We start from the raw sequence: 57,671 nt of genomic DNA, 5'->3' as shown, positions 1-57,671 counted from the left end.
TGTCTGATGAAAATGGTGAGTTCATTGCGAAGGCACCATCGGACCTATACGATGGTGATATTATTGTCGAAGCTAATTTGCCTGGGAATCCAGCTTCACAAGAGCGTGTCGTGTTGACGATTGATTTGCCAGCGCCAGTGATTACGGCGGTTATTTCAACACAAGGTGATAAGCGTTTGCTGGAAGGGCGCGTTAACCAATTGGACGTTGATGTGACGGTTAAGTTGGCTGGATCAGATGAAGATATTTTTCTGCTTGTGGACAAGGGCCTTGAATTTGAACTTGAATTGCCAGCAGACACAGTACCATCCCAGGTTGAAGTACGAGCAAAGAGTCGCCGTTCTGGTAAGGATGGTGTAGCAACAGTTAGTGTTGGTGTGACCACTAAGACTTTGACGATGCCAGCATTGACTGATGAGATGATTGCGGAATACGTTGCGCAAGAAAAGGCAGCTAAGGAAGCTAATGAAGCTGCGAATGCTGCAATTGAAGCGGATAAGCAACCTAAGCCATTTGAGCCTGCAGCTGAAACAACGCCGGTCGACATCCCTGAAGAACCAGTTTCCGAAGAGGAGTCACGTGTTGTTCGCCAACATGAAAAGTCATCAGGACTGTTTGGGTTCTTCTCAAAGTTGTTTGGTGGTAAGTAACTATACGAAAAAAGACCGGTATCATAGCGATACCTGAACTGAACCCCATGAGTTGGAGCAAATCTAACTCATGGGGTTTTTGTATGTTTTCAAAAGAAATTCAAATAGAAGCAGTTTCTCTGTACCTCAAAGGTGTACCGACTGTTGAAATACGCAAGAAATTCGGAATTAAGGGATCATCAACGCTTGGAATCTGGGTGGACTCCATAAAACGTGACGGAGTATATGGAATTAAAGATTCCCATAGAAAGCAGACAAGTTATCCGTATTCCTTTAAAATCAAGGTAATTAATTGGCGACTTACACATCACGCGTCTTATCCTGTAGCAGCGAGAAAGTTCAGGGTGACTAGCCCTTCGTTGATTTGGCAGTGGGAACGTGCGTTGGAGTCTGGTCGGCTAAAACCTGATAAACGAAGGCGGAAACGAACTATGAATAAGCAAGAACACGACAAGATCAAGAAGCTCGAAGAAGAGAATGAACTACTTCGAATTAAGGTAGCCTACTTGGAAAAACTCGAGGCCTTAGCTCAGGAAAAGAAGAAATTACAAACCAAGACAAAGCGGTAGTAATCACTGTGCTAAGGCAAGAGTTGAAGTGCAAGTTGAAGCTGCTTCTTCAAGTAGCCGAGATGTCTAGCAGTAGTTATCATGACGCGTGCAAGCGTGCGTACAAGGAGTATCCACGTGAGTTAATTGATGAGATTATATCAATTCGTGATGACAACCCGGACTACGGTTACCGTCGTGTCACACAAGAGCTTCGTAATCGTGGCTTCAACACCAACCATAAGGTTGTGCTGAAAATTATGAAGATGAACGGGCTTCTCTGTACTGCTTTCAACCGTCTGACACGGAAGTACAATTCTTACGCCGGCACTGTCGGACATATCTCACCGAATCGTGTAAACCGTCGGTTCACAACGGATCGACCATATCAGAAGGTTCTCACCGACGTCACTGAAGTCCGTTGGGGATCAGGCACGATGGCTGAACGTGCTTATTTCACCGCCTATATTGATGTTTATAGTGGTGAGATTCTCACTTGGAATATCGATATTCATCCAACTGTCGAGTTCGTCACAAAGCCATTAGATGAGCTTCTACAAAATAGGCCAGAATTGAATTATCGAATGACAATTCACTCTGACCAAGGTTTCCAATATCAAAATTATGAGTATGTATCACGGCTAAAGACTAACCGTGTGTTCCAAAGCATGAGTCGCAAAGCGACATGCCTAGATAACGCAATGGCTGAGAGTATCTTCCACATCTTGAAGGTAGGAACGGTACATAACAACCACTATCAAAGTTATGACGAATTAAAGTCCGCCATAACTAACTATGTCTATTACTACAACAATAAGCGGATAAAAACAAAACTGGCCGGAAGAACTCCGGTTCAATACCGAAATCTTTCCGACCAGTTAGCCGCTTAAACTTCACTCCAATTTTTGGGGTTCAGTTCAACCGGTCTTTTTTTAACGCTGACGGTTTATACCCCCTCAGGGATTCGAACCCTGGACCCGCGGATTAAAAGTCCGTTGCTCTAACCAGCTGAGCTAAGGAGGCGTCAACTACTATATTATGCACTAGGGAGGGCAGAATAGGCAAGCTGTTTTGTGATAGAATGTTTAAAGTATTAAATAAGAGAGAGGACTAGGTTATGTCTAAGCATAAACGCGCAATAATTTCAGGCATTGTTCTGTTGGTTGGTATTTTGGTTATCTTTGGTTTGGTAGCAGGTGGTGGAAATGAAGACTCATCATCAAAGGGGCAATCCGCATCAAAGAAGCAAACGACCGAAAAGAAGGCAACATCCTCTTCAAAAGTTGCAGCGAAGAGCTCAAGTGCAAAGGCATTTGATGTAAAGGCAATTTTGAAGGAGAACAAGTTAGCGCCGACGGTTTTGTCATCAGAGATGTCAAACGGTACAGTGAAGGTTGTCTTGCAAGACGATACGAAGCAGGACTTTGATACATATACAAACGCATATGCGTCTGCTACGGTCACGGTGGTACAAGCTGCTGCTAAGGCAGGCAACATCCAAAACGTTTGCATCGCACGTCAGGTTAAGCTACAAGATGGAACGGAATATGCAGTTGCTAGTTTCTGGACTGGTGATCAGCTAAAAAACGCGGCGTCACTGGGGGATGCTAAGCAGGCCAACATGAAGGATACCTTGTTAGCATCAAGCCGCTACTATATCGGCGGTTCTGTTTGGGCGACGTTCTCACAACAACAAAAGAACGATTACACGAATCACCAACAAGGTGGCCAACAACAAGATGAAAACCAAGACTTTACCAACTGGGTAACGGCTGGAACGGTTAAGAAGTAAACGAAAACGGGCAAGCACTGCAAAGGTGCTTGCCCGTTATTTGTTTTAGAACAACATGCTAAAAATTGAAATGTACATCAAGGCTGCACCGCCCAAAACGAACAAGTGCCAGTAAACGTGGCTCATTGGTAGTTTGGGGATGAGGTAAACGCCTGCTCCTAGCGTGTAATACCACCAGCTAACAACAAGTTGAACGCAAATGGCGTCAATGAGGCGTGCAATGCTGGAAAAGCCAAGATGATTAGCCAACCCATGATGACGTATATCAAAACTGACAGCCATGGCCAACGTCCAACAAAGAACAAATCATAAATGATACCTGCGATGGTCAAGACTAGGATCGTAATCCAAATTGGCCAACCAACTTTGCCTGGTAGGAATAGCCATGTGTAGGGTGTATAGCTACCAAGGATGACAAGATAGATGCCTGAGTGATCAAGGAATTGGAAAATCTTACCCGCTTTGGTGAAAACTAATGCGTGGAAGAGCGTTGATGCGAGCAAGAAGGTGATGATTGAGATGGCATAAATCCATAATGCTGCCATTGTGAACCAGTTGAAGTTCGCGTGCATACTTTCCCAAAGTAGTAGTGTTGCGCCAACGACAGCGGCTAGAACGCCTAAACCGTGGGTGACAGCGTTTAATGTTTCGTATGTAATTAGGTATTTACGGTTTTCTTTTGTTAGGATTGGCATGACTAAATCCCCCTGATTTCTAATTGATAAGTATAGTATAACCTTAACATCTAGTGTTGTAAACTAGATGAGCTGGATATGACTGTTTAGGTAGTGCCAGGACTGGATTTCTTGTATACTGGATAGCGTTGAAAAGGGGAGTGGAAGCAATGATGACAGTTTTGAAAGGTATGATGATTGGGTTCGCGTTTATCGCCCCAATCGGTATGCAAAATTTATATGTGTTTAATAATGCCATGAATAATCGCCTCCGTCGGGCTTTCCTAAACGTGTTGTTTGTTTGGTTAGCCGACGCTGCCTTTTCGATGGCAGCATTCTTTGGTATGGGCGCATTAATCAGTTCCCATGAAATGTTGAAGCTGATTGTCATGCTACTCGGTGGCTTGTTGGTTATTTGGATTGGCTATGGCATTCTGCGTGGTGCCAACTCAGTGCAATTAAATACACAGCAAAATGCCATGACAATGAAGAAGGCCATGATAACAGCAGTGATTGTGTCATGGGCCAATCCACAAGCGTTGATTGATGGCTCGTTGATGCTTGGTGCATTGCGCGGAACGCTGGCCGACAATCAAGTTTGGCCATTCATCATCGGCGTTATTACCGCTAGTTTTATTTGGTTCAATGGTATTACAATCACCATGAATTTGCTGAAAGAACGTTTGCCAAAGCGTGCGCTGGTCTGGGTGAATATTGTTTCTGCCTTCATTGTGATTGGGTACGGTTTGTACCTATTATATGAAGCGGTTGGAATGTTATTCTTCCACTAAATCTGATATACTGGATTCAGTGATAAAGAGACGCTTCGGCGTCTCTTTATCTGTTTAATGGGGATATGGATACGGTGTTAATAGTCAACGAGGAGGCGACGAAAATGACCGAAACAAAGACAGAGCGTTACGTGACGTACGCGGAGTTTGATGATTTTAAGAAGCACGATTTCCAAGAGGTACGGGACGATATCAAGGATATCCGATCAGACTTGTCGGAAATGAAGGGCGATATCAAGGTGCTGAATACCAGCATGAAGCAAATGATTGATTCGATGAAGTTCTATAAGACGGTGCTTGTCTTAGCAGTTCTTGTACCAGTGGCTAATCGCCTACTATCTTTCTTCTTTGAACACTAGTCTTTCACCTTGATTTTCAAAGCAAATAACCGTACAATTACGTTTATAGCAATGCACTAAAAAGTAAGTCAATGAAGATTGTGCAGCGAGTGCGCGGTTGGTGAAAAGCGCATCAAAATTCTTGACTGAAGGTAGTTAGTGGGCATTGCCGGTGAAATCATAGTAGTCGGTAACGTGAGAAACGCGTTAAGTTCTAACGAGATAGCGGGAGAAGTCCCGTTAAATCAGGTGGTACCGCGATTAAGTCGCCCTGATCATACAGTTATTGTATGGTCAGGGCGTTTTTTATTGCTCATCACATCGTTACACAAATAGAGATTATGTTATAAGGAGAATTTCACATGCGCGAAATTGATATGCCTGGAAAGTATGACGCGTCAGCTGTTGAAGCTGGCCGTTACGACAAGTGGGTTCAAGAAAACCGCTTTAAGCCATCAGGAAACGATAAGGCTCGTCCTTACTCAATCGTTATCCCACCACCAAACGTTACGGGTAAGTTGCACTTGGGGCACGCTTGGGACACAACTTTGCAAGATATGATTATCCGTCAAAAGCGTATGCAAGGATTCGACACGTTGTGGTTGCCAGGAATGGACCACGCTGGAATCGCTACGCAAGCTAAGGTTGAACAACGTTTGGCTGAGCAAGGCATTTCACGTTACGACTTGGGTCGCGAAAAGTTCGTTGACCAAGTTTGGGACTGGAAGAACGAATACGCTGCTACCATCAAATCACAATGGGGTAAGATGGGACTTTCTTTGGATCACTCACGTGAGCGTTTCACGTTGGACGAAGGATTGTCAGAAGCCGTTCGTAAGGTCTTTGTGACGTTGTACGAAAAGGGCTTGATCTACCGTGGTGAGTACATCATCAACTGGGATCCTAAGGCTCGTACAGCTTTGTCAGATATCGAAGTTATCCACCAAGACGACGAAGGTGCTTTCTACCACGTTAAGTACCCATTCGTTGAAGAAGGTGTCACTTACGATGGTAAGGACTACATTGAAATTGCAACGACGCGTCCTGAAACGATGTTCGGTGACGTTGCTGTTGCCGTTCACCCATCAGACGAACGTTACAAGGACTTGGTTGGTAAGATGGTACGCGTGCCACTTGTTGGTCGCGAGATTCCTATCATCGCCGACGAATACGTTGACCCAGAGTTTGGTTCAGGGATGGTTAAGATTACGCCAGCCCACGACCCTAACGACTTTGGTGTTGGTAACCGTCACAACTTGGAGCGTATCAACACGATGAACGAAGATGCGTCAATGAACGAACGTGCCGGCAAGTATGTTGGTATGGATCGCTTTGATGCACGTAAGGCAATTGTTGATGACTTGCAAGCTGAAGGTTGGATGCTTGAGATTGAGCCAATTGTTCACTCAGTTGGTCACTCAGAGCGTACTGGTGTGCCAGTTGAGTCACGTTTGTCAACGCAATGGTTCGTTAAGATGAAGCCATTGGCTGAGCAAGCTTTGGACATGCAACAGTCAGACGACCGTGTTGACTTCTACCCACCACGTTTCGAAGATACCTTCACGCGTTGGATGGATAACATTCACGACTGGGTTATCTCACGTCAACTATGGTGGGGACACCAAATCCCAGCTTGGTACCACAAGCAAACGGGTGAGATGTACGTTGGTATGGAAGCGCCTGAAGATATCGAAAACTGGGAGCAAGACTCTGACGTTTTGGATACGTGGTTCTCATCAGCTTTGTGGCCATTCTCAACGATGGGCTGGCCTGATGAAGATGCTGAAGACTTCAAGCGTTACTTCCCAACGAATACATTGGTTACGGGATACGACATCATCTTCTTCTGGGTTGCTCGTATGATGTTCCAATCAAAGGAATTCACGGGTCGTCGTCCATTTAAGAACGTTTTGATTCACGGTTTGATTCGTGACGAACAAGGACGCAAGATGTCAAAGTCATTGGGTAACGGAATTGACCCAATGGACGTCATCGAGAAGTACGGTGCTGACGCATTGCGCTGGTTCTTGGCAACCGGTTCAACACCAGGTTTGGACGTTCGTTTCTCATACACGAAGATGGACTCAGCTTGGAACTTCATTAACAAGATCTGGAACGCCTCACGTTACGTTATCATGAACTTGGATGACGAAACGAAGGCTGAATTGCCTCCTGACTTGTCAGTTTTGACGTTGGCCGACAAGTGGATTTTGTCACGTTTGAACGAGACGATTGCTTCAGTAACGAAGAACTTTGATAAGTTTGAGTTCGGTGAGGCTGGTCGTTCGTTGTACAACTTCATCTGGAACGACTTCGCTGACTGGTACATCGAAATGACCAAGGAAACGTTGAACGGAAACGATGAAGCTGCTAAGAAGAACGTGCAAGCTGTTTTGGCTTACGTTTTGGATAACACGCTGCGTTTGCTACACCCAATCATGCCATTCGTAACGGAAGCTATCTGGCAAGAGATGCCACATGACGGTGAGTCAATCGTGGTTGCTGCTTACCCAGAAGTGAAGGCTGAGTTGGATAACCCAACGGCGGAAGCTGATTTCCAAAGCTTGACTGACTTAATCAAGGCTGTTCGTACAATCCGTACGGAAGCAAATGCCCCAATGTCAACTGAAATCGACGTTTTGATTAAGACGTCAGATGAAAACTTGGCTCGCATCTTTGATGAAAACTCAGACTACATCAACCGCTTCGTAAAGCCTAAGTCACTTGAAATTTCTGCTGATGTGGCTGCGCCAAAGTTGGCCATGACACAAATCATTTCTGGTGCTGAAGTTTACGTGCCTTTGGAAGAGTTGATTGACTTGGACGAAGAAATTGCACGTTTGCAAGGTGACTTGAAGAAGTTTGCTGGTGAAGTTAAGCGCGCTGAAGGTAAGTTGGGTAACGAGAAGTTCGTGAACAACGCCCCTGAAGCCGTGGTTGCTGAAGAACGCGAGAAGTTGGCTGACTGGCAAGCAAAGTTGGCAGCAACTGACGCTCGTTTGGCTGAACTACAGGCCGCAAAGTAATAGTTGCTTTGAAATAAGTTTGTTACGTCGAAAGGCTTGCAGGATGCGAGTTTTTGGAGTAATATCTTATATATTGTTAATAACGAATTTAAGCTGTTCGTCGTTACAATGCTAGTTAAATTACACCTGTAGAGGCGCTGTCTATTTCGATAGATGGCGCCTTTACTTTTTGCCTAAAAAACACACCAGAAAAATGTGGTGTACCCCGAAAGTTAAAGTAACTTTCGGGGTTTTCTTTATGGGTGAATTGTCAATTCAACCGGAACACTTGAGATAAATAATATTCTTTAGCCGATCTCCAGCCGAAAAGCTTTCGAGGTCGGCTATTAATTTGCTCAACCATTTGTTCAATGTATTCGTCTGAATAATCTTCGATTGCAGTCCCTTTAGGGACGTACTCACGGATTAGCCCATTTGTATTTTCGTTGGTCCCACGTTGCCATGGAGCGTGGGGATCAGGAAAGTAAAACTGGACATCGAATTTCTTTGTTATCTCATCTTGCGCACTGAATTCATTTCCGCGGTCTGGAGTTAAAGTCTGTATCTGACTAGTTGGAAGGGAATCTAGCATTGAACCTATGATTCTCATAACATCGACGGTTTTCTTTGATGCCGCTCGTTTTGAAAGTAATATTCTGGTCTTCCTATCAACCATTGTGACCAATACTTGACCGCCTTTACGGCCAATAACAGTGTCCAGTTCCCAATCTCCAATTCGAGAGCGACAACCTGCTTCTGCAGGTCGCTCGTCAATCGTATTTGGAATTCTAATCTTACCTCGACGCTCGACATGACCTTTAGTATGTCGAGTTTTTCCTCTATGCCGAAGCGCACGAGCAATGCCCCGAGCTTTGTGACTTTTCACCGGCTGGCCCAAGTTATCTCTATAAATCGCTCGGTAGATTGTATTTGCGCTAATAATCGTATGACCTTTTGATATCTTTAGTCGACCAGCTATCTGTTCAGGCGACCAATGTTTTTGATTAATTCCATATATAACTAGTTCTCGCAGTTCAGTGTTATCTAACTTTCGGTGTTTATGCGACTTCGTTCGAGCAAGCATGTGCTTTTGATCGGCATCCTCAGCTTCATAAGTTGAGCCAACACAGCGGGCAATCTCACGAGAGATTGTCGAAGCGCTTCTACCAATTTCTTTTGCAATGCTACGCATTGACAACCCTTCTCTGAGTAAAACTTCTATACGTCCGCGATCAAATGCGGTAAGCTGATGATAATGACTCATAATGTTTCCTCGCGTTCTGTATGTTCTAGACAAACTACATTTTACGCTGGTTCATTATGAGTCAGTTTTTATTTAGCTTAGTGTTGCACTTGAATTGTAAATTCAAGTGACTAGAATCTCAAAACAAACAAAATTTAAAGCTATCCAGGAATATTTTCTAGGAGTCGACAGCAAAAGGTCGATAGCGAGACGTTATGGTCTGGACTCAACGGCATTTTTAGTCCTCATTGCAGCCTACGAAACACATGGGCCAGATGTGTTGTTCAATCCGCCAAAAGTTACTACGGAATTTAGAATTGCATTGGCTTCTTGGGCAATCAAAAATAACGTGCTCTTATGATGAGATTCCGGACTAGTTTTTCTAGTTTGGTAAAATATCATCATAGGAGTATTTTTATTTATGGTTACACGTTATGAAGAGGACTTTAAAAAGTCCATCGTGGAGATGGTTAAAGCGGGCCGTCGGCCCGATGAATTATCCAAGGAATACGGTCCTTCAGCCGATTTAATTCGGAATTGGGTCAAAAAATATGCGCCTGTAGAAGTGAATGGCGAATCAATATCAGCTGATGAATTGAAGAAGTTGCGTAAGGAAAACGCAATTTTGAAAGAAGAGCTCGAAATTTTAAAACGTGCGGCGGTGTTGCTGGCAAAACATTAGTTTTGCGCGGTAGAAGTGTTGTTTTACCAATTATCCACAAAAATTTGGTACAGGGGCACCGCATCACACGCGTTCTGAGTGCTTTGAAAATTCCAATGTCCACTTACTCTGACTGGATCCATTGGGAGCCGAGCGCACAAGAAATACAACACAACAAATTGAGAATTGCCGTCGAATCAATTTACACAGCCAATAAAGGCATTTATGGTTATCGACGAATTGCTAAAACCATGCGCGACTTATTCAAACTAGCAATCAGCGACCGCTTTGTATGGCAATTGATGAGTGAAGCTGGCTTGAAATCGCGTATGCAAAAGCGATATAACAAGCCTACAACAGTCAATGACAAAGATCAGATGCCAAATCTCATTATCAATCTGGATGACCTAAGTGGCGTAATTACAACTGACATTACGTATATCCAGTTGACCGATAAGACATGGGTTTACATGGCTAGTGCATATGATCCGGAAGACCGTAAGGTGCTGTCGTATCGAATTGCAGATACGATGACAGCTCAACTAGCAACCTCAGTAATCGTTAAGGCGCTAAGACGAGGTGAAAAACCACTGTATGTGCATAGCGATATGGGAAGCCAGTATACCAGCGAATTGTTTGAAAATACACTGGAGTCCATAGGTATTAGGCACTCTTACTCCCGTAAAGGGCACCCTTACGATAATGCCCGCATCGAAAGTTTTCACTCGTTACTCAAGAGGGAGCTGATCTACCAACAGGATTTCGAGAGTATCGCTGATGTGCAAGCCGCTGTTGGATGGTACGTCAACTGGTATAACAACAATCGTATATCACTCCGTGATGCCGCCTAGACCAATTTCTAGATGATATAAACGCGATTATACAAATTTGCCTATACACCGGCGTTTACAAGCACTGACTTTGTGAAGTCCAAAAATCACTCTGACCAGTGCTTATTTGCTATACCCTCAGACTTGTGAAATTCAACAAAATCCAAACTAGACCACCGTAACTCCATAGCCTCCGGCAGGCACAGGGGCAAAACCCCTGGACCCCATTAAAAAATGACCCAAAATCTGTACGAAATCAGGTCATTTTGAAAAATTTTCGTGGTACGAGCCCTAGCGGGCTCTAAAAAGAGGTCCGGAGTCTTGACATCAGAGCCACGCTTCATATACTGAAATAGCGGCTAAGTTCGGTTATACCGGCACTGCACAAATGCGTGCATGGAAAGAAATTTATTCCAAACTAGGCCCAAATGGGTTATTGTCTATTCAAAAAGGACGAAAACCTGAGATGCCAAACAAGAAGCCTAAGTCAGTCAAAAAATTAACAGAGCAAGAAAATCGACTTTCTCAACTCGAAGATGAAGTTCTTCGACTAAAGATTGAAAATGAAGCGTTAAAATTATTAGCCTCGATTTAGCAACGAACCGACAACTCGCAGAAGTAGTTTGCCGACTCGAGGCACAATTTAAACTAGTAGATATACTAAAGGTTCTTCCAATCGCAGAAAGTACAGTGCATTACTGGAAACGAAAGTTTCAAAAGGACGATTCCGATGAGCCACTTAGAGTGGCCATCAGGACAATTTGGGAAGCTGATAATCACTATGGTGTGCGTCGAGTGTATTTAGAGTTGCGGAAGCAGCCTGAGTTCGCAGAGGTAAATCACAAGAAAGTTCAACGGCTGATGCATGAGATGGGATTAAAAGGCGTTGGATATAACAAACAATCGCGCAAGTATGATTCATCTAAGGGGCCTGAAGGAAAGCGCGTGAAGAATAAGATTCACCGTCGTTTCAAGACCGATCGACCATTACAAAAACTATCTAGCGATGTTACGGAATTCAAAATTCCGGCCACCGGAGAAAAAGTTTATTTAGAGCCAATTCTTGATATGTACAATAACGAAATTCTTACACATTCAATTAGCACCCGTCCAAATCTTGAATTTACCTTACAACCACTTAATCAGCTCGTAGAGCAACTGCCAGAACTTACTTATCGAACAACCATTCACACCGATCAAGGCTGGCAATATCGTCACAGAGTATGGCGTAAGAAACTAAAGCAAAACCGCATCATCCAAAGCATGTCGCGTCGTGCGACCGCTCTAGACAATGCGGTTATGGAAAGTTTCTTTAATAAGTTGAAAGTCGAAATCGGCCCATTGAACAATTATTCTTCAGCAAAAGAGTTGATTGATGCAATTAACAATTGGATACTGTATTACAACAACACACGAATTCAAGCAAAATTAAACGGCCACTCACCGGTAGAATACCGACAAATGGCCGCTTAATCAGCTAAAATATTTTACTCTAACTTTTGGGGTACACCGCAAAATGCCGGTGTGATACGATATTGCTAATGAAAAACGGAAGAAGGCGACATCATGATTGAACTGAACACAGCAGCGGACGCAATTGCGTATATTCATGGTCGACACAAGTGGAAGAAGACTCCTAGTTTTGATCGCATCAATGCCTTACTAGACCGTCTGGGACACCCAGAACGTGCGTCTCAGTATGTGCATGTTACGGGGACGAATGGTAAAGGTTCGACTAGCAAGATGATTGCACAATTATTGCGTGCGGCTGGCTTGACGGTGGGGATGTTTACGTCGCCATTTATTCTGCAATTTAATGAACGCGTACAAGGTAATAACGGTAATATTCCGGATGATATTTTGTTGGATATTATGCGTCGCATTGCACCGATTACCGAGGCATTGGATAAAGAGTTACCACAAGGTGGGCCAACGGAGTTCGAAACGTTAACAGCCATGATGTTTGTATATTTTGCTGAGCATCCGGTTGATGTCGTCGTATTGGAAGTTGGTATTGGCGGCACTTGGGATACGACAGAAGTGATTTCGGATAAGTTGGTGTCAGTAATCACGACGGTTGGTTTGGATCACATGCAGGTGTTGGGGAATACGCTGGCTGAAATTGCGACGCAAAAGGCAGGCATTATTGCGCGTCAACGTCCAGTTGTGACGGGGCGTTTGCCTGAAGAAGCCCAACAAGTGGTGACGACAGTGGCTGATGCTTTGGGTGCACCACTGTACCGTTTGGGTGACGAGTTTGAAGCCAAAATGCTATCAAGCCAAACAAATTGGGGCGAGACCTTCAACTTTACTGGTGTTCATGAGTTTAAGCAGGTGTTTGTGGATTTGATGGGGCATTATCAAATTGATAATGCCGGGGTTGCACTTGAAGCTGCAAGCCTAGTAACCAATGAATTGGGTGTGCCGCTAACAGCTGAAATGGTAACGAAGGCTTTGGAAACGGTCACGTGGCCAGTGCGGTTTGAACGTGTTGCTGAGCAACCGTTGACCGTTTTGGATGGTGCTCATAATCAACATGGCATCGATGCGTTGGCTGCGACGTTACGGACACGCTTTGCGGATAAGCAGATTCATGTCATTTTCGGCGCGCTGGCTGATAAGAATTACCCGGCGATGTTGCACACGTTGGCAGATTTGCCTAATGTTGATTTACATGTGACGCACTTCCAAAATCCTGGCGCCCGAGTAGCCCTTGATCCAACGGAAGCTGCGCGTCAAGTGACGGGTCACAATGTCACGGTGCATGAATCATGGCAGAAGGCCTATCGCGCAATAACTGACGCAATGGCATCTGAGGATATGATTTTGTTCACAGGTTCGTTGTATTTTGTTGCAGAAGTGCGCACAAGTTGGGATTAGTTATCGTGAGTGGGTTTGGTATACTTACCTTATGAAAAACTATTTAAAGAGGGTATTGCGATGAACTTTTTCGTAAACGAAGGGCTTGCTGCGCAAGGCTCAGGTATTGAACACGCGCAAGTGCAACGTGGTAAGCTGTTCCGTAAGAACGGGCAGTCATTCAAAATCGTAACGCGCGTATTTAATTCGAATGGGCATCGTGACTTGCTAGCATGGGGATTGAACGACGCAGAAGTAATCAATATGTACGACTACTACGCGCATACAGAACATGTGCCTGAGCAGATTTTGACAGCACAAGATGTTGAATGGGGTGGTCGTCCAGTGGCAATTGTTGAGCCGTTGCCAGACACGCCAGATACGTTTATGGCGTATGAAGATGAAAATCGTACGCGTTTCTTGGGACGTATTCACGTTGATTTGCAACACGAATCGCGTGTCACGATGGTTGAAGTGTTTGAGCACTTTGGTAACTTGTTCCGCGTAGATACGTACGATTTACGTGGCTTCATTTCACGGCAACAATATATCGACCCAGATGGTACGCCAAATACCAATGTCTTTGTTGACCGTAAAGGGCGTCCGATAATCGAAGAGTACCTTCGTCGCAAGGCGCCACGTGGTTCGGAAGCGATGGTGATGAACCGTAAGCACATTGATAGTCAAAATCAATTGGCTGAGAATGCTCAAATGTCAGGGCAAGAATTTGAAGCGAAGCCATTTGAAGCACCGCAATTCGTGAACTATGTGTCAGGATACCGCTTGATTAAGTCAAATGGCATGACGTATATCTTTGATTTATTTGATGAGTTGACGGCCGAATTTGTTAACGATTTGAATAATGACTTCTTCTCAGAGGATGCACCAAATATCTTCATCATGGATCGTACAACAGCTGCTGATGAAGGTTTGTTGAAGTTGGATCGTCCAGCTTACATTGGCTTCCACTTGCATAATTTGCATGCATCAGACACGCGTGACGTCATGACAACTGATGAAAATAACAATTATGAGTTTGACTTCATGCACATCAATGACTACCAAGCGGTTATTTCAGCGATGCCACGTCAAACGGCGGATGTGGTCGCCCGTTATGCACCAAAGGCCACGCCATTCACGATTCCAGTTGGGGTTGTGCCAGCTGAAATTCGCGACGCTGAGCGTGTGACAATGGCTGAGCGTCAAACAAATTCAGTATTGATGATTGTACGACGTGCACCGGATAAGTGTCCCGCAGCCGTTGCTGAAGCATTGATGATTGCCAACCAAAAGCAACCTGGTTTGAATGCGCACCTTGATGTCTACGGATACTTCGATAACACGGGTAACAATAAGACGAACAAGGACTTGTTGCGTTTGTTTGATAAATACGGACTCGAAAAGCCAACTATGTACGATGAGAAGGGTGCCGAGACCACGGACTTGAATCAAGTGCGCCGTTTGGAGTCGCCGGTTGTGACGCTGCATGATTATGTGACCGACCGTGATGAGTTGTACGCTATCCACCGTTCACACCAAGTTTACGGTTTGGCTTCAATGATGGAAGGATTTAACATTTCAATGATGGAAGCGATGGCAAATGGTATGCCTGGTGTTTCAACGAATGTGAACTATGGTCCTAACGATTTGATTATCGATGGCGAGAATGGTTACCTAACCAAGTGGGCGCCAGAAGGCCAAGAAGATCAATTCGTAACGGAGATGGCAGATCGCTTCCTTGAGTTGTTTAATGACCCTGAAAAGTTGCAAGCCTTCTCTGATGCTGCGTACGACCACAGTAATCGCTACTATGAAGAAGCGGTTTGGCAAGCTTGGCAAGGTTTGTTAGCTGATGCTGATAAGCGCTGGCCAGCAATGGTGGCCCAAGCACACGCGCTTTCAAATGTTGGTGTTGGTCTTGGCGGAACAACGATGACAGCCTACACACTTGGTAATCGCAGGGATGAAGTGACGGTTAACGGCATTTCAGGCGACAAGTATTTGGCAGACTAATAAGGAGTGAAACTCATGAATTTATATTTGGATAACTCTAACTTGCCAACGCTTGACCCTAATATTGCTGCGCAAGTTAAGGCGGATCGCGAAAATGGTGTTGATGCAAAGCAAGTCGTTCGTGGCTACTATCCTGATCAACACATGCACTTGGGGAACCATGGTTTACCAGATGATGCGTTGCTTAATATGTACGATGTCTTCCAAAAGGCAACGGATGTTGAGGTAAAGACAGTGCACTACCGTCACAACCCACAAATCGACAAGGCTCGTTACCACTTGGATGGGTTGGACTGGGGGATGGCACAAGCCCGTCGCTTTGGTACAACGTATGGTCGCAATGTCATTGATATTGATTTGTTCCCAGGTAACCCTGGTGGTACTACGTCAATGTTGCACTACATCGACCGCGGTGATAACACGGCCGTTACAGATATTTGGGATTGGCGTGGCTTTAAGTCAGCAACGCGCTACTACCAAACGACAGGTAATGTTTCGAACATTATTTTCTACACGCCAACTGGTGACATCGCAGCCCGTGCGTCATTTATGTGGCAACACCTAGAAGGTAAGCCAAATAATGAATGGCCATTGGTACAAACATCATTGGAAGTGTTGGATTACGACGGTGAGCACTTGTGGTTTGAGAGCGAAATGCATGCATGGGAGTATTTCGTACAACACGAGCAACAAAAGCGAAACGCAGCGTTGCGTTAATAACTAACAATTAAGAGCATCTGACAGTTACTGTCGGGTGCTTTTTGTTTTGGTGGTTAGTATCGGCGCGATAGCGACGACACAAACCACAAACTTTAATTTCCACATGCGACAAACTTGCACTTTCTGTTACACTAGTAAGTGAGATTTAGGCAACAACCTGGACGCAGGGTGTTGAGACGGAGAAGAATAATCATGATTATTTTGCAAGCAAGTAATGTTGCACGCCGTTTTAGCGGTGTAACATTTTTTGAAAATATTTCGATGCAGATTCAAGATAAAGGACGTGTTGGGTTGGTCGGCCGTAACGGAGCCGGTAAGTCAACGCTCTTGAAGATGCTAATCGGTGAAACGCAACCTGATGAAGGTACGATTTCAATGAAGAAGGGCATCAAGCTAGCTTACTTGGCGCAGAACTCAGGACTAGATTCTGATTTGTCTGTGTACAATGAAATGCTTGATGCATTTTCTGATGTGATTGCATTGGAAAAGAAGATGCGCGACATGGAGACGAAGATTGCTTCAGCAACTGATTACGAAAGTGATGAGTATGCAAGCTTGCTTTCTGCTTACGACCAAGCGCAGCACGATTTTAGTGAAAAGAATGGTTACGGCTACGAAGCAACAATTCGTTCTGTTTTGCACGGATTTGGCTTTGATGAGTCATTCTATGATCAAAAGATTTAATCATTATCTGGTGGGCAACGTACGCGTTTGGCGATTGCCAAGCAATTGTTGGAAACGCCTGATTTGTTGATCCTCGACGAGCCAACTAACCACTTGGATATGCAAACGTTGGCATGGTTGGAGCAATATTTGCAAAACTACCAAGGAGCATTGTTGATTGTTTCCCACGACCGTTATTTCTTGGACCGCGTGGTTACGGAAATTTACGACATGCACTCAGGTGTGTTGGATCACTACACAGGTAACTATTCACGCTTCATGGAATTGAAGGCAGCTAAGGTTCTGCAAGAGCAAAAGGCTTTCGATAAGCAACAAGAAGAGATTGCAAAGTTGGAAGACTTTGTTAACCGTAATATTGTGCGTGCTTCAACGACGAAGCGTGCCCAATCACGTCGTAAGCAATTGGAACGTATGGAACGTTTGGAAGCGCCAAAGAACGAATTTGGCGTTGCCCACATTCAATTCTCAGCTGACGAAGAATCTGGAAACGAAGTGATGCGCGTCAAAGAAGTGAAGTTGGGCTATGACCTAGCAAACGTCTTGGCGGACCACGTTAATATTGAAGTTGATAAGCAACACGCGGTCGCTTTGGTTGGGCCAAACGGTATTGGTAAGTCAACGTTGATTAAGACGATTTTGGGTAAGTTACCTTTGTTGGCCGGCGAAATCAAGCTTGGTGCCAATGTTGAAGTTGGTTACTACGACCAAGAGCAACAAACGCTCGACCCAAAGAAGTCTGTGTTGAACACGATTTGGGATGAACACCCAACGATGCCAGAGCGCGACGTTCGTTCAATCTTGGGATCGTTTATGTTCTCAGGTGAAGCGGTTGATAAGTTGGTTTCTGCCTTGTCAGGTGGTGAGCGTGCCCGCTTGCTTTTGACGAAGTTGTCATTGCAACACGCAAACTTCTTGATTCTCGACGAGCCAACGAACCACTTGGATATTGATTCCCGTGAAGTGTTGGAAACCGCGTTGAACGAATATAATGGCACGATTTTCTTCGTTTCTCACGACCGTTACTTCATTAATTCGGTTGCGACGGAAGTGGTTGAGTTGTCACCAAACGGGACGCGCTTCTTTGATGGTGATTACGATTACTATCTAGAAAAGACGGCTGGTGAGCAAGCGGAAACCCACCGTGCGAAGGCAAGTTTCGAAACAACGGCCGAATACGAAGAGGCGACTGCTAAGGAAGTTGAGACGTTGTCACGCGAAGAGCGTAAGGAACGTCAAAAGGAGCAACGTAAGTACGAACGAGCGGTTGCGGCAGCTGAAGAAGAAATGGCAGGCTTGAACGATAAGCGCGATGCATTGAATGCTGAATTGAATGATCCAGCAAACGGGGCTGACTTAGGTAAGTTGACGGACTTATCAAAGGAAATTGCAGCAATCGATGCACAGTTAGCTGAGGTTGAAGAACGCTGGACTGAAGCAAGTATGGCGTTGGAAGAATTTGATATTTAATGAGGCGAAGCTGGCACTATTCAAGGTGTCAGCTTCTTTTCTTAATGATTGCGTTTTCATTTAAAATGACTTTTACTAAGTTTGTGTTAGTTGTCACATGTTAGAATTCAGGTTTGGCGCTATTTAAACGGAATCTGATTTACTATTGTGAAAACCGTCTAAATCTTTGTCAAATTACTTGACAAAAACCCTTGATTTTAAAAATTTAGGAGTTTAAACTAACTCTTGCTGAATAAATGATAGCAATTATAAAAAATAAACTAATTTGGAGGACGAAATGGCAAAGTCAGAAACTTTAGACATTAATGGCAAGCCTTTCAACCGCGGTGCCATGGTTATGGTGCTGTTGATTGGAACGTTTGCTGGAATGTTGATGCAAACGTCATTGGGTACTGCAATCCCAACGTTGATGCACGATTTTAATATTTCACTTGCAACGGCCCAGGAAGCAACGACATACTTCTTGTTGGCAAACGGAATTATGGTGCCGGTATCAGCGTACCTAACCACTAAGATTCCAACCAAGTACTTGTACATGGTCGCTTACACATTGTTGTTGGCTGGTATGGCAACGACGGCGTTTACCCCTAGCCATCACGACATGTGGTGGATGTTCTTGCTTGGCCGTATTCTAGCTGCCGTGGCGGTTGGTATTACGATGCCTTTGATGCAAGTTGTTATGGTTAACATTTTCCCAGCTGAACAACGTGGTGCGGCGATGGGTATTAATGGTATCGTTATCGGTTTGGCCCCAGCTATTGGCCCTACGCTTTCAGGTTGGATTTTGGAAAAGAATCACCACTTGTTTGGTTTGTTGATTTCAAACTCATGGCGTACGATTTTCTACTTGCCAATGATCGTGTTGGTCTTGGTTTGGATTGCAACGCCATTCTTCGTTAAGAATGTTGTGCCAAACCGTGATATGAAGCTTGATTTCCCTTCATTGATTTTGGCGGTTATTGGATTTGGGTCATTCCTATGGGGATTCTCAAATTCAGCCACTGATGGATTTGGTAACTGGCCAAACGTTTTGGCCCCAATCCTAATCGGAATTTTGATTATTATTGTGTTTGTCTTCCGTCAATTGAAGATGGACGATCCATTCTTGAACGTTCGCGTGTTCAAGAACAAGCAATTTACGTTGACGACGTTTGCCGTAATGATGGCCATGATGGCTATGATGGGTGTTGAAATGATGTTGCCAACGTACTTGCAAAACGTTCACGGTATGTCAGCGCTTGAGTCAGGATTGACGCTATTGCCTGGTGCCTTGGTTATTGGTGCAATGTCACCAGTTGCCGGAGCGGTTTACGACAAGGTTGGTGCTAAGCGTATGGCGATGGTTGGGTTCTCAATCTTGGCCATTGGTACGGTACCATTCCTATTCTTGACAGCTGAAACGCCACAACACTTGGTAACGTTGTTGTACGCCTTGCGTATGTTCGGTATCGCCACAACGATGATGCCATTGACGGCCAGTGCTATGTCAGCTTTGCCACCTGAGGAAGCCTCACAAGCAACGGCTGCTAACAACACGGTTCGCCAAATTGGTAACGCGGTGGTTGTTGCCTTGCTTTCATCAGTTACGCAAAACGTTATCAAGGCTGCTAAGCCTGCTAAGGATTTGGCCAAGGAAAACGTTGTGTCATACATGGATAAGATGATTAACGCAACGATGACTGGATTCCACGCATCATTTGCATTCGGAATTGGATTCGCTGTTGTTGGTATCATCTTGGCGTTCTTCTTGCACAGCGGTAAGCTAGTGCACGGTAAGTCAAACGGAAACGTTGTCGCAGATAATGGAGGAAATAACTAATATGATTATTCTAGTTATGGCCGTCTTTGCGATCGGCATGTTCTACTCATGGTTGGTTTTGAAGAACCGCACCATGCGCGCTATCTTCGGACCTATCTTCACGGTATTGCTAATCGGTGCCGTGTGGATGACAACGTCAGTCTTTGCAAACAACACTGGTTTGACTGCTAAGACAACAACGACATCAAAGCAGGTATACTCAGCTTTGGGTTCAAAGTCACCAGCCGGTGTCTTGATCCAATCACGTTTAGGTTCAAAGGCTGATAACTATGTCTTGGTTTACAACGACACAGCTGATGCTAAGAAGCCAACGGTTCACGGGAAGCCTTCAACGAAGGTTGCTGATATTCCAAACGGCGTTAAGAAGGAAATGACTTACAAGGTTGCTGACGTTAAGAAGGCGACTGTTAAGGTTGAGACCACTCGATGGGAGTGGAAGAATGCCTTCTGGCGTGTGATGTTTGGTATTGGTGGTCAAGGTGGCAAGCTTAAGAAGCAAGTGACGACGGTTACGGTGCCAAAGAACACTTGGGTTGTAATGACTGCTGATCAATCTAAGAAGTTGCAAGCTGCACAAAAGTCAGCTGCACCTGAGGCACAAGCTGCCCAACAAGCTCAAATGAAGTCAGCTATTGAAGCAGAGGTTGCTGCATACATGCAAGCGAACCCAAAGGCTACTCCTGACCAAGTTAAGGCTTACACAACTGAACAAACTGCTGAAATGACGGCAACAGCAATGAAGCAAATGTTGTCACAATTGAAGTAATGATAATTTTGAGTCCTGGTACGTGTTTTTGTACCGGGGCTTTTTTGTTAGCGGTTAGTGTCGACGCGTTGCGTCGAGGCCTGGAAGTGCGGGGCTATCTCCGACAAAGTTCAAATGTGGGCAACCGAATGGCGCGGACGCCACCCTGCTCGCCCAAAAAACCAACTCGGCGCGATAGCGACGAAACAAACCATAACCTCATTTTTTAACCAAAATATGTTGCAAAAACGTGTGGGTGTGCTATTATTGTTTATGTAAGTTAGCACTTAGATATTGAGAGTGCTAATAATAATTTTTGCCTATGGAGGTCATATAACATGTTGAAGCCTTTGGGAGATCGTGTTGTGTTGCAAGTTGAGGAAGCGCCTGAGCAATCAGTTGGTGGTATTTTGCTTGCGTCAAACGCGCAAGAAAAGTCAGTTACGGGAACTGTTGTCGCTGTTTCAACGCAATCAGTTGGTGACTTGACGGCCCCAGCTGCAGTGAAAGAGGGTGACAAGGTCATCTTCGATAAGTACGCTGGCTCAGAAGTAACGGTCGATGGTGTGGATTACTTGGTGGTTCACGAAAAGGATATCGTTGCAGTTCTTTAATTTGAAACAAACAGATTAACTATTAAAAATTTGAAATAGAGGGTGAAATAAATATGGCTAAGGACATTAAGTTTGCTGAAGATGCACGTGCAAAGATGCAAGCAGGTGTTGATAAGCTTGCTAACACAGTTAAGACAACGATTGGTCCAAACGGACGCAATGTTGTTATTGAGCAAAGCTATGGTGCACCAACTATTACAAACGACGGTGTAACGATTGCTAAGTCAATCGAATTGGAAGATCACTTTGAAGACATGGGTGCCAAGTTGGTTGCTGAAGTTGCTTCAAAGACGAATGACATCGCCGGTGACGGTACGACGACTGCGACTGTTTTGACGCAAGCTATCATTAATGAAGGTTTGAAGAACGTCACGGCGGGTGCTAACCCAGTTGGTGTGCGTCGTGGTATCGAATTGGCAACTGATGCAGCTGTTAAGGCGTTGCACGAGATGTCAAAGCCGGTTTCTACTAAGGAAGAAATCGCGCAAATCGCCTCAATTTCAGCTGCTAACCCAGAAGTTGGTGAGCTGATTGCCGAAGCGATGGAACAGGTTGGTAACGATGGTGTTATCACGATTGAAGAGTCTAAGGGTATCGAAACGACGCTGGATGTCGTTGAAGGTATGCAATTTGACCGTGGTTACATGTCACAATACATGGTAACTGACACGGACAAGATGGAAGCTTCATTGGATAACCCATACGATCACTGATAAGAAGATTGGTAACATTCAAGAAATTTTGCCAATGTTGCAAAGTGTTGTTGAGCAAGGTCGTGCCTTGTTGATTATCGCTGATGACATTACTGGTGAAGCTTTGCCAACACTTGTTTTGAACAAGATGCGTGGAACGTTTAATGTCGTTGCGGTTAAGGCACCTGGATTTGGTGACCGTCGTAAGGCCCAATTGGAAGACATTGCAATCTTGACTGGCGGAACTGTTATCACTGACGACCTTGGTTTGAACTTGAAGGATGTGACGATTGCACAACTTGGTCAAGCTGCTAAGGTTACGGTTTCTAAGGACAACACGACGATTGTTGAGGGTGCTGGAAACAAGGAAGCCATTGCTGAGCGCGTGAACTTGATCAAGGGTCAAATTGCCGAGACGACGTCTGACTTTGACCGTGAGAAGTTGCAAGAGCGTTTGGCTAAGTTGGCTGGTGGTGTCGCTGTCATCAACGTTGGTGCCGCAACTGAAACTGAGTTGAAGGAACGCAAGTACCGTATTGAAGATGCTTTGAACGCTACTCGTGCCGCTGTTGAGGAAGGATTCGTTGCCGGTGGTGGAACTGCCTTGGTAAACGTTATCCCAGCCGTTGCTGAGTTGTCAGAGATTGGTGATGTGCAAACTGGTATCAACATTGTACGTCGTGCTTTGGAAGAGCCTGTCCGCCAAATCGCTGAGAATGCTGGTTTGGAAGGTTCAGTTATCGTTAACCAATTGAAGTCAGAGAAGCCGGGTGTTGGTTACAACGCTGCGACTGACGAATGGGTTGATATGATTGAAGCTGGTATCGTGGATCCTACTAAGGTAACGCGTTCAGCATTGCAAAACGCCGCTTCTGTTTCAGCTTTGTTGTTGACGACTGAAGCTGTCGTTGCTGAGCAACCAAAGACGGATGCTGCCCCTGCAATGCCTGCTCAAGGTATGCCAGGTATGATGTAATTTCATAATAAATATTAAACGCCGACCTTCCTGTGAGAGGGGCGGCGTTTTTGATTTCCGAAAGTAAGTATCAATGATAGACAACGAGCTTAAATAGAACTACAATAAGTCGTTGTAGAAAATTGAAATTATTTTTGGGCGTTTTGCCTAATATAGGTGTTTAGGAGAAAAATCATGTGGCGCTTTTTAAAGCGGTTGTTGATTGGAAAGCCTCTTAAGACATTGGAAGAGGGCTCGCAACATTTGAGCCGAACCAAGGCCTTGGCTTTGCTTTCGTCTGATGCATTGTCATCAGTTGCGTATGGTACTGAGCAGATTACGACAGCGTTGATTGCTGCCAGTACGGTTGCGTTGTGGTTGCAAATCCCAATCGCCATTTTGGTGTTGGTATTGTTGACGGCCATTACGCTATCGTATCGCCAAATCATTCACGCCTACCCATCTGGTGGTGGTGCTTATGTCGTGACATCAACGAACTGGGGTCGTAACGCTGGGCTTGTCGCCGGTGGATCTTTGTTGGTTGACTATATGTTGACGGTTGCCGTGTCTGTGGCGGCCGGAACAGAAGCCATTACGTCAGCGGTTCCAGCGCTCCACCCATATTCAGTGGGTATCGGAGTGGTCATCATCTTGATTTTGATGGGAATTAACCTGCGTGGTGTGCGCGAGTCAGCCGGGTTCCTGATGGTGCCGGTTTACTTGTTCATTGTGATGATTACAGGAATGGTCTTGTACGGGTTGTATAACATCGCGACCGGTCAAGTTGCCTTCCATGCTGCAGCGGCAATTGGTACGTCATCATCAAGTATCACAATCTTGTTGTTCTTGCGTGCGTTCTCAAGTGGTTCATCTTCATTGACTGGAGTTGAGGCCATTTCAAATGCCGTGCCGAACTTCAAGGAGCCAAAGCCACGTAATGCGGCAGCAACGCTATCAATCATGGCGTTGATTTTGGCCTTCTTCTTTGGTGGTATTACGTTCTTGTCATACTGGTACGGTATTCGACCAAATGACCACGTGACGGTGTTGGCTCAAATTGGTCAAACGATTTTCGGTCACGGCGTAATGTTCTACCTTTTGCAAATTGCAACGGCCTTGATTTTGGCGGTTGCTGCTAATACTGGTTTCTCAGCCTTCCCACAATTGGCCTTTAACTTGGCTAAGGATAAGTTCATGCCACACATCTACATGGACAAGGGAGATCGTTTGGGATACTCAAACGGTATTATGTCGTTGGCTGTTGGTGCCATCGTATTGCTTTTGATTTTTAATGGATCAACTGAAGCTTTGATTCCGCTTTATGCGGTCGGAGTTTTCGTGCCCTTCACATTGTCGCAATCAGGAATGATTATTCACTGGTTCCGTGAACGTGAAGGCTTCTGGTTGGGAAAGGCGTCAATCAACTTTGTTGGGGCGTTCATCTCATTTGCTTTGGTTATCATTTTGTTCTGGATGCACTTTAAGTCTGTCTGGCCATACTTGATTATCATGCCAGTTTTGCTTCGCATGTTCTGGACGATTAACCGTCACTACAAGGCGGTTGCTAAGCAGTTGCGTGTGTTGTCTAAGGAACCAATCAAGCGTCATCACTACGATGGTTCGACGGTGATTGTGTTGGTCTCAAACTTGACTAAGGCAACGGCTGATGCGATTGATTATGCCCAATCAATGGGTGATCGCGTTTTGGCGATGCACGTCTCATTTGATTCGAACCCTGAAAAGGAGCACCGTTTGGGCGTTGAGTTCAAGCGCGAGTTCCCAGATGTGCGTTACGTGGACATTCACTCATCATATCGTTCAATCACAGAGCCTTCATTGCGTTTCGTAGATGAAATTGCGAAGGGGGCGAAGGAACGTAATCACTCATTGACGATTTTGATTCCACAATTCGTGCCTCGTCACGGTTGGCAAAATGCGTTGCACAATCAAAATAGTTTGCGTTTGCGTACAGCCTTGGCTTCACGTGACGTGACTGTGTCAACATACTACTTCCACCTAAAGGAATAGTTGTTGTTGAAATAGATATATGAATTAGCCTCAGTCGACTGTGTGTCGGCTGGGGCTTTTTTATGCAACAAATAAGAATTGTGTCTAAATCGGTGAAAAACGTGTCGAAATCTGCAAAAAACGGGTGAAGGAGAATAAACACTGAAATGGTGGGCTTCGTTACGAGTTCAAACTGTGTCTAGACAGGGAATAATCGGGTGAAACAAACTGTGCCTAAACGGGCGAAAATCGTGTCTAGATGGGTGAAAAACAGGTGAAAGAAAATAAACGCTGAAATGGCGGGCTTTCGCCGACGTTCAAATTGTGTCTAGATGAACCGAAATCGGGTGAAGTGTCATCGCCCCGGCTGGAAACAAAATATAATAAACTGCTATCTTTGCGTGGTTGTGTTAATCTAGTGGAGGTAGCTTTGATTTAGGAAGCAATAATACGGAAAAGGGATAGAGATAATGGATTACACCGTTGATGATGTCCGTGAAGAATTAAAAAATATGCGTGCGCGTGTGCACCATGGTGAATTGTTTGATCACTTGGAACAGAAGTTGGTCGTTTGATTGACCAGTTTGATTACGACGCACCGACTGTTGTTGAGCAGCTTGATCCGGTAACAGCGACAGCGATTCATGAAAAAGTGTCTGATTGGCAAAATGCGTTGATTGCGGGACAACCGGTTGTCGTCACTGACCAAGAGTTGTTGGACGTGATGAGTGGGTTACGCCAAACTGATCCTGAATTGCGTGATAAGGGTGTCTTTTTCTTTATTAGTGATGCCTTGCAAGCAAATATCTTTACCGATGCACAAATTGTGATGATGACGCGCTACTTATTACAAGATTCAGTGTTGTTCTCACACATTGATGAGACTGATAATGACGGCATCTTCTTCCGTTCATTCGCGGTCTTCATTTTGTCGATGTTGAACTACGCAAATCGCAATAGTGAAGTTGAATTGTTTAGCGATGATTTGCACGAAATGCTTATTGATAACTTGGCAACGTACATTGCGCTAGAACATGATACGCGTGGTTTCGTCGAGGGTAAGGGCTGGGCCCACGCTTTCTTGCACATTGCGAACTTGTTGGATGAGCTGACGCATGATGATGCGGTGACGCGTGCGGATAAGGTATTCTTGTTAACGATTTTGATTGAACGAATCAAGCGGTTGGAAACGCCACTTGTCATGGGCGAAAATCGACGTATTGATAGCTATATCGTGACGTTGGTGAACTTGAATCCGTTGTATGAGCAATACTTTTTGAAGCAACTCAAGCAATGGCGTCAAGAAATGACGCGTCGCATGCAACCGGAAGTTGAAGCCGACTGGCACCGTATGTACAATCAACAACGCTTGCTACAAGGTTTGTTACTACGCGAAAAATTACCCAAAGAAATTTATGATTATCTTAACGAAGCACGCAATTTCCTAGCGTAATCGGTCCGGTTTACAGTTTCGTGTTATACTTAGGGTTCTAAATTCAATCAGTTTGACAGGGAGAACGACATGTCAGAAAAGCTAAACATTGCGATGTTCTTTGGTGGTAACTCATCAGAACACGACGTCTCAAAGCGCTCTGCTCGTAACATTTACGATGCAATGGACAAGGAAAAGTACAACGTAACTGTTTTCTTGATTTCAAAGGATGGTTACATGATCAACGCCGCTGATTCAAAGCGTGTGTTTGATGGTGAAGATGAAGACACTGTGGTAGCTGCAGCGAAGTCAAAGATGGATTTGACGAACCCATTGGCACCAATCGCCGTTTTGGGTGAAATGTCAGAAATCGATTTGTTCTACCCAGTTGTCCACGGTAACTTGGGTGAAGATGGTACTTTGCAAGCGTTGTTCCGTTTGTTGCAAAAGCCATATATCGGTGCTGGTACGGCTGCGTCAGCCATGTCATTCGACAAGGATTTGACGAAGCGTATCTTGAACCAAGCTGGCGTACGCAACACGAAGTACGTTTTGTTGACGGACCAAGATTACCAAAACTACACATACGAAGGTCTTGTAAAGGAACTTGGTACGGAAGTTTTGTTTGTTAAGGCTGCTAAGCAAGGATCATCAGTTGGTATTTCACGTGTAACAAACGCTGAAGAATTCGAAGCTGGTGTTAAGGATGCTTTGCAATACGACTACAAGGTATTGGTTGAAGCTGCTTTGAACAAGCCACGTGAGGTCTTCATTTCAATTTTGGGAAATGAGCAACCTCGTGCATCACGTTTGGGTGGTATCGTATTGCCTGAACAAGATGTTTGGTACGACTACAACAACAAGTTCGTTGACGCCTCAGGAATGGTCTTTGAATTGCCAGTTGAGTTGGGGGATGACCTAGAAAAGGAAATCACCGACATGGCATTGACGGCTTACAAGGCATTGGGTCTTGTTGGTTTGACGCGTATGGACTTCATGATTGATGCTGATGGTACACCATACTTGGGTGAGCCAAACACGTTGCCTGGATTTACAAACATTTCTTTGTATCCACAAATGTGGGAAGTTTCAGGCTTGAGCTACACGAACTTGATTGACGAAATCATTAACTATGGTTTGGCTGAATTCGAGCGTAACGCCAAGTTGTCATACGACTTCGTTTCATTGGGTGAAGAACACGTTGGTGAAAAGAAGTACAACGCCGAGCGCGCTAAGTAATAGATTTTGAGAACAATCAGCAATGGTTTCCGTTGCTGATTGTTTTTTATTTGTGACCTAGTCACCCCACTTTATAAACGGCAGTATTTAGCGTATAATTTATAGTAAGACAAATTGTGAAAAGGACGAAAAATGACTAAATCATTTACACCAACTTGGATGATTGATGCAATCTACCGTTTGACGCCAGAACAACTTCAGGCACAAGGTATTAAGGCAGTTTTGACTGACTTGGATAACACGTTGATTGCTTGGAATAACCCCGACGGAACGACTGAATTGCATGACTGGCTTGAGCGAATGAATGAAGCTGGCATCCCAGTAATGATTGTTTCAAATAACTCAGCTGAACGTATCGCACGTGTTGCTGAGCCATTGAATTTACCGTTTGTGTCACGTGCCCTAAAGCCGTTGACGCGTGGCTTGAATGAAGCCGTAACAAAGCTTAACTTGCAAAAGAACGACGTCGTGATGGTCGGTGACCAATTGTTGACGGATGTTTGGTCATCAAACAACCATGGCGTACGTAGCATCTTGGTCAAGCCTCTAATTGAGACTGACCAATGGAATACAAAGATTAACCGATTTTTTGAGAAGGGTGTAAAGAAGCGCATGCTAAAGGCGCACCCAGAACTACAATGGAGGACGACACTTGATTAGTGAAGCAGAAGTTCAAGGTTACTTGGCAGACGGATTGCGATGCATTGGATGTGGTGCGTTGATCCAAACTGAGCACAAGGGTGAATTGGGTTATGCCCCAATGTCAGCTTTGTTGAAGGGATTTGAAAACGAAGAAGTGTTGTGCCAACGCTGCTTCCGTTTGCGTCACTACAACGAAATCCAACCCGTTGATTTGACGGATGACGATTTCCGTTTGTTGTTGAACGAAATTTCAGCAACGGATTCATTGGTTGTTTACGTTATGGACGTGTTTGACTTCTCTGGCTCATTGATTCCAGGGTTGCACCGTTTCGTTGGTAACAACCCAGTTTTGCTAGTTGGTAACAAGGTCGACGTTTTGCCAAAGTCTTTGAAGCGTTCAAAGATTAAGGATTGGATGCGTCAACAAGCTAACATTGCTGGTTTGCGTCCCGTTGACGTCCAATTGACGTCAGGTAAGAGTGGTGATGATGTGCCAGCTTTGATGGACATGATTGAAAAGTACCGTGAAGGTCGCTCAGTTTATGTTGTTGGTGTTACCAACGTTGGTAAGTCAACGTTGATTAACCAAATCATCAAGGATGCAACGGGTGACAACAAGGATGTGATTACGACGTCACGTTTCCCAGGAACGACGTTGGATCGTATCGAGATTCCATTGGATGACGATACGTTTATCATCGACACACCAGGAATCATTCACCAAGACCAAATGGCGCACTACTTGACGCCAAAGGACTTGAAGTACGTTTCACCACAAAAGGAATTGAAGCCCAAGACTTACCAATTGAACCCACAACAAACATTGTTCATGGGCGCTTTGGCACGTTTCGACTTTATCCAAGGTGAGAAGGCTGGTATTACGGCTTACTTCGAGAACAACTTGATGATTCACCGTACGAAGTTGGAAAAGGCTGACGAATTCTACAGCAAGCACGCTGGTGAATTGTTGTTGCCACCAACGACGGAGAACTTGGACATGTTGCCACCATTGCAACGTCACGAGTTCAAGGTAACAGAGAAGACAGATATCGTGATTGATGGTTTGGGCTGGATTACAGTTCCTGCCAACACGGTGGTAGCAGGCTGGGCTCCTGAAGGGGTTTCAGTATTAACACGAAGGGCAATGATTTAATATGATTTCACTACGCGGAAAGCAAAAGCGTTACTTGCGCGCATCAGCACATGACATGCGTCCATTGTTTAGCATTGGTAAGCAAGGATTGACACAAAACTGGTTGGATCAACTAGAAGATGCCATCAACAAGCGTGAGTTGTTCAAGGTTAACATCTTGGCAAACTCAGACGTTGAAGTTGAATCTTTGAAGGAGTTCATCGAAGAAAACACGGACATCCAAGTTGTACAAACAATTGGACACACGTTGGTGTTGTTTGGTGAATCAGCTGACAAGGAAAACCGTCACTACTCAGTGGCTGTACAAAAGATTTAATATCACTCTCGAAACGGGGGTTCGGGCATGATTAATACAATCGAAAAAACCGTCACGCAAGCACAAGCTGAGCGTGCGTTTATCGGTGAAACAAAGAAAATTGGTATTTTGGGTGGGACGTTTAATCCGCCACACGTTGGTCACTTGGTCATTGCTGAACAGGTGGCAGATAAGCTTGGCTTAGACAAGGTATACTTTATGCCAAATGCTAAGCCACCGCACGTTGATGTGAAGCACGCCATCGATCCATTGCACCGTGCCAAGATGGTCCAAGCGGCCATTGCGGGTAACAGTCGCTTTGGCATTGAATTGCTTGAAGTACAACGCGGTGGCAAGAGCTACACCTACAACACAATGTTGCAACTGAAGGTGGAGCACCCAAACTACGAATACTATTTCATTATCGGTGGTGATGAAGTGGCGTACTTAAAGACATGGTATCGCATTGATGACTTGCTTAAGTTAGTTCACTTTGTTGGTGTTAATCGCCCAGGACAACCACGAGTAACGGATTATCCTGTTGAATGGGTTGAGGTACCAAACCTTGAATTTAGTTCAACGGATATTCGTAAGCGCATTGCTAATAAGCAAAGCGTGCGCTATTTGCTACCTGACATGGTAGCAGCCTATATTGTAGAAAAAGGGTTATACATGGATGACAAACGAGATGATTTATCGGGGCCGTTACTATAACGGTTCGCGTAAAAGCTTAGTTGAAGCAGCCCAAGCAGCGATGTCAGAGTACCGTTTCCAACACGTGTTGCGTGTTGAGGAAATGGCTGTGGCCTTGGCTGAAAAGTGGGGTGTTGATACAGAGAAAGCATCTGTGGCAGCCTTGACGCATGATTACGCCAAGGAACGCTCTGATGCTGATTTCTTGGCGAAGATTGCTGAAAAGCAATTGGACCCAGATTTGGTTAATTGGGGAAACAACGTTTGGCATGGTATCGTCGGGGCCGAGATGGTCAAGGACGAGCTAGGTATTGAAAACGAAGATATCCTGACAGCAATTCGTCAGCACACAACTGGTGCGCCATACATGACGACGCTGAGCCAAATTATCTACATGGCAGACTATATTGAGTCAGGTCGCGATTTCCCAGGTGTTGAAGAAGTTCGCACCTTGGCATTTGAAGACTTGGCAGCAAGTGTCGGGTGGCAAACGGGCCACACGCTTGCTTATTTAATTGAAAAGCAGGTTCCGGTTTATCCGGGCACGCTTTTGACATACAACGCATGGAGTGTGAAGTAATAATGGAAAGCAACGTAAACGAAATGTTGGAAGTGGCTGTTAAGGCTGCTGACCAAAAGCGCGCTGAAAACTTGGTCGCATTGGATATCCACGAGATTAGCTTGGTATCAGATGCATACTTGATTTTTGATGCCCCAACGCAACGTCAAGTTTTGGCGATTGTTGACGAAATTGAAGACAAGATGGCTGAAGCTGGCTTTGAGTTGAAGCGTCACGAAGGTCGTCGCGAAGGTGAATGGGTCTTGATGGACTTTGGTGATTTGTTTGTGCACGTCTTTAAGGACGACATGCGCCAATTCTACAACTTGGAAAAGTTGTGGGGTGCTGCACCTGAAATCGACATCGACCAATGGATCGTTAAGGAAGAATTCTAATGAATTACCAAACTTTTGCGAAGCTGTATGACGACTTGTTTGACGAAGCAGCCTACGCAGATTGGTTCCAATACGCAACCAAGTTCATTAAGAACAAGGATGGTAAGTTATTGGAGCTAGCCGGTGGTGCAGGACGCTTGGCGATTCAATTGAAGCAAGCTGGTTATGATGATATTTCAGTTTTGGACTTGTCTACTGAGATGTTGGCACTAGCTGCGCAACACGCCCAAGAAGCTGAATTGGACTTGCCGTTGATTGAAGGCGACATGCGTGAATGGTCAGACTTTGATGAGCGTTTTGCAACGATTACATCATTTGCGGATTCATTTAATTACTTGGCTAATGAAGACGAAACGTTGATGGCGTTCAAGCAAGTTGCTGAGCACTTGCAAGACGGTGGGCAATTCTTGTTTGATGTGATTTCACCATGGCAAACGGACGTTTATTATCCTGGTTATATGTATAACTGGCATGATGATGAAACGGCGTTTATGTGGTCATCATATGGGGTTGAAGAACAACCGCATACGGTGGAACATGAATTGACATTCTTTGTTTATAACGAAGACATTGATGGCTTCCAACAATTGCAAGAAGTACACACTGAACGCACATATTCTTTGGACACATACAAGCGTTTGTTGACTGAGGCTGGCTTCACAAACATTGAAGTGACGGCTGACTTTGGTCGAGCAGAGGTGACTGATGAGTCACCACGCTGGTTCTTTAACGCAACGAAAGCGTAATCTTTGGAGGACAACATGGAGGCAGTTGGATTAGTAACTGAATATAATCCATTCCATAATGGACATGCCTACCATGTCGCCCAAGCAAAGGAAGTTACTGGTGCTGACACAGTTGTGGCTGTCATGAGCGGTAACTATGTGCAACGTGGGTTACCCGCCATTTTCGATAAGTGGCGACGTACGGAATTAGCCTTAGCGGGTGGGGTCGATATCGTTTTTGAACTGCCCTTCGCTTTTGCTGTGCAACCCGCACATATTTTTGCACGTGGTGCCGTACAACTGCTAGCGGATGCCGGCGTTTCAAGTATCGTTTTTGGTGCCGAGCATGCTGAGTTGGATTTCTTAGCGCTCGCACAGCAGGCCCGTGACCGCTTGGTGGCGGATGAACATTTCTCAGCTGATTATTCACAAACCTATGCCACAGCATTTAATGATGTTCTGGCTGAGGTTGTTGGCTTCCGATTGACGGATCCGAATGACATGCTTGGGTTTGCTTACGCTACGGCCGTTATTGAACTTGGTTTAGCGGATAAGATTCGCCTACAACCGATTTAACGCATTAAAGCTGGGTATCATGATACGACGCTTTCGGATGATCACATTGCGAGTGCAACCGCGCTACGTGAGTTGATTAATCAGGAGGCACCTGCAGCTGAATTTGCTGACTATGTTTCGCAACCTGCAGCTGAATTGTTAGCACAAGGTGCGCAAACGGCTGATTGGTCTGAAACGTGGTATGATGCGCTGCGTTATAAGGTATTGACCACTCCAATCGACGAATTGGAAAACATTTATCAATTGACCGACGGGTTGGCCTACCGTCTTAAAGAAACCATTGAACGGGACACAACAGCTGACTATGAGACGTTTATGACAACGTTTAAGTCAAAGCGTTATACGCAGGCGCGCTTGCAACGCACGCTGTTGTACACTGTTTTGAATATAACGGATGCTGAGATGCAAACGGCGATGCAACGACCTTATTTGCGCATGTTAGGTGCAACAACGATCGGTCGCCGATATTTGAAGCAACAACGTGAGTCATTCACGTTGCCGTTGATACATAAAGTTGAGAAGGATGACCTGACTGGAATCTTAATGCTTGATTACCGAGCTGGTCGCTTGTATCAACAGTTCTCACGGACACGTCAGGACAAAGCGTCACCGCTAGATACGGGACGTATTCCAGTTTTTATAGAAAGAGGATAATCACATGAAGTGGCAATATGCTGAACTCCAAAAGTACAAGACTAAATCATTGCAATTCAGTGAGGTCGTTGATTTGAAGGAGCCTTTGTTGGCAACTTTTGGTGACGTTGTATTGGACGTTACACCGCTGACGGTTACTGGATTTGCGCAAGCTGATCGTGAAGATATCATTATTCACGCTAACGTGAATGGGAAGTTGGTGACGCCATCAACGCGTTCATTGACGCCGGTTGAAATGGATGTTGATTTCGATATCGATGAAGTTTACTTGCAAAACGAAGAGCACGCTGATCGTTACGAAATCGAAGACTCAGTTATTTTGATTGAAGATGGGTTGATTGATTTTGATCAAGCGTTGATGGAATACGTTGCTTTGTCAGTGCCACTTCAAGTCTTGACGGAAGAAGAGAAGGACCAACCAATGCCAGAAGGTAAGGGCTGGGCTGTCATTTCTGAAGACGATTTTGAACAAAAGCAAGAAGAAGCACCAGCACAAGCCAATACACCTTTGGCTGGCTTGGCAGATTTGTTCAAGGACGAAGATTAAAAAATGAACGCTTACCGGCGCTGAACCGGTGGGCGTTTTTGCACATTTTGATGGGGAAGGAAAGTTTGCATAATGGCTAAGCCAAAAGAAACACCAATGATGAAACAATATAACGAAATTAAGGCGCAATACCCTGATGCGTTTTTGTTTTATCGTCTAGGCGATTTTTATGAATTATTTAATGATGACGCGGTGTTAGGGTCACAACTTTTGGAGTTGACGTTGACACAACGTAATAAGAATTCTGCTGAACCAATTCCGATGGCGGGTGTGCCTCACCACGCCGCACAAAACTATATCGATATTCTGGTTGATAAGGGTTATAAGGTTGCCGTTGTTGAGCAAATGGAAAATCCGGCTGAAGCTGAGGGGATGGTTCGCCGTGAGGTTGTCCAACTGGTGACACCTGGAACACGTATGCGCAACACAGCGGATGCGGCTAAGGAAAACAACTACTTGGTTAGCTTATCAATGACGCCAGTTGGTGGCTTTGGACTGGCTTATGCGGACCTTTCAACTGGTGAAGTGAAGGCGACGTCGGTTTCAGCAACGAACGGCGTTTTGAATGAAATCAGCCGTTTGGAGACGAAGGAAATTGTGACGAACGCTGAGTTGCCCGATGAATTGATGGCCAACCTCACAAGTTTGGGTATCTTGGTTTCTAAGCAAGAAGAAGGGCCAGCCAACGCTGAAACGTCATATTTGACGCAACAGCTGGAAGTGCCAGAACAAAAAGAAGCGGCTGATATTTTGTTGGCTTATTTGTTCACAACGCAAAAGCGTTCATTGGATCACTTGCAGATGGCAACGCCTTATGAGATTGCGCAATACCTCAAGTTAGACCGTAATTCACGTGCTAACTTGGAATTGACGGTTAACTTGCGTACGCAACAACGTTCAGGCACACTTTTGTGGTTGTTGGATAATACCAAGACAGCGATGGGGGGGCGTGCATTGAAGCAATGGTTGGAGCAACCGTTGCTTGATCGCGAGACCATTGAAGCCCGCTATGACAAGATTGGTGAATTGTTAAAGGACTTCTTCTCACGCGCGGCTTTGCAAGAAACGTTGAAGTCTGTTTATGATTTGGAACGTTTGGCTGGCCGTGTCGCCTATGGTACGGCGAATGGTCGTGACTTATTGCAACTACGTAATTCATTGCGCCAAGTGCCGGATATTATGGTGACGCTTGGTGATTTAGACCCAGCTGTCTTTGGTGATTTGCTACGTCGCATGGATCCAGTGTCAGATATCGAAATCTTGATTTCAAAGGCGATTGCCGAGGAACCACCTATTTCAGTTACTGACGGTGGTGTGATTCGCTCAGGATACAACAGCCGTTTGGATGAGTACCGCGATGTGATGAAGGGCGGTAAGAAGTGGCTAGCCGAGCTGGAAGCCAAAGAACGTGAAGCCACTGGTATTAGTACATTAAAGATTGGTTTCAACAAGGTCTTTGGTTACTACATTGAAGTTACGAAGGCTAACATTGGTAAGCTTGACCCTGACCGTTACACGCGTAAGCAAACGTTGGCAAATGCCGAACGTTTCATCACGCCTGAATTGAAGGAACGCGAGCAGATCATTCTGGAAGCTGAAACAAAGTCGAGCGATTTGGAATACCAATTGTTCACCGAGGTACGTGACCAGATTAAGGACAACATTGCCCGTATTCAAAAGTTGGCGGCAACTTTGGCTGAACTGGACGTTTTGCAATCACTTGCGACGGTAGCTGAGCAGTACAAGTTCACCCGCCCAACCTTGGTTGATAGCCAAAAGTTGGTTATCAAGGATGGTCGCCACCCGGTTGTTGAAAAGGTGTTGGGCCACCAATCATACGTTGCTAACGACGTCTACATGGACGAAGACGAAACGATTATGCTGATTACTGGACCGAACATGTCTGGTAAGTCAACGTACATGCGCCAATTGGCCTTGACAGTCGTGATGGCACAAATTGGATCATATGTCCCTGCTAGTGAGGCGGAACTACCAATTTTCGACCAAATCTTTACCCGTATTGGGGCCGCCGATGATTTGATTTCTGGAAATTCAACGTTCATGGTTGAAATGGCCGAAGCCAATACAGCATTGCAAAATGCGACGAAGCGTTCACTGATTTTGTTTGATGAGTTGGGCCGCGGAACGGCAACGTATGACGGTATGGCTTTGGCACAAGCGATTATTGAGTATGTTCACAATAACACCAAGGCCAAGACGCTCTTCTCAACTCACTATCACGAATTGACGGCATTGTCAGATGAGCTTGATCATTTGCGCAATGTCCATGTTGGTGCAACGGAAGAGAATGGTGAATTGGTCTTTTCACACAAGGTTTTGACAGGTCCAGCTGACCAAAGTTACGGTATTAACGTGGCGAAGTTGGCTGGCTTGCCAGACTCATTGATTGCCCGGGCATCTGATATTTTGGCAAGTCTTGAAGCCCAAGATGTGACGATTTCAGAAACGTTAGTACAACCACAACCAGTATCAGCCAAGTTAGCTGAACTACCAGTTACGCCGACACCTGAGCCAGTTGTTGAAGAAGATACGCAGCTTGACTTGTTTGCGTTGGAACCAGCAGTTGATCCTGCGCTACAAGCCATTTTGGATGAAATTAAGCAAACCAACATCGCATGACGCCACTTGATGCGATGATGAAACTAAATGAGTGGCAAAAGCAAATGAAGTAATAAGAGGGCTGCGTTATGGCAGAAATTCATGAATTATCAGATATTTTAGCTAACCAAATTGCGGCCGGTGAGGTTATTGAACGACCTGCATCTGTTGTCAAAGAATTGGTTGAAAATGCAATTGATGCTAACAGTCATCAAATCGATGTGCTGGTTGAAGAGGCTGGTGTAAAGTCGATTCGCATTATTGACGATGGTGATGGTATTGAGGCTGATCAAGTTAAGAAAGCGTTCTTGCGTCATGCGACGTCTAAGATTACGTCACGTAATGATTTGTTCCGTGTGCACTCGTTGGGGTTCCGTGGTGAGGCGTTGCCATCAATCGCGTCAGTTGCGGATGTTGTCCTAGAAACGGCGACTGCTGATGCGCCACAAGGTACGCGTGTTCACTACAAGGGTGGGGAACTACTTGAAGAAGTCGGTACTGGGGCACGCAAGGGAACCGATATTACGGTGTCAGAGCTGTTCTTTAACACCCCAGCCCGTTTGAAGTACTTGAAGTCACAATCGACGGAATTAGCACAGATTGTGGATGTGATTAATCGTTTAGCGATGAGTTATCCTGATATTTCATTCCGTCTATCACACAACGGCAACGAAGTAATGCGTACAGCAGGTAACGGCAATCTACAACAGGTCATTGCTTCGATTTACGGTGTACAACAAGCCCGTAAGATGTTGGCGATTTAGGCTGAGGACAATGACTTTGAGTTGAACGGTTATATCTCACTGCCTGAATTGACGCGTGCTAATCGTTCATACATTTCAATTTTGATTAACGGACGTTATATCAAGAACTTCAACCTGAGTCGCGCTCTTGTTAAGGGGTATGGATCAAAGTTGATGGTCGGTCGTTTCCCAATTGCTGTTTTGCAAATTACGATGGATCCGCTATTGGTCGATGTGAACGTGCACCCACAAAAGCATGAAGTTCGTCTTTCTAAGGAAAGTCAGTTGATGGATTTGATTGAGCGGACAGTTAAGGAACGCTTTGCGAACCAGAATTTGATTCCGAACGCCTACGAAAACTATCTAGGCGAGGAGCAAAACGCAGCTGAAAATGACGAGGCGTTCTTGGCGCAGCTAAACGAATCGTCAAAGCCATATGTTAGCTCATATGCACCGGATACACCTGCCAATCACCCAGCCCCTATGTCGACAGCAGATTACGAAAAGCTGGCTGATAACTTCTCGGTTGATGATATTGCGCCAGTTGTTGTGCATAATGCAGATGAGCTTGATGGAACCGCGGTGAGTGAATTCGCTGAAAAGTATCAAGATGCCGATGCAGTTAACCCCTTTGATGAAGGGGGCGTGACGATGGCAGCTGAGCAAGAATCACTAGACCTGAAGGATGACACCATTACGGCGGTTGATGAGCACGGGCAAAGCTTCCCCAAGCTTGACTATATTGGTCAAATGCACGGTACGTTCTTGTTTGCACAATCTGAAGAAGGGTTGTACTTGATTGACCAACACGCTGCCCAAGAGCGTGTGAAATATGAGTACTACCGTGAAGAAATTGGTAAAGTCGGCATGGAAATGCAGAAGTTGCTGGTGCCAATCGTGTTGGAATATCCTAAGATCGATATCTTGAAGATTCAATCACACGAAGCCGAGCTAGCTAAGGTTGGGTTGCATTTGGAGCCATTTGGGGACGACGCGGTGATTGTCCGTGAACACCCGGGTTGGTTTGAGAAGGGACAAGAAGAAGATACGATTCGTGAAATGGTTGATTGGATTTTGCGTGATGGCAATCTAACGACTGCCCAGTTCCGTGAGCGTACGGCGATTATGATGGCCTGCAAGCGATCAATCAAGGCTAACTGGTCAATGAATGACTTCGAGGCCAAGGGCTTGATTGATCAATTGTCACACTCAGAGAACCCATACAACTGCCCACACGGACGCCCTGTTTTGGTAACGTTCTCAACTTTGGACATGCAAAAGATGTTTAAGCGTATTCAAGATTTACACGAATCTTGGATTGAATACGATAACCACCCCTTTTAATTTGAAAGTGTTTCGTATTCGCAATATACTTGTATCAACAAATACGAAATGACAGATTTTAAAAGAGGTAGATTATCATGAAGGCTCGTGTATTTTACGCTACAATTACTGGTAACAATGAAGATGTTGCGGACGTTATCATCGACACGTTCGAATCAGAAGGTGTTGAAGTGACGAAGGAAGACATCTCAATGATTGACCCACACGACATTTCAGCCGATGAGACTGACATCGTGGTGGTTGTACCTTACACGTTTGACAAGGGAACTGTTCCTGATGAGTCATTGGACTTCTTTGAGGACTTGGAAGACGCTGATTTGACTGGTATTGTCTATGGTGTTTCAGGTTCTGGTGATGACTTCTACGGTAAGGACTTTGCCGTTGCTATCGACAAGTTCGAAGCGCAGTTTGAGAAGTCAGGCGCTACTAAGGGTGCCGATGGTGTCAAGGTTAACTTGAGCCCTGATGTTGAAGCAACTGAAGAGTTGCAAGCATTCACGAAGGCTTTGATTGAAAAGGCTAACGCTTAATATAAACGATTATTAGAACCGGGAGTTGTCATGTTACAACTGCCGGTTTTATTATTTGACTTCACGGACAAAATTTGCTTCTTTAGACTTCGGAAACAAATCACAATTCAGCCATATATGACTTGTATGATATTTCTAAATTAGAGATAGTCATATGGGGGAAACATTATGGCAGATTATTCAGCAATGTCGACGGGTGTTGGAAAGTTGAACTATTCATTTTCAACATCTACTGCAGCCGAATTTGGCGTAAAAGTAGAAAACGCAAGCGGTCGTCCGAACCACTATCGCGAAGCACAAATTAAGCGCATTCAAGATCGTGTGGCAACTAAGCCAGATATCACGTTTGCGCGTTTGCGCGCTGATTTGAATTTGGAAACAGCTGATTTGCGTCAACTGGCGCGTGAAGCGGGTGTTGAACTACGATAATTAACTTAAAAATCCGATGTTTTTCTATCTGAAACATCGGATTTTTTATTTATTTATGAACGAAAAGTCGATATAAGAAACAAAAAATCGCGTTTTTACGAACAATGGCGTATAATAGGAACTATCTTAAAGAAAAACATCGTCAATGTACGGTTATTGGGGGGCTATCATGGCTAACTTTACATCAATGTCAACAGGGGTCGGACAATTAAACTATACCTTTGCAACGTCTGCAGCATCAGAATTTAGCGTGACGGTTGAAAACGAAAGTGCCCACAAGAGTGAGTATCGTGAGCGTCAAATCAAGCGTATTCAAGATCGTGTCGCCAACAAGCCAGGGATTTCATTTGGGCGACTACGTTCGGATTTACATTTGGAATCTTCTGAATTGCGTCAACTAGCGCGTGAGGCTGGCGTAACTTTGCAATAATTAACTAAATTTATTGAAACTCAAAAAGATTGGTAGCTGATACCAATCTTTTTGTTCGTTTAAAAATAATTTGCTGATGATTGACTTGTCCACAGACCTTTCTGGCACTAGAATAGACTGACTAAGAGAAACGAAAGGGGCACCTAATGAGTAAGCTAATACGGCGAGTCGTGCCGGCTGTCTTGGTAGGAGGTGTCGTAGCCGGTGGCTATTACGGGTACCAAGAGAACACGTTGAATATCCGCGGCACAATTCAACACGAAGAATTGAAGCAACGGGTTAAGGTGTCTAATGAGAAAATTAACCTATCTGATCGACAAGCTATTGTTAATCGGATGATGAAGGAAACCCACCGCGCTGAAGGCTTGCATAAACAAGGCTTTGTCAGCATGCCATCACTGGGAATTTTGCAACCAATCTTCGATAATGCATACAGTGAGGTTGGCTTAGATGCTGGGGCAAATTATGCGAATCGCACGGTTGATGATCCGGATGGTAAACAGGTGCCGCTTATGGGACAAGGGAATTACGGCTTAGCTAGTCACAATTTTAATGATGGTAAAACTGGCTTTTCTGCCTTGCAGGAAAGACTTAATCAGGATGCGCCTTACCTTGTTGATGGTGAACTGAAAGGGAGCGATTGGTTAAATGGCCAGCCAATATACATGGCAAACCGGTCAGGTATTTACGAATATAAGGTGACGAACCAAATCTTGGTAAATAAGGGAGATACCAACGTGTTGCGCCAAACACAATCACCGCAACTGACGATTATCAGTTGCTTATTTCCAAGTACGCAATATCGTATTATTACGAAAGCGTCATTGGATAAGTCGTGGGAATGGCACGATGCACCAGATAAGATCGTTCACTATTTTGACTTGACGGTCCAAAAGACTAATGCTCATGCGTCATGGTTTAATCCTGGCGAAGAAGAAGGCGTTAACTAATGATGCACCAACAGTTAAGGGTTTCATTTTTCGAGTTTTCGAGTATAATAAGTTAAGAATAAAGCGTTGACGAAGATAAGTCGTTGAACAAGATTGTTTATAGAGAGTTTGCCATCGGTGGGAGGCAGATAACGGTCGTTGAACGGTACTACTTCCAAGCGAACTGGTGAACCAGTTCCGTTTCCCGCGTTAAGGGACGATGAGGTGAGGGGGAACCCTCTCGAATTCGGGTGGTACCGCGTGCAAACGTCCCGTTACGACAAGTATAATTGTTGTAACGGGACGTTTTTGTTTTTCGCGCGTCAAGTCGCACGCAGATTAAATAGGAGATTACACAATATGGCAGATGTAAAGATTACATTCCCAGACGGTGCTGTGAAGGAATTCCCAGCTGGCGTAACGCCGTTGGAAATTGCTAACGGTATTTCAAAGTCATTGGCTAAGAAGTCTGTTTCAGGTAAGTTGAACGGTCACTACGTTGGTATGAACGATGGCATTCAAGAAGATGGTGCTTTCTCATTGATTACAAAGGATGATGCAGAAGGATTGCAATTGTTGCGTCACTCTGTTTCTCACTTGTTGGCACAAGCTTTGAACCGTTTGTACCCAGACCAAATTCACTACGGTGTTGGTCCAGCCATCGACAACGGTTTCTACTACGATACTGATAAGGTTGAGGGTAGCCAAATTTCAGCTGAGCAATTCCCTGAGATTGAAAAGATGATGAAGCAAATTGCTTCAGAAAACTTGCCAATTGTTTCTCGTGAGATTACGCGCGACGAAGCTTTGGAAATGTTCAAGAACGATCCATACAAGATTGAATTGATTAACGACTTGCCAGCCGATGAGCACATCTCAATTGCTGTGCAAGGTGAGCACGTTGAATTGGATCGTGGTGGTTTGGTACCATCAACGAACTGGATCAAGCACTTTAAGTTGACGTCAGTTGCTGGTGCTTACTGGCGTGGAAAGTCTTCAAACCCAATGTTGCAACGTATTTACGGAACGGCATTCTGGACGGCTGAAGACTTGGATGCTGAAATGAAGCGCCGTGAAGAAGCTAAGGAACGTGACCACCGTAAGATCGGTGCCGAGCAAGACTTGTTCTTCACGTCTCAAGAAGTTGGTGCTGGTTTGGCTGTTTGGATGCCAAACGGTGCTGCTATTCGTCGTACGTTGGAGCGTTACATTGTTGACCGTGAAGTGCAAGATGGTTACCAACACGTTTACACGCCAATCATGTCAAACTTGAACTTGTACAAGCAATCAGGTCACTGGGATCACTACCGCGATGACATGTTCCCACCTATGGATATGGGTGATGGCGAGTTCTTGGAATTGCGTCCAATGAACTGCCCATCTCACATCATGGTGTTTAAGCACAAGCCACGTTCATACCGTGAGTTGCCATTCCGAATTGCTGAATTGGGAATGATGCACCGTTACGAGAAGTCAGGTGCCTTGACTGGTTTGTCACGTGTTCGTGAAATGACGTTGAACGACGGTCACACGTTCGTTATGCCAGACCAAATCGAGGACGAGTTCAAGAAGATTTTGGGCTTGATGATCGACGTATACGCTGACTTTGATATCACGGATTACCGTTTCCGTTTGTCATACCGTGACCCTGAAAACACGGAAAAGTACTACGATGACGATGACATGTGGGACAAGGCACAAACGATGTTGAAGAAGGCCATGGACGACATGGAGTTGGATTACTTCGAAGCTGAAGGTGAAGCTGCGTTCTACGGACCAAAGTTGGACGTGCAAATCAAGACGGCTTTGGGTGGTGAAGAGACGTTGTCAACGATCCAATTGGACTTCTTGTTGCCTGAGCGTTTCGATGTTACTTACGTCGGACCAGATGGTGAATTGCACCGTCCAGTTATGATCCACCGTGGAATTATTTCTACGATGGAGCGCTTCACGGCTTACTTGACTGAAATGTACAAGGGTGCGTTCCCAACTTGGTTGGCACCACACCAAGTACGTATCATTCCTGTTAACCGCGATGCTCACGGTAAGTTCGCTAAGGACTTGGCTGATCGTTTGATCAAGCAAGGTATCCGTGCCGAATACGAAGACCGTAACGAGAAGTTGGGTTACTTGATTCGCGATGCTCAAACGTCTAAGGTTCCTTACACGTTGGTTATCGGTGATGAAGAAGTTAACAACAACACGGTTACAATTCGTCGCTTCGGTTCAACGGACACGAAGTCAAAGTCTGTTGATGCCTTTGAAGCAGAGTTGATGTCAGATATTGCACGTCACTCACGCGCAATGGAAACATTGGAAAAGGCCGTTAAGGGATAATAATTAACGATTAAAGACCTGATGTTAGGGAATTCCTGATGTCAGGTCTTTTTGGTTTGCAGTATGTAGTTTGTGCGAGTGTCCGACCTCTGGTCGGAGTGGCTGGGGGCTTCTTTTCACGCGGCTCTTATTCCTTCGCAGGAAGCCGCCTGATTTCCTGCGCGTGTCGAGACACGCTCCGGTCATGTCCGGTTCTATACGTGGGGCGCCCCCAGCCACAGCAGCCGAGATGTTCTAGTCTGACACGGATTTACATCTACCGGAAAACAAATAGGTGAACAGTTCAACCTGCGGTATTGTGGTGGATGACAATCAAACAATCAGAGTATTGCTTGGCTGCTGTGTTTGGCCCCGCCACGCGTATAGACACGTGCAGACCTTGACCCGCAGGTGTGGGTTCTTAGCGGGTTTCCCGCTCAGAGCCACGGGAGGTAAAGGCGTACGCGCCAACGGCGTGGACTCCGCTCCCTGCAGGTCATTGTCAGTGCGTGTTAGCGTGCTCTAGAAGGGGCCAAGCACTCCGGCCGTCAGGACGGACACTAACCACCAACTAACAAAACCTCAAACAAAAAAATGACTTTCTGAGTTGAATTGGTCTAGAAATTGGTCTATAATTGGTCTATACCAAAGATAAATAAAAACACAGAACGCATTTTTTAAGGGGAAATAAAATGAAGATTTTACAAGTTAAAGATCAACAAGCTGGTGGCCGCGCAGGGTACGAAGTATTCGCAGAGGCTGTTAAGAATGGCGCACAAGTTTTCGGGTTGGCGACTGGTTCAACGCCAATCTCAATTTATGATGAGTTGAAGGCCAGTGATTTGGATTTCTCTGATAAGATTTCAATCAACTTGGACGAATACAAGGGCTTGCCAGGGACGCACGAGCAAAGCTACCGTTACTTCATGAACGAGCACTTGTTCAACGCTAAGCCATTTAAGGAGAGTTACGTGCCGGACGGTATGGCTGATACCGAAACTGAGACGAAGCGTTACGAAGGTATCATTGATGCCAACCCAATCGATCTACAAATTTTGGGATTGGGTCAAAATGGTCATATCGGGTTCAACGAGCCTGGTACGCCATTTGACTCTTTGACGCACGAAGTAACGCTAACTGAGTCAACAATCGAAGCGAATGCACGTTTCTTCGAGAACGAAAACGAAGTGCCTCGCTACGCCTACTCAATGGGAATTGGTAGCATCATGAAGGCGAAGCAAATTTTGTTGGTTGCCTATGGTGCAGCGAAGGCGGATGCTGTGGCAGCTATGATCGAAGGACCTGTGACGGAGGAGATGCCTGCAAGTATCTTACAAAAGCATGCAAATGTCACAGTTATTATTGATGAAGCAGCTGGTGCAAAATTGACCAATCGTGAAGAAATTGTGCCGTTTGTGTAGGAAATCCGACTAATAGGAGAATAGGCAAGGTCATTGGTTGCAAACGTATACATGGGGTGTTATATTAATACTCGTAAAGCAGTGATGCTTTACACAACCAATTCTCTTTCTCTCTCTTAGCCGCTGTAACTTGCCAGTTATAGCGGCATTCTCTTTTTATGGGTATGTATTTTGCATACATTTTTAAAAATTCACTAAGACCGCTTAGGAATTTCGCATAAAAAGCTGTGTATTTTGCGATGCATAGCGTATACTAATCAGGTAATAATTAATAAAGAGGTATTATCACATGGCTTCAAAGACAGAATTGATCGACTTGGTTGCAGCACAAACTGAATTGCCAAAGTCAGAAACTGCTAAGACAGTTAACGCATTGTTGGACGTTATCAAGAACGAACTTGCTAAGGGCGAGAAGGTTGCTTTGGTAGGCTTCGGAACTTTCGAAGTTCGCGAGCGTGCAGCACGTAAGGGTCGCAACCCACAAACTGGTGCAGAAATTGAAATCGCAGCCGCAAAGGCACCTGCCTTCAAGGCTGGTAAGGACTTCAAGGAAGCCGTTAACAAGTAATCATTAGATTGCATAAATTAAACGCCGTACGATTTTAGTCGTACGGCGTTTTTTTGTACCTGATTTGCCACTAACAATTCCATAGACATAAAAATTTATGTTTGCTTTTAGCCCCCGTGAAGTATCGCCTAAGCTTGGACTCATATTATAAACCTTGTCAAAAAATAGATGGAGGATAGCGATATGACAGATCGTTATGAACAAAAGAAACAACGACCTTGGCTACAGTACGTCACGCTTGGAATTGCCACGTTAGCGATGGCGTTTAGTGCAATTGCAGCTTTTCACCCGTTTGGCATAGGCGAAACCAGTCGGCCAAATATGACCCAACAAAACGGCGGTTTTGGTGGCAATGGTGGTCCAATGGGTGGATATGGTAATCAATCACAGTCAAATTCAATCGATGATGCTGCAGCAAGCAGTGCAACGACGCAATGATAGGAGCGAGAAGTAACATGAATTTCGTAAAACGAGCAGGTATTACACTGTGGGCGCGAAAAGGACGGTCAGTATTGTTAGTCCTCACGTCAACAGTAATTTTAGCGTTTGTGATGGCTGGGTTGATTGTACAAAATGCGGCCTTGAAAGCAGCTACAAATGCAGCTAACTCAGTTGGATCAACAGTAACGCTATCGGCTAACCGAGAGAAAATGTTTGAGCAGATGAAGGCCGCGCAATCGTCGGCATCTTCTTCTAGTGATTCGTCATCTACAGACACGACAACGTCAATTACGATGCCAACGGCAACACTTTCAGAAGTTAAGAAGATTGCGGCCCTTTCAAATGTCGCTTCATACAACATTACGAACAGTGCCTCAGTAAACGCCTCAAGTTTTAAGGCGATTACAACCACATCAACGAATACGCCAATGGGTGGTGGTGATCGTGGTGGTATGATGGGCAACCAAAATTCAGGCGACATCCAAATCAACGGTGTGACGTCAACCACGTCAACGGCTTCATTTACAGACGGCACAGCTAAGATTGTGTCTGGACGTGGCATTAAAACAAGTGACCAAAACACCAATAATGTTGTCATTGCAAACGAATTGGCAACGGCCAACAACATTAAGGTTGGTGACACGTTAACTGTTAAGACGGCAGATGATGCGGCCACCGAAAAGAAGATCAAGGTTGTTGGAATCTACAAGTTGAAGACAACGACCGACGGATTCCAACGTGAAGACCCAGCGAACACGATTTATGGTTCATTCACATTGGCTAATGACATTAATGGCACACCAGATCAAGCATCAAACGTGACATTTACGATGGCTGAGCCTGCCAAAACAAATGCCTTTGTGAAGCAAGCCAAAAAGTTGATTGATACGTCAGAACTCACATTGACGTCTGATGCAAGTCAATACAAGACGGTAGCTGCAAGTATGAAGAACGTGGCGGCATTTGCCTCTAAGATTGTTTGGATTGTGTCAATTGCTGGTGTGCTTATTCTGGGATTGATTATTATTTTGATTACCCGTGAGCGTCGCCGCGAAATTGGTATCTTAGTATCAATCGGTGAGTCAAAGCCGAAGGTGGTTGCCCAATTGTTCACTGAAATGTTAGTCATTTTGGCGATTGCATTAGGTATTGCCACGGCGGCTGGTAACAGTGTGTCTGGCTTAGTTGGTAAGCAACTTGTGCAACAACAGACGACACAGCAAATGCAATCAGCGCGTGGTGGTATGCCAGGCGGTGGGCAAAACGGTCAACAAGGCGGCGCACCAGCAGGCAAGCCTAGCGGTGGTATGGGTGGTGGCCCAATGATGGGAGGCAGTTCAGCTGCTAAGAATGACCAGTTGGATGTTGCCATGACACCAGCAGCAATCGCAGAATTGGGCGGTGTTGCCTTCTTGATTGCTGTGCTTTCAGTGTCAGGGGCGGCCTTTAGCATCTTGCGTATGCGACCAAAGCAAATTTTGCAAGCTGATTAGTGAGGAAGAATAATGACGCTAGAAATTAAACATTTAACGCATTGGTACACGACGGCTGACAACGCCTTATACAAGGACGTTAATCTAACCTTCGAGAGTGGTAAATTTTACGCCATTGTCGGTGAATCTGGATCAGGTAAGACGACATTGCTGTCATTCTTGGCCGGATTAGATGTGCCACGTGAAGGTGACATCTTGGTTGATGGGGTATCGATTAAGAAGATTGGTTTAACTGCCTTTCGACAAAAGTACGTCTCTACAATTTTCCAGTCATATAATTTATTAACGACAATGACGGCATTTCAAAATGTCCAAACGGCGTTGGCAATTACGAAGTCAAAGCACGCGAACGACAAAGCTTATATTTTGGAGCAACTAGCGCGTGTTGGTATCGACGAAGAAAAAGCGCAAAAGAATGTGCAGCGCTTGTCCGGTGGTGAACAGCAGCGTGTTGCGATTGTTCGTGCTTTGCTAGTTGATGCACCAATCGTTGCAGCAGACGAAGCAACCGGGAATTTGGATCACGAGAATTCAGAAAAAATCGTGGCCCTCTTCGCGGAGTTGGCACATGAGTTTGGCAAGACGGTCATCTTGATTACACACGATCGTGAAGTTGCTAAGCAAGCAGATGAACAACTGTTGTTGAAGGACCACGTGTTTACGCCAATTACAGATTAAGTTAAGAACAGGCCGAGGAAAACAAACCTCGGCCTGTTTTGTGCTACACTAATCGTTAGATATCAATGAAAAGCGAGAAATGTGATGCAATTAACGGGTAATGATTTTATTGCAGCAATCAAAGATGAACAGTATGACGTGAAGTCGTTTACCGCGGCAGACCAAGCAACTGTTAATTTGGATGATTTATTTACATATACTGAAAAAGCATTGGCAGAGAGCAAACTTTTCAGCGCAGAGTTGCTTATCAGTGGGGATGAGCCCATTAGTCTGCGTTTGGAGACAGGTCTGATTAACTTGCCAATTCGCTATACGAATGCGATTAGCAAGATTGTGATTAACGATCCAGAGACTGAAGTAACGCTCTACATGATTGTGGAACACCCATTAGTAACCAAATCTGGCCTTCGTATCGAAACAGCGGCAACAGTTGCAGCTTTTTTGGATGATCCAGAAACGGTTGAAACGAAAATTGCTGCCTTCTTTGACAAAGAATTGACGGCAATTAATGAAGCGATTGAAGAGCAAAAGAACGCACCAGCTGAAGAGATAGAGGATGCTGAATAAGCGTTCTTGGGTTTGGGTTTTGAGATGAGGTATGAGTAACTATGGCACGAAAGAAGCGAATGAGTCGTAACAAGCGATTGGCAATCGTGTTGACGATTATTATTTTGTTTGTGTTGATTGCGCCCCAAATTATTCGGTATTATATGAATGTGGCTGACGCAAATGCAGCCGCTAAACAAGAAAAAGCTTACATTGCTAAGGTAGGTAAGCAACAAGAAACTTTAGGTGCTGACGATGCAGATAAACTGCCGGTTACTTCTCACTGGGATTTAAATGCTAAGGGTGAAATGAACGTTGTTGTTTCATCTAAGGCCATGAGTGAGACTGACGGGCGGGCATTAGTTTGGGTAAATAAGGCAGCTGACGTTTGGAATAAGGCACTGGGCGTTGACTTTATTCACGTCAATACCTCGAAGGCTGATCAAGAGGCGAACGTTGACCGGAATGTTTGGCCACACGATGCGGACTATCAATTGCTAGTCGGGTATAAAGATATTACAGATGAGTCAGGTAAGACTGATACAACTGTTTTGGCGACAACCACTGAGGCGGGTAATACGATGTGGATTTCAAAACAAGCGGCTAAGGTTTGGCTTGCAAAGTCAATCCAACGTGAAGACTACCTGTCGGGTGCAGTATATGGTCCGGTAACATCACGAGATATTGAGGCCTTGCACAACCAAGAAGCTGAGCATACAATTATTCACGAGTTCGGCCATGCACTTGCTTTGAAGCACCAAGGTCAAGCTGATGATTTGATGTCACCAATGGTGGGTATCAATGACTTGAGTAAGCCGAATAAAACGGAAGTAATGCAAGTTAAGACAATTCGTTACCTAGCAATGAATCCGGATTTGCTAAGTGAAGGATCGTACAACTCTGTTTTCCGAAAGTACTATCAACAACTTAATGGGCAAGATTTGCCGCAAGGTTTGGTTGTCTTGAACGACAGTCATGAATAAAGAAAAATAGATGTAGGAGTGATTCCATGAATCATAATGTTTTGTCAGCGCACAAAGTAATCGGGACAATTGTTGGGACGATTATTTTTGTGTTGTTGTTTAAATATGTTGCCTGGCCTTCAGGCGTTTCACATACAGATGTTACCTTGGCGCCGGCTTGGTTGGCGTTGATGTCAGCTATTTTTGGTCCAATCGCCGGATTTATTGTCGCGTTCGTCGGCCATTCTTTGACTGATTTGTCATCAGCTAACTTGGATTCAGTTTGGTGGACCTGGGCAATTGCTGATGGTATGTTTGGCTTCTTTATGGGACTTGCAACAACACGTATTGGCGTTTTTGTTGGTGAATTAACGTCACGTAAGTTAGTGTTGTTCAACATTTGGCAAGTCATCGCGAATGCGGTGGTTTGGTTGGTCATCGCACCACTTGGAGATCACTGGATTTACGGCACAACGCTTGGCAAGGCGTATGCGCAAGGCGGTATGGCGATGTTAGCCAATACCTTGGTGATTGCAATTCTTGGGTCACTATTTATTAAGATGTATCATAACTGGTTTGTTAAGTAGTCGGTCTGCTTTATTCATTATCGATTACGGCTAATGATTTTCTAAAATTAGCACAAATCAAAACGGCTGAGCCCTTATTCTTAAAGGGTTTAGCCGTTTTTTGATTGAACTGGTTCATGGTTTAAAGTTACAGATTGTGGTAAAATTTATGCATTGATAATGAATAAAAAGTGAGGTGCACCATGGGAAAGTTAATTGACGGCAAGCAAATTGCCAAGGACTTACGTGCAGCCGTTGCAGTTCAAACTGAAAAGTTGGCGACGCAAGGGATTACACCAGGGTTAGCTGTAATTTTGGTTGGGGATGACCCGGCCAGTGAGATTTACGTTCGCAACAAGGAACGTGCAGCTGGTAAGGTTGGTGTGAATGCACAAACGATTAAGTACCCGGCAGATGCTTCAGAAGCAGAGGTGCTCGCAAAAATTGCGGAACTGAACGCCGATGACAGTGTTGATGCTATTTTGGTACAAAGCCCAGTGCCATCACAAATTGATGAACACAAGGTGCAAGAGGCAATTGATCCACGTAAGGACGTGGACGGCTTCCACCCAGAAAACATTGGTCGCTTATACGCTAACCGTGAAGGCTACTACCCAGTTGCCAACACGCCACGTGGCATTATGACGATGTTGCATCACGAGGGTGTGGATGTGGCTGGTAAGCACGTTGTTGTCATTGGTCGTTCAATCTTAGTTGGCCGTCCAATGGCAGCCTTGCTACAAGGCGCTAACGCAACCGTGTCACTTTTGCATCGCTACACGCCAGCATCTTTGACGGAATTGCTAGTAAGTGAAGCTGATGTCGTGATTGTGGCAACCGGTGTGGCTGGCTTGATCAAGGGATCAGAGCTGAAGGCCGGTGCGGTTGTCATCGATGTCGGAATTAACCGTCTTGAAGATGGTTCATTGGTGGGAGATGTTGATTTTGCATCAGCTGAACCCGTGGCTAGCTTGATTACACCAGTCCCAGGTGGTGTCGGACCAATGACAATTGCAACGTTGCTACAAACGACGGTTGAACTTGCCGCACAACACCACGGGGTTGCATTGGAGGACCCATGGCAGACTATCTAACAGTATCGGCGTTGACGTCTTACTTAAAGCGTAAGTTCACAGCGGATCCCTATCTAAAGGAGGTCTACGTAACTGGTGAAATTTCCAATTATCGCCAACGTCCAGGTCACCAATACTTTTCATTGAAAGATGATGGGGCAGTGTTGAACGCAACCATGTTTAAGTTCGCTTTCCAAAAGTTACAGTTTAAACTGGAACCGGGGATGAAGGTGAACGCCGTTGGTCACATGGATTTGTATGGGCCCAACGGTTCTTATAGTTTGATTATTGATAAGCTGGAACCAGATGGGGTCGGCGCATTATATCAAGCGTATGAACAATTGAAAGCGAAGTTAGCTGAGGAAGGTTTGTTTAATCAATTACAACGACCAATCCCACGTTTTCCAAAGAAAATTGCGGTCATCACATCGCCAAGTGGTGCGGTTATTCGTGACATTATGACGACGGTACAACGACGTTATCCGATTGCTGAAATCGTACTTTATCCGGCGGTTGTGCAAGGCGATGGTGCGGTACCGTCGCTAACTGCTCAGATGACGGCTGTTGCTGAAGCTGGTGATTACGACGTTTTGATTATGGGTCGTGGTGGTGGCTCGATTGAAGATTTGTGGGCATTTAACGAAGAAGCTGTGGCTCGTCAAATGTTGACCATGCCAATGCCAATCATTAGTTCAGTTGGACACGAAACGGATACAACAATTGCCGACTTTATTGCTGATCAACGTGCGGCCACACCAACGGCAGCGGCCGAATTGGCAACGCCAGTTCCTTTGGCCGATTTGTGGCTAGGCATCCAACAAATGCAACAACGTTTGGTGAATCAAATGCAACGTCAAGTTGTTAATTCTCAAGAACGGTTACAACGTTTGCAAAACAGTTATGTGTTGACACAACCGGCTCGTCTGTATGAGGGTTACTTACAACGTTTGGACATTGCTCAGCAACGACTACAACAATCTGTTGTGACTTTGGTGACGCAACGTCGCCATCAATTCGATTTGATTGCACCACGTTTAACGAATGCGATGACGCGTCAAACGGAAAATGCGCAGCAACGGGTTGGCCGAGCTGCGGCAGGGTTGCAATTGGTTAGTCCATTGGCAATTTTAGCGCGTGGCTATAGTGTTGTTGAACAAGATGGACATATTCTGAACTCTGTGGCAGATGTCACGTTGCAAGAAGATGTTTTGATTCGCCTGTCAGATGGTGAAGTGACAGCAACGGTAACGAAAAAGGAAGAAACAGAATAATGGCAGAAAAGACATTTGAAGAAAACTTGGCAACGTTGGAACAAATCGTTGCCCGCTTGGAAAAGGGTGATGTGCCTTTGGAAGAAGCGTTAAAGGAGTTTGAGACCGGCGTCAAGTTGAGTCAAGAACTACAAAAAACACTACAAACGGCTGAACAAAGCTTGGCAAAGATTGTCAATGCAGATGGTTCAACCTCAGATTTTAACCCCGAGGCGTAGTATGAATTTAACAGAGTTTGCCAGTGAAGTTGTCCCAAAGATTGAAGAGACTTTGGCAACAGAATTGAAGCAAAGCACAACGGAAAAGACACTACGTGATGCTATGACCTATGCCGTAATGGCAGGTGGTAAGCGGTTGCGTCCGTTGTTGACGTTGGCAGTTGCCCAATCTTACGGCATGGGTGTGCCTGGATTGGTTCGCGCAGCGAGTGCGTTGGAATTAATTCACACGTACAGCTTGATTCACGATGATTTACCAGCGATGGATAATGATGATATGCGTCGTGGTAAGCCAACGACACACCGTCAGTTTGGTGAAGATGTCGCAATTCTAGCGGGTGATGCCTTGCAACCGTTGGCATATCAATGGTTGGCGAGTGATCCGTTATTAACCACGCCGCAAAAGGCTGAGTTGACTTTGCAATTAGCTTTGGCATCAGGTGCAAACGGTATGGTGGCCGGTCAAGTGATGGATATGGCGGCAACGAATGCTGATACAATCACACTTGATCAAGCAAAGGCAATTCATTACCGCAAGACCAGTGCGTTGATTGCCTATGCTGCCATTGCAGGTGGTATCATGGCCCACGCATCAGAAGCAGTCAAAGAACAACTTTGGAATTTTGGAATGGCTTATGGCCTTGCTTTCCAAATCAAGGATGACTTGGATGACCTTGGTCAGGACGATGATGAGGATAAGCAAGCATATCCAACGCTGCTTGGGGTGCAAGGCGCGATTGATGCTTTACGTGAGCAAGTTGCACTTGCCAATCAGGCGTTGCAAAAGTTTGGTGAACTAACAGGTAATGACATCACGCTGTTGGTATCATTTTTGGATTACTTTAACGAGACATTGGAGAAATAATAATGGCGATTGAGAAAGAACGAGTAGACGTTTTAGCAGTTCAACAAGGGCTTTTTACCTCACGTGAACAAGCTAAGCGTGCGATTATGGCTGGCGAAATTTTGGGAGAAAACGAGCAACGGATGGACAAGGCGGGGGAGAAGATTCCCGTGACAACTGAGTTGCACTTGAAGGGTGCTCCGATGCCGTATGTATCGCGTGGTGGCTTTAAGCTTGAAAAGGCTTTGGATGTTTTTGACATCTCAGTGGATGGCAAGACAGTCTTGGATATTGGTTCATCAACAGGTGGCTTTACTGATGTGTCATTGCAAAACGGGGCTAAGTTGGTTTACGCTCTGGATGTGGGAACAAACCAATTGGCCTGGAAGTTGCGTTCAGATGACCGTGTGGTTGTAATGGAAAATACCAACTTCCGCTACTCAGAATTGCAAGATTTCACGCAGGGTCAACCAGAAGTGGCAACGATTGATGTGTCATTCATTTCGTTGAACTTGATTTTGCCACCTCTTTCAAAGATTTTGACGCCGGGTGGTTCAGTCGCCACATTGATTAAGCCACAATTTGAGGCGGGTCGTGAAGCAATCGGTAAGCACGGTATCGTCAAGGATGCCGCAACACACTTGGCAGTTATTGATAAAGTTGCTGGCTACGCCAAAGCAGCTGGGTTCAGCATTGTTGGGTTAGACTATTCACCAATTAAGGGTGGATCAGGAAATATTGAATTCTTGGCCCACTTGGTCCTTGATGGTGGGGATAGCACGATGTCTGAAGCTGAACGTGAAGCGGTGGTAGCTGGTGCGCACGCACAATTGAATGCACGTCGTGAGGAAAAGACGGATGAGACGAAGTAAGCAAGAACGTCAACAAGCCATCAAGACGTTGATTAGCAACGAGCAAATTCAACGCCAAGAAGACTTGGTACGTAAATTGAATGAAGCTGGTTGGGAAGTCACGCAAGCAACAATTTCACGTGATATTACCGAAATGCAATTGGTAAAGGTGCCACTACCTGCTGGTGGATTTGCCTACGCTGTGATGTCAGGGGCTGACTATTTTGGTCAGCTTGGTCGTATTTTGCAAGAAACTACAACTGATGTCGCAACCCAAGGGAATATGATTATGATTAAGGTGGCGCCAGGAACTGGTCCTGCTCTGAAGACAGCCCTTGAAGAAGCTAATTTGCCAGAAGTATTTGGGCTAATCGGGGATGATGCAGGTGTTTTGGTCATCTTGCGCGAAGGTGAGCTTGCGAAGGACTTTGCGAATAAGTTGACGGCGCAAGCTTAGTCAACGGAAGAGGAGCATGCTATGCTACAAGAATTATCAATTCAAAATTTTGCGATTATTCCGAAGCTCAACATTAGCTTCCAACCTGGGATGACTGTTTTGACTGGTGAGACTGGGGCTGGAAAGTCAATTATCATTGATGCTGTGGGCTTACTAACTGGTGGCCGTGGTTCGCAAGACTTTATTCGTGAGGGCGCTGATAAGGCAGTCTTACAAGGGCTAATTGATGTGGAACCTGGCCAACCAATTGCACAACTGCTTGATGAGTTGGGGATTCCACTAGAGGACAACCAACTATTGATTCATCGTGAGTTGCACAAAAGTGGGCGCAATGTAATTCGAGTTAACGGTAGTTTGGTTAATGCCACAACGCTTAAGGAAATCGGGCAACACTTGGTTGATATTCACGGCCAGAATGAGCATCAAGAGTTGATGCAAGTTGAGCGTCATCTGGCCTTATTGGATGAGTATGGCAAGAAGACAATCGGCCCAGTGCATGAAAAGTACCGTTCAGCGTATGAAACCTACCGTAACCTGGAAAGTGCGTTCCACAAGCGTCAAGCTGATGAACAAGCTTGGGCGCAACGCCTCGACATGCTAAGTTTTCAAAGTAAGGAATTGGCGGATGCTAGTTTGGTCGAAGGCGAAGAAGAAATGTTGGAAGCTGAGTATCAGGAACTAACTAACTTCCAAGATGTTTTGGCGGCGTTGTCTAAGGCACATGAAGCTTTGGATGGCGACTGGGATAACAATGGACTAGAGACGATTTCTACCGCCATGAGCGCGATGGAAGATATCGAAGAATTGTCACCTAAGTACGCAGCGTTAACTGAGGCGGTTCGTGGCGCATATTACGAACTGCAGGAAGCGGCATCTGAGATTTTATCAGTCCGCGACGGTCTGGAGTTTGATGAAGAACGCCTACGCGAAGTTGATGATCGATTGAACTTGATTCGTTCGCTAGAGCGCAAGTATGGGGCCACGATTACCGACGTCTTGTTACACCAAGCTAAGGTTGATGCGGAATTGGCTGAAATGGGTGGTGGCGAGCAATCGGCGGCTGAGTTAGCCGAACAAGTTGAGGCTGCTGAACAAAAAGCCCGCACGTTAGCTGCGAAGCTACATGAACTGCGTCTTAAGGCGGCTAAGCAATTGGCGGCCAAGATTTATGAACAACTGAGTGATTTGTACATGGAGAAAGCAGTGTTCTCCGCGCACATCACAGAGTTGAAGGAACTGAATGCCGGTGGATTGGATGCAGTTGAATTCTACATCCAAACAAACCCGGGTGAGGGTGCTAAGCCGCTGGTAAAGATTGCTTCCGGTGGTGAGTTATCCCGAATGATGCTGGCGATGAAGACCATTTTTTCACGTGAGCAAGGCATTACATCGATTATCTTTGACGAAGTCGATACCGGTGTGTCTGGGCGTGTCGCCCAAGCCATTGCGGAGAAGATTGCGGTGATTGGTCGCTATTCACAAGTGCTAACGATTACACACTTGCCACAAGTGGCAGCAGTGGCTGATAACCATTACTTTATTGAAAAGCAAGTGGTTGGCGATCGCACAGAGACAAGTATTCACACACTTTCTGAGGAAGACCGCGTTAATGAAGTTGCCAGAATGTTGTCTGGGGATGAGTTAACTGAAGCGGCTAAGGAGAATGCTCGTGATTTGATTCAGCGAGCGGTTGCAAAGCGTAGTGAATAAAGCAACTGGTCATGTCGGAAGTTTTCGACCTCCGACATGACCAAGCCGCACCTGATAAACGACATTAACCAGGACTGTTAGGTCCTGGTTTTTTTAAATGCTAAACTTGCATGCTACTATAAAGTGACTAGAATAGAGATACGATTATTTTGAGAGTGAGGGTGAAGATATGCCGATAGTAGTGGGTAAATTAACACCACAGCAGATTGCACCTTTTGGACAACTGTTGAATATGTATGCGGACGCAGCTGAAGCTCGTGACAGATATAATGTGACAAGTGCGGACGCGCAGGGATTGTTATTTGTAACGGATGACGATACTGTAGAGGGAGCGGTAGTTTATCGTGTGCAAGATGGGGATGTGACCCTAATCAGCGCTCTAGGTTGGAAAGCAATCGACCGCTTGGCTTTGTTTGAACAGTTAATCACCTATTTCAGTAAGCAACGCATGAAGTCGTTAACGATAAAGGTGGCACCAAATCAGGCAAATAGTCCATTGTTAGCCGGGTTTAACCGCATTGCTGAGTTAACGTATCGGCACGATTTTTCATACCCAGTTGCGCTAGTGCTCGGTGGCGGCGGGGCGCATGGTGCATTTGAAGCAGGTGTGTTTGATGTGTTAAAGGCACGCGGTATTGTGCCGCAAGAAGTACTGGGTGTTTCGGTTGGGTCAATCAATGCGATGTCGTTTATGCATTTGAATAGCGATATTTCACACCACACTTGGGACACGTTAACGACAGATGTTGTGTATGAGGTTGATGAAGTCGGCGTTTCTAGAACTGATTTTACAAAGACGATTGCCACACACTTAGTCGGACGACACTATTTCAACAAAGAATTATTGCGTGAATTGATTTACCCGGTTGTTGTACATGAGTTGGCCACGCCGAGATTGGCAGAAATGACGCTGGTAGCGACGGAGTTTCCATTGCTAAAGGCTGCACCATATAGTGTGACGGATGACACCACAGCTGACGAACTGACCGATTGGATTTTGGCATCGAGTGCGTTTTACCCCGTTGTGTCACCAGTCATGATTAACGGGAAGCAGTACATTGATGGCGGTTACTCGAATAACTTGCCAATTAATATTGCGGCTGATCATGGTGCGAAGGAAATCTATGCGGTGTCAATCATGGATGGGGTGCCTGAAAATTGGGACCGTCCAGATGATGCGGTCGTTCATTTCATCCGGACGCCATGGCAGTTTGG

The 57,671-nt window shown here is 45.2% G+C and carries 50 protein-coding genes, 1 tRNA gene, 6 pseudogenes and 2 other annotated features (2 of these 59 cut by a window edge); of the genes and pseudogenes, 54 read left to right on the top strand and 3 right to left on the bottom strand.

Annotation, left to right across the window (positions count from 1 at the left end):
* The 3 genes from OIT45_RS03080 to OIT45_RS03070 all read left to right on the top strand — a co-directional run.
* Positions 1 to 650, top strand: the 3' portion of a protein-coding gene (locus OIT45_RS03080; RefSeq protein ID WP_199404031.1) for a hypothetical protein. It extends 130 nt beyond the left edge of the window; only the last 650 of its 780 coding nucleotides appear in the window; the start codon falls outside the window, past its left edge; the stop codon is at positions 648 to 650.
* An 83-nt stretch (positions 651 to 733) separates the two neighbouring features.
* The gene (locus OIT45_RS03075; RefSeq protein ID WP_087043610.1) at positions 734 to 1,219 is read left to right on the top strand and encodes a helix-turn-helix domain-containing protein; all 486 of its coding nucleotides are present in this window, start codon (positions 734 to 736) and stop codon (positions 1,217 to 1,219) included.
* A gap of 8 nt (positions 1,220 to 1,227) precedes the next feature.
* Positions 1,228 to 2,088: an IS3 family transposase gene (locus OIT45_RS03070; protein WP_264329911.1), complete on the top strand. Its 861-nt coding sequence runs from the start codon at positions 1,228 to 1,230 to the stop codon at positions 2,086 to 2,088.
* A gap of 59 nt (positions 2,089 to 2,147) precedes the next feature.
* On the opposite strand, the gene OIT45_RS03065 is transcribed toward OIT45_RS03070, so the two are convergent.
* Positions 2,148 to 2,221 (bottom strand) — tRNA-Lys (locus OIT45_RS03065).
* A gap of 94 nt (positions 2,222 to 2,315) precedes the next feature.
* On the opposite strand from OIT45_RS03065, the gene OIT45_RS03060 reads away from it, so the two are divergent.
* Positions 2,316 to 2,990 (top strand): hypothetical protein, encoded by a 675-nt coding sequence (locus tag OIT45_RS03060; protein ID WP_135797333.1) that lies wholly within the window; start codon positions 2,316 to 2,318, stop codon positions 2,988 to 2,990.
* A 45-nt stretch (positions 2,991 to 3,035) separates the two neighbouring features.
* Here the strand turns inward: OIT45_RS03060 and trhA are convergent.
* Positions 3,036 to 3,685 (bottom strand): annotated as a pseudogene (trhA, locus tag OIT45_RS03055) (PAQR family membrane homeostasis protein TrhA).
* A 149-nt stretch (positions 3,686 to 3,834) separates the two neighbouring features.
* Here trhA and OIT45_RS03050 point away from each other — a divergent pair.
* From OIT45_RS03050 to OIT45_RS03040, 3 genes are all read left to right on the top strand, one after another.
* The gene (locus tag OIT45_RS03050) at positions 3,835 to 4,455 is read left to right on the top strand and encodes a LysE/ArgO family amino acid transporter (RefSeq protein WP_199404982.1); all 621 of its coding nucleotides are present in this window, start codon (positions 3,835 to 3,837) and stop codon (positions 4,453 to 4,455) included.
* Between the two features lie 104 nt (positions 4,456 to 4,559).
* Positions 4,560 to 4,814, top strand: a complete 255-nt coding sequence (locus OIT45_RS03045) for a hypothetical protein (RefSeq protein WP_199404981.1) — start codon at positions 4,560 to 4,562, stop codon at positions 4,812 to 4,814.
* A gap of 42 nt (positions 4,815 to 4,856) precedes the next feature.
* Positions 4,857 to 5,070 (top strand) — a binding site (T-box leader).
* An 85-nt stretch (positions 5,071 to 5,155) separates the two neighbouring features.
* On the top strand, positions 5,156 to 7,819 hold the full coding sequence (locus tag OIT45_RS03040) for a valine--tRNA ligase (protein ID WP_199404980.1): 2,664 nt from the start codon (positions 5,156 to 5,158) through the stop codon (positions 7,817 to 7,819).
* A 250-nt stretch (positions 7,820 to 8,069) separates the two neighbouring features.
* Here OIT45_RS03040 and OIT45_RS03035 read toward each other — a convergent pair whose 3' ends face one another.
* Positions 8,070 to 9,062 (bottom strand): IS30 family transposase, encoded by a 993-nt coding sequence (locus OIT45_RS03035; protein WP_264329956.1) that lies wholly within the window; start codon positions 9,060 to 9,062, stop codon positions 8,070 to 8,072.
* 400 nt (positions 9,063 to 9,462) lie between these two features.
* On the opposite strand from OIT45_RS03035, the gene OIT45_RS03030 reads away from it, so the two are divergent.
* The 47 genes and pseudogenes from OIT45_RS03030 to OIT45_RS02790 form a co-directional block, all read left to right on the top strand.
* Complete coding sequence (locus OIT45_RS03030; RefSeq protein WP_264329950.1) at positions 9,463 to 9,723, top strand: transposase; 261 nt, start codon at positions 9,463 to 9,465, stop codon at positions 9,721 to 9,723.
* A 2-nt stretch (positions 9,724 to 9,725) separates the two neighbouring features.
* Complete coding sequence (locus OIT45_RS03025) at positions 9,726 to 10,553, top strand: IS3 family transposase (RefSeq protein WP_264329899.1); 828 nt, start codon at positions 9,726 to 9,728, stop codon at positions 10,551 to 10,553.
* A gap of 445 nt (positions 10,554 to 10,998) precedes the next feature.
* Positions 10,999 to 11,127: a hypothetical protein gene (locus OIT45_RS03020; protein ID WP_264339857.1), complete on the top strand. Its 129-nt coding sequence runs from the start codon at positions 10,999 to 11,001 to the stop codon at positions 11,125 to 11,127.
* Complete coding sequence (locus tag OIT45_RS03015) at positions 11,109 to 12,005, top strand: IS3 family transposase (RefSeq protein ID WP_319606979.1); 897 nt, start codon at positions 11,109 to 11,111, stop codon at positions 12,003 to 12,005. Before OIT45_RS03020 ends, OIT45_RS03015 begins: the two co-directional genes overlap by 19 nt.
* Positions 12,006 to 12,098: 93 nt before the next feature.
* Positions 12,099 to 13,412 (top strand): bifunctional folylpolyglutamate synthase/dihydrofolate synthase, encoded by a 1,314-nt coding sequence (locus tag OIT45_RS03010; protein ID WP_199404425.1) that lies wholly within the window; start codon positions 12,099 to 12,101, stop codon positions 13,410 to 13,412.
* Positions 13,413 to 13,472: 60 nt separating this feature from the next.
* On the top strand, positions 13,473 to 15,404 hold the full coding sequence (locus OIT45_RS03005) for a glycosyltransferase (protein ID WP_264339856.1): 1,932 nt from the start codon (positions 13,473 to 13,475) through the stop codon (positions 15,402 to 15,404).
* 15 nt (positions 15,405 to 15,419) lie between these two features.
* The gene (locus OIT45_RS03000) at positions 15,420 to 16,121 is read left to right on the top strand and encodes a glycosyl transferase (protein WP_199404423.1); all 702 of its coding nucleotides are present in this window, start codon (positions 15,420 to 15,422) and stop codon (positions 16,119 to 16,121) included.
* A 195-nt stretch (positions 16,122 to 16,316) separates the two neighbouring features.
* Positions 16,317 to 18,275: pseudogene (locus tag OIT45_RS12540) on the top strand (ABC-F family ATP-binding cassette domain-containing protein).
* Positions 18,276 to 18,552: 277 nt separating this feature from the next.
* Positions 18,553 to 20,094, top strand: a complete 1,542-nt coding sequence (locus tag OIT45_RS02980; RefSeq protein WP_199404421.1) for an MDR family MFS transporter — start codon at positions 18,553 to 18,555, stop codon at positions 20,092 to 20,094.
* A 1-nt stretch (position 20,095) separates the two neighbouring features.
* Positions 20,096 to 20,860: a DUF4811 domain-containing protein gene (locus tag OIT45_RS02975; RefSeq protein ID WP_199404420.1), complete on the top strand. Its 765-nt coding sequence runs from the start codon at positions 20,096 to 20,098 to the stop codon at positions 20,858 to 20,860.
* Between the two features lie 317 nt (positions 20,861 to 21,177).
* The gene (locus OIT45_RS02970; RefSeq protein ID WP_003609163.1) at positions 21,178 to 21,453 is read left to right on the top strand and encodes a co-chaperone GroES; all 276 of its coding nucleotides are present in this window, start codon (positions 21,178 to 21,180) and stop codon (positions 21,451 to 21,453) included.
* Positions 21,454 to 21,506: 53 nt separating this feature from the next.
* Positions 21,507 to 23,121, top strand: a pseudogene (groL, locus tag OIT45_RS02965) (chaperonin GroEL).
* A gap of 174 nt (positions 23,122 to 23,295) precedes the next feature.
* Entirely contained in the window at positions 23,296 to 25,128 is a 1,833-nt protein-coding gene (locus OIT45_RS02960) for an APC family permease (RefSeq protein WP_003609158.1), read from the top strand.
* 550 nt (positions 25,129 to 25,678) lie between these two features.
* Positions 25,679 to 26,560, top strand: a complete 882-nt coding sequence (locus tag OIT45_RS02955; protein ID WP_264339854.1) for a DUF2785 domain-containing protein — start codon at positions 25,679 to 25,681, stop codon at positions 26,558 to 26,560.
* Positions 26,561 to 26,629: 69 nt separating this feature from the next.
* Complete coding sequence (locus OIT45_RS02950) at positions 26,630 to 27,778, top strand: D-alanine--D-alanine ligase family protein (RefSeq protein WP_135797347.1); 1,149 nt, start codon at positions 26,630 to 26,632, stop codon at positions 27,776 to 27,778.
* Positions 27,779 to 27,910: 132 nt separating this feature from the next.
* Positions 27,911 to 28,438 carry a YqeG family HAD IIIA-type phosphatase gene (locus tag OIT45_RS02945; protein ID WP_264339853.1) on the top strand — a complete coding sequence of 176 codons (528 nt, stop codon included), beginning with the start codon at positions 27,911 to 27,913 and terminating at the stop codon, positions 28,436 to 28,438.
* Complete coding sequence (gene yqeH, locus OIT45_RS02940; protein WP_003610329.1) at positions 28,431 to 29,573, top strand: ribosome biogenesis GTPase YqeH; 1,143 nt, start codon at positions 28,431 to 28,433, stop codon at positions 29,571 to 29,573. The genes OIT45_RS02945 and yqeH overlap by 8 nt, the downstream gene beginning before the upstream one ends.
* A 1-nt stretch (position 29,574) precedes the next feature.
* The gene (gene yhbY, locus OIT45_RS02935) at positions 29,575 to 29,889 is read left to right on the top strand and encodes a ribosome assembly RNA-binding protein YhbY (RefSeq protein WP_003610326.1); all 315 of its coding nucleotides are present in this window, start codon (positions 29,575 to 29,577) and stop codon (positions 29,887 to 29,889) included.
* A gap of 27 nt (positions 29,890 to 29,916) precedes the next feature.
* A complete protein-coding gene (locus tag OIT45_RS02930; protein ID WP_199404416.1) occupies positions 29,917 to 30,582 on the top strand; it encodes a nicotinate-nucleotide adenylyltransferase in 666 nt (221 codons plus the stop codon).
* The gene (gene yqeK / locus OIT45_RS02925) at positions 30,545 to 31,141 is read left to right on the top strand and encodes a bis(5'-nucleosyl)-tetraphosphatase (symmetrical) YqeK (protein WP_199404415.1); all 597 of its coding nucleotides are present in this window, start codon (positions 30,545 to 30,547) and stop codon (positions 31,139 to 31,141) included. Before OIT45_RS02930 ends, yqeK begins: the two co-directional genes overlap by 38 nt.
* A gap of 2 nt (positions 31,142 to 31,143) precedes the next feature.
* The gene (gene rsfS, locus OIT45_RS02920) at positions 31,144 to 31,515 is read left to right on the top strand and encodes a ribosome silencing factor (RefSeq protein ID WP_199404414.1); all 372 of its coding nucleotides are present in this window, start codon (positions 31,144 to 31,146) and stop codon (positions 31,513 to 31,515) included.
* Positions 31,515 to 32,261 (top strand): class I SAM-dependent DNA methyltransferase, encoded by a 747-nt coding sequence (locus OIT45_RS02915; protein WP_199404413.1) that lies wholly within the window; start codon positions 31,515 to 31,517, stop codon positions 32,259 to 32,261. Before rsfS ends, OIT45_RS02915 begins: the two co-directional genes overlap by 1 nt.
* Before the next feature lie 15 nt (positions 32,262 to 32,276).
* Positions 32,277 to 33,470 (top strand): annotated as a pseudogene (locus tag OIT45_RS02910) (nucleotidyltransferase).
* A 4-nt stretch (positions 33,471 to 33,474) separates the two neighbouring features.
* The gene (locus OIT45_RS02905; RefSeq protein ID WP_264339852.1) at positions 33,475 to 34,017 is read left to right on the top strand and encodes a YceD family protein; all 543 of its coding nucleotides are present in this window, start codon (positions 33,475 to 33,477) and stop codon (positions 34,015 to 34,017) included.
* Positions 34,018 to 34,089: 72 nt separating this feature from the next.
* Positions 34,090 to 36,710, top strand: a pseudogene (gene mutS, locus OIT45_RS02900) (DNA mismatch repair protein MutS).
* A gap of 15 nt (positions 36,711 to 36,725) precedes the next feature.
* Positions 36,726 to 38,723, top strand: a pseudogene (gene mutL, locus OIT45_RS02895) (DNA mismatch repair endonuclease MutL).
* A 77-nt stretch (positions 38,724 to 38,800) separates the two neighbouring features.
* Complete coding sequence (locus tag OIT45_RS02890; protein ID WP_112464693.1) at positions 38,801 to 39,253, top strand: flavodoxin domain-containing protein; 453 nt, start codon at positions 38,801 to 38,803, stop codon at positions 39,251 to 39,253.
* Between the two features lie 168 nt (positions 39,254 to 39,421).
* The gene (locus OIT45_RS02885; protein ID WP_161691299.1) at positions 39,422 to 39,682 is read left to right on the top strand and encodes a hypothetical protein; all 261 of its coding nucleotides are present in this window, start codon (positions 39,422 to 39,424) and stop codon (positions 39,680 to 39,682) included.
* A gap of 169 nt (positions 39,683 to 39,851) precedes the next feature.
* The gene (locus tag OIT45_RS02880; RefSeq protein ID WP_003610304.1) at positions 39,852 to 40,112 is read left to right on the top strand and encodes a hypothetical protein; all 261 of its coding nucleotides are present in this window, start codon (positions 39,852 to 39,854) and stop codon (positions 40,110 to 40,112) included.
* Between the two features lie 146 nt (positions 40,113 to 40,258).
* Positions 40,259 to 41,062 (top strand): class A sortase, encoded by an 804-nt coding sequence (locus tag OIT45_RS02875; protein WP_199404408.1) that lies wholly within the window; start codon positions 40,259 to 40,261, stop codon positions 41,060 to 41,062.
* Positions 41,063 to 41,119: 57 nt separating this feature from the next.
* Positions 41,120 to 41,319, top strand: a binding site (T-box leader).
* 82 nt (positions 41,320 to 41,401) lie between these two features.
* Positions 41,402 to 43,378: a threonine--tRNA ligase gene (gene thrS / locus OIT45_RS02870; RefSeq protein WP_003610300.1), complete on the top strand. Its 1,977-nt coding sequence runs from the start codon at positions 41,402 to 41,404 to the stop codon at positions 43,376 to 43,378.
* Positions 43,379 to 44,049: 671 nt separating this feature from the next.
* On the top strand, positions 44,050 to 44,778 hold the full coding sequence (locus tag OIT45_RS02865; RefSeq protein ID WP_199404407.1) for a glucosamine-6-phosphate deaminase: 729 nt from the start codon (positions 44,050 to 44,052) through the stop codon (positions 44,776 to 44,778).
* 289 nt (positions 44,779 to 45,067) lie between these two features.
* Positions 45,068 to 45,346, top strand: coding sequence for an HU family DNA-binding protein (locus OIT45_RS02860; RefSeq protein ID WP_003610296.1), 279 nt, complete (start codon positions 45,068 to 45,070; stop codon positions 45,344 to 45,346).
* Between the two features lie 183 nt (positions 45,347 to 45,529).
* Positions 45,530 to 45,784, top strand: a complete 255-nt coding sequence (locus OIT45_RS02855; RefSeq protein WP_135797364.1) for a hypothetical protein — start codon at positions 45,530 to 45,532, stop codon at positions 45,782 to 45,784.
* Between the two features lie 17 nt (positions 45,785 to 45,801).
* The gene (locus OIT45_RS02850; protein WP_199404406.1) at positions 45,802 to 47,280 is read left to right on the top strand and encodes an ABC transporter permease; all 1,479 of its coding nucleotides are present in this window, start codon (positions 45,802 to 45,804) and stop codon (positions 47,278 to 47,280) included.
* 12 nt (positions 47,281 to 47,292) lie between these two features.
* Positions 47,293 to 47,958 carry an ABC transporter ATP-binding protein gene (locus OIT45_RS02845; protein WP_135797366.1) on the top strand — a complete coding sequence of 222 codons (666 nt, stop codon included), beginning with the start codon at positions 47,293 to 47,295 and terminating at the stop codon, positions 47,956 to 47,958.
* 84 nt (positions 47,959 to 48,042) lie between these two features.
* The gene (locus OIT45_RS02840; protein ID WP_135797367.1) at positions 48,043 to 48,525 is read left to right on the top strand and encodes a hypothetical protein; all 483 of its coding nucleotides are present in this window, start codon (positions 48,043 to 48,045) and stop codon (positions 48,523 to 48,525) included.
* Positions 48,526 to 48,566: 41 nt separating this feature from the next.
* A complete protein-coding gene (locus OIT45_RS02835) occupies positions 48,567 to 49,487 on the top strand; it encodes a matrixin family metalloprotease (RefSeq protein WP_199404405.1) in 921 nt (306 codons plus the stop codon).
* A 26-nt stretch (positions 49,488 to 49,513) separates the two neighbouring features.
* A complete protein-coding gene (locus tag OIT45_RS02830; protein WP_135797369.1) occupies positions 49,514 to 50,053 on the top strand; it encodes an ECF-type riboflavin transporter substrate-binding protein in 540 nt (179 codons plus the stop codon).
* Positions 50,054 to 50,235: 182 nt separating this feature from the next.
* The gene (locus OIT45_RS02825) at positions 50,236 to 51,126 is read left to right on the top strand and encodes a bifunctional 5,10-methylenetetrahydrofolate dehydrogenase/5,10-methenyltetrahydrofolate cyclohydrolase (protein WP_161691295.1); all 891 of its coding nucleotides are present in this window, start codon (positions 50,236 to 50,238) and stop codon (positions 51,124 to 51,126) included.
* On the top strand, positions 51,111 to 52,376 hold the full coding sequence (xseA, locus tag OIT45_RS02820) for an exodeoxyribonuclease VII large subunit (protein ID WP_199404404.1): 1,266 nt from the start codon (positions 51,111 to 51,113) through the stop codon (positions 52,374 to 52,376). Before OIT45_RS02825 ends, xseA begins: the two co-directional genes overlap by 16 nt.
* The gene (locus OIT45_RS02815) at positions 52,376 to 52,594 is read left to right on the top strand and encodes an exodeoxyribonuclease VII small subunit (protein WP_003610280.1); all 219 of its coding nucleotides are present in this window, start codon (positions 52,376 to 52,378) and stop codon (positions 52,592 to 52,594) included. Before xseA ends, OIT45_RS02815 begins: the two co-directional genes overlap by 1 nt.
* Before the next feature lies 1 nt (position 52,595).
* Positions 52,596 to 53,459: a polyprenyl synthetase family protein gene (locus tag OIT45_RS02810; RefSeq protein ID WP_135797372.1), complete on the top strand. Its 864-nt coding sequence runs from the start codon at positions 52,596 to 52,598 to the stop codon at positions 53,457 to 53,459.
* A 2-nt stretch (positions 53,460 to 53,461) separates the two neighbouring features.
* Positions 53,462 to 54,310: a TlyA family RNA methyltransferase gene (locus OIT45_RS02805; RefSeq protein WP_087044063.1), complete on the top strand. Its 849-nt coding sequence runs from the start codon at positions 53,462 to 53,464 to the stop codon at positions 54,308 to 54,310.
* Entirely contained in the window at positions 54,297 to 54,746 is a 450-nt protein-coding gene (locus tag OIT45_RS02800) for an arginine repressor (protein ID WP_135797373.1), read from the top strand. The genes OIT45_RS02805 and OIT45_RS02800 overlap by 14 nt, the downstream gene beginning before the upstream one ends.
* A 21-nt stretch (positions 54,747 to 54,767) precedes the next feature.
* On the top strand, positions 54,768 to 56,456 hold the full coding sequence (gene recN, locus OIT45_RS02795; RefSeq protein ID WP_264339851.1) for a DNA repair protein RecN: 1,689 nt from the start codon (positions 54,768 to 54,770) through the stop codon (positions 56,454 to 56,456).
* 169 nt (positions 56,457 to 56,625) lie between these two features.
* A protein-coding gene (locus OIT45_RS02790) for a patatin-like phospholipase family protein (protein WP_264339849.1) crosses the window boundary here: on the top strand, positions 56,626 to 57,671 show its 5' portion. It continues 514 nt past the right edge of the window; only the first 1,046 of its 1,560 coding nucleotides appear in the window; it begins with the start codon at positions 56,626 to 56,628; the stop codon falls past the right edge of the window.

The organism is Weissella sp. LMG 11983, from assembly GCF_025908495.1.
GTDB classification, from domain to species: Bacteria; Bacillota; Bacilli; order Lactobacillales; family Lactobacillaceae; genus Weissella; species Weissella fermenti.
The sequence above is the reverse complement of the archived record's forward strand: the minus strand, read 5'-3'. Positions and strand labels throughout refer to the sequence as shown.

Excerpts from the sequence above, each read along its gene's own strand:
- OIT45_RS03075 (WP_087043610.1), top strand. The coding sequence starts at position 734 with ATGTTTTCAAAAGAAATTCAAATAGAAGCAGTTTCTCTGTACCTCAAA.
- OIT45_RS03060 (WP_135797333.1), top strand. The coding sequence starts at position 2,316 with ATGTCTAAGCATAAACGCGCAATAATTTCAGGCATTGTTCTGTTGGTT.
- OIT45_RS03050 (WP_199404982.1), top strand. The coding sequence starts at position 3,835 with ATGATGACAGTTTTGAAAGGTATGATGATTGGGTTCGCGTTTATCGCC.
- OIT45_RS03045 (WP_199404981.1), top strand. The coding sequence starts at position 4,560 with ATGACCGAAACAAAGACAGAGCGTTACGTGACGTACGCGGAGTTTGAT.
- OIT45_RS03040 (WP_199404980.1), top strand. The coding sequence starts at position 5,156 with ATGCGCGAAATTGATATGCCTGGAAAGTATGACGCGTCAGCTGTTGAA.
- OIT45_RS03035 (WP_264329956.1), bottom strand. The coding sequence starts at position 9,062 with ATGAGTCATTATCATCAGCTTACCGCATTTGATCGCGGACGTATAGAA.
- OIT45_RS03030 (WP_264329950.1), top strand. The coding sequence starts at position 9,463 with ATGGTTACACGTTATGAAGAGGACTTTAAAAAGTCCATCGTGGAGATG.
- OIT45_RS03020 (WP_264339857.1), top strand. The coding sequence starts at position 10,999 with ATGCCAAACAAGAAGCCTAAGTCAGTCAAAAAATTAACAGAGCAAGAA.
- OIT45_RS03010 (WP_199404425.1), top strand. The coding sequence starts at position 12,099 with ATGATTGAACTGAACACAGCAGCGGACGCAATTGCGTATATTCATGGT.
- OIT45_RS03005 (WP_264339856.1), top strand. The coding sequence starts at position 13,473 with ATGAACTTTTTCGTAAACGAAGGGCTTGCTGCGCAAGGCTCAGGTATT.
- OIT45_RS03000 (WP_199404423.1), top strand. The coding sequence starts at position 15,420 with ATGAATTTATATTTGGATAACTCTAACTTGCCAACGCTTGACCCTAAT.
- OIT45_RS02980 (WP_199404421.1), top strand. The coding sequence starts at position 18,553 with ATGGCAAAGTCAGAAACTTTAGACATTAATGGCAAGCCTTTCAACCGC.
- OIT45_RS02975 (WP_199404420.1), top strand. The coding sequence starts at position 20,096 with ATGATTATTCTAGTTATGGCCGTCTTTGCGATCGGCATGTTCTACTCA.
- OIT45_RS02970 (WP_003609163.1), top strand. The coding sequence starts at position 21,178 with ATGTTGAAGCCTTTGGGAGATCGTGTTGTGTTGCAAGTTGAGGAAGCG.
- OIT45_RS02960 (WP_003609158.1), top strand. The coding sequence starts at position 23,296 with ATGTGGCGCTTTTTAAAGCGGTTGTTGATTGGAAAGCCTCTTAAGACA.
- OIT45_RS02950 (WP_135797347.1), top strand. The coding sequence starts at position 26,630 with ATGTCAGAAAAGCTAAACATTGCGATGTTCTTTGGTGGTAACTCATCA.
- OIT45_RS02945 (WP_264339853.1), top strand. The coding sequence starts at position 27,911 with ATGACTAAATCATTTACACCAACTTGGATGATTGATGCAATCTACCGT.
- yhbY (WP_003610326.1), top strand. The coding sequence starts at position 29,575 with ATGATTTCACTACGCGGAAAGCAAAAGCGTTACTTGCGCGCATCAGCA.
- OIT45_RS02930 (WP_199404416.1), top strand. The coding sequence starts at position 29,917 with ATGATTAATACAATCGAAAAAACCGTCACGCAAGCACAAGCTGAGCGT.
- yqeK (WP_199404415.1), top strand. The coding sequence starts at position 30,545 with ATGACAAACGAGATGATTTATCGGGGCCGTTACTATAACGGTTCGCGT.
- rsfS (WP_199404414.1), top strand. The coding sequence starts at position 31,144 with ATGGAAAGCAACGTAAACGAAATGTTGGAAGTGGCTGTTAAGGCTGCT.
- OIT45_RS02915 (WP_199404413.1), top strand. The coding sequence starts at position 31,515 with ATGAATTACCAAACTTTTGCGAAGCTGTATGACGACTTGTTTGACGAA.
- OIT45_RS02905 (WP_264339852.1), top strand. The coding sequence starts at position 33,475 with ATGAAGTGGCAATATGCTGAACTCCAAAAGTACAAGACTAAATCATTG.
- OIT45_RS02890 (WP_112464693.1), top strand. The coding sequence starts at position 38,801 with ATGAAGGCTCGTGTATTTTACGCTACAATTACTGGTAACAATGAAGAT.
- OIT45_RS02885 (WP_161691299.1), top strand. The coding sequence starts at position 39,422 with ATGGCAGATTATTCAGCAATGTCGACGGGTGTTGGAAAGTTGAACTAT.
- OIT45_RS02880 (WP_003610304.1), top strand. The coding sequence starts at position 39,852 with ATGGCTAACTTTACATCAATGTCAACAGGGGTCGGACAATTAAACTAT.
- OIT45_RS02875 (WP_199404408.1), top strand. The coding sequence starts at position 40,259 with ATGAGTAAGCTAATACGGCGAGTCGTGCCGGCTGTCTTGGTAGGAGGT.
- thrS (WP_003610300.1), top strand. The coding sequence starts at position 41,402 with ATGGCAGATGTAAAGATTACATTCCCAGACGGTGCTGTGAAGGAATTC.
- OIT45_RS02865 (WP_199404407.1), top strand. The coding sequence starts at position 44,050 with ATGAAGATTTTACAAGTTAAAGATCAACAAGCTGGTGGCCGCGCAGGG.
- OIT45_RS02860 (WP_003610296.1), top strand. The coding sequence starts at position 45,068 with ATGGCTTCAAAGACAGAATTGATCGACTTGGTTGCAGCACAAACTGAA.
- OIT45_RS02855 (WP_135797364.1), top strand. The coding sequence starts at position 45,530 with ATGACAGATCGTTATGAACAAAAGAAACAACGACCTTGGCTACAGTAC.
- OIT45_RS02850 (WP_199404406.1), top strand. The coding sequence starts at position 45,802 with ATGAATTTCGTAAAACGAGCAGGTATTACACTGTGGGCGCGAAAAGGA.
- OIT45_RS02845 (WP_135797366.1), top strand. The coding sequence starts at position 47,293 with ATGACGCTAGAAATTAAACATTTAACGCATTGGTACACGACGGCTGAC.
- OIT45_RS02840 (WP_135797367.1), top strand. The coding sequence starts at position 48,043 with ATGCAATTAACGGGTAATGATTTTATTGCAGCAATCAAAGATGAACAG.
- OIT45_RS02835 (WP_199404405.1), top strand. The coding sequence starts at position 48,567 with ATGGCACGAAAGAAGCGAATGAGTCGTAACAAGCGATTGGCAATCGTG.
- OIT45_RS02830 (WP_135797369.1), top strand. The coding sequence starts at position 49,514 with ATGAATCATAATGTTTTGTCAGCGCACAAAGTAATCGGGACAATTGTT.
- OIT45_RS02825 (WP_161691295.1), top strand. The coding sequence starts at position 50,236 with ATGGGAAAGTTAATTGACGGCAAGCAAATTGCCAAGGACTTACGTGCA.
- xseA (WP_199404404.1), top strand. The coding sequence starts at position 51,111 with ATGGCAGACTATCTAACAGTATCGGCGTTGACGTCTTACTTAAAGCGT.
- OIT45_RS02815 (WP_003610280.1), top strand. The coding sequence starts at position 52,376 with ATGGCAGAAAAGACATTTGAAGAAAACTTGGCAACGTTGGAACAAATC.
- OIT45_RS02810 (WP_135797372.1), top strand. The coding sequence starts at position 52,596 with ATGAATTTAACAGAGTTTGCCAGTGAAGTTGTCCCAAAGATTGAAGAG.
- OIT45_RS02805 (WP_087044063.1), top strand. The coding sequence starts at position 53,462 with ATGGCGATTGAGAAAGAACGAGTAGACGTTTTAGCAGTTCAACAAGGG.
- OIT45_RS02800 (WP_135797373.1), top strand. The coding sequence starts at position 54,297 with ATGAGACGAAGTAAGCAAGAACGTCAACAAGCCATCAAGACGTTGATT.
- recN (WP_264339851.1), top strand. The coding sequence starts at position 54,768 with ATGCTACAAGAATTATCAATTCAAAATTTTGCGATTATTCCGAAGCTC.